At 73.9% G+C, this 57,274-nt stretch carries 49 protein-coding genes (1 of these 49 cut by a window edge); 21 read left to right on the plus strand and 28 right to left on the minus strand.

The window, feature by feature from the left end:
* The coding region (locus LG634_RS26510; protein ID WP_226737064.1) for a DUF11 domain-containing protein at positions 1 to 1,399 on the minus strand (1,399 nt) is incomplete at its 3' end.
* 402 nt (positions 1,400 to 1,801) lie between these two features.
* Here LG634_RS26510 and LG634_RS26515 point away from each other — a divergent pair.
* Positions 1,802 to 3,130 carry a flavin-containing monooxygenase gene (locus tag LG634_RS26515; protein WP_226737066.1) on the plus strand — a complete coding sequence of 443 codons (1,329 nt, stop codon included), beginning with the start codon at positions 1,802 to 1,804 and terminating at the stop codon, positions 3,128 to 3,130.
* Here LG634_RS26515 and LG634_RS26520 read toward each other — a convergent pair.
* The 6 genes from LG634_RS26520 to LG634_RS26545 form a co-directional block, all read right to left on the minus strand.
* Positions 3,103 to 4,332 (minus strand): tryptophan dimethylallyltransferase family protein, encoded by a 1,230-nt coding sequence (locus tag LG634_RS26520; RefSeq protein ID WP_226737068.1) that lies wholly within the window; start codon positions 4,330 to 4,332, stop codon positions 3,103 to 3,105. The two genes, LG634_RS26515 and LG634_RS26520, sit on opposite strands and share 28 nt — an antisense overlap.
* 133 nt (positions 4,333 to 4,465) lie before the next feature.
* Positions 4,466 to 5,815, minus strand: coding sequence for a cytochrome P450 (locus tag LG634_RS26525; protein WP_226737070.1), 1,350 nt, complete (start codon positions 5,813 to 5,815; stop codon positions 4,466 to 4,468).
* 8 nt (positions 5,816 to 5,823) lie between these two features.
* Positions 5,824 to 6,417, minus strand: a complete 594-nt coding sequence (locus tag LG634_RS26530; RefSeq protein ID WP_226737072.1) for a GTP-binding protein — start codon at positions 6,415 to 6,417, stop codon at positions 5,824 to 5,826.
* A complete protein-coding gene (locus LG634_RS26535) occupies positions 6,392 to 6,769 on the minus strand; it encodes a DUF742 domain-containing protein (protein ID WP_226737073.1) in 378 nt (125 codons plus the stop codon). Before LG634_RS26535 ends, LG634_RS26530 begins: the two co-directional genes overlap by 26 nt.
* A complete protein-coding gene (locus LG634_RS26540; RefSeq protein ID WP_226737075.1) occupies positions 6,766 to 7,167 on the minus strand; it encodes a roadblock/LC7 domain-containing protein in 402 nt (133 codons plus the stop codon). Before LG634_RS26540 ends, LG634_RS26535 begins: the two co-directional genes overlap by 4 nt.
* Positions 7,164 to 8,342 (minus strand): ATP-binding protein, encoded by a 1,179-nt coding sequence (locus LG634_RS26545; protein ID WP_226737078.1) that lies wholly within the window; start codon positions 8,340 to 8,342, stop codon positions 7,164 to 7,166. Before LG634_RS26545 ends, LG634_RS26540 begins: the two co-directional genes overlap by 4 nt.
* Positions 8,343 to 8,924: 582 nt before the next feature.
* Here LG634_RS26545 and LG634_RS26550 point away from each other — a divergent pair.
* The 3 genes from LG634_RS26550 (at position 8,925) to LG634_RS26560 (ending at position 11,102) form a co-directional block, all read left to right on the plus strand.
* The gene (locus LG634_RS26550) at positions 8,925 to 9,539 is read left to right on the plus strand and encodes a dihydrofolate reductase family protein (protein ID WP_226737080.1); all 615 of its coding nucleotides are present in this window, start codon (positions 8,925 to 8,927) and stop codon (positions 9,537 to 9,539) included.
* Between the two features lie 116 nt (positions 9,540 to 9,655).
* Positions 9,656 to 10,069: a VOC family protein gene (locus LG634_RS26555; RefSeq protein WP_226737082.1), complete on the plus strand. Its 414-nt coding sequence runs from the start codon at positions 9,656 to 9,658 to the stop codon at positions 10,067 to 10,069.
* 196 nt (positions 10,070 to 10,265) lie between these two features.
* A complete protein-coding gene (locus tag LG634_RS26560; RefSeq protein ID WP_226737084.1) occupies positions 10,266 to 11,102 on the plus strand; it encodes an SDR family oxidoreductase in 837 nt (278 codons plus the stop codon).
* Positions 11,103 to 11,127: 25 nt separating this feature from the next.
* Here the strand turns inward: LG634_RS26560 and LG634_RS26565 are convergent, their stop codons facing one another.
* From LG634_RS26565 to LG634_RS26590, 6 genes are all read right to left on the minus strand, one after another.
* Entirely contained in the window at positions 11,128 to 11,508 is a 381-nt protein-coding gene (locus tag LG634_RS26565) for a UBP-type zinc finger domain-containing protein (RefSeq protein ID WP_226737086.1), read from the minus strand.
* On the minus strand, positions 11,505 to 12,956 hold the full coding sequence (locus tag LG634_RS26570) for an ATP-binding protein (protein ID WP_226737154.1): 1,452 nt from the start codon (positions 12,954 to 12,956) through the stop codon (positions 11,505 to 11,507). Before LG634_RS26570 ends, LG634_RS26565 begins: the two co-directional genes overlap by 4 nt.
* Before the next feature lie 11 nt (positions 12,957 to 12,967).
* Positions 12,968 to 14,644, minus strand: a complete 1,677-nt coding sequence (locus tag LG634_RS26575; RefSeq protein WP_226737088.1) for an NAD(P)/FAD-dependent oxidoreductase — start codon at positions 14,642 to 14,644, stop codon at positions 12,968 to 12,970.
* Positions 14,645 to 14,802: 158 nt separating this feature from the next.
* Positions 14,803 to 17,100 carry a LamG domain-containing protein gene (locus LG634_RS26580; protein WP_226737090.1) on the minus strand — a complete coding sequence of 766 codons (2,298 nt, stop codon included), beginning with the start codon at positions 17,098 to 17,100 and terminating at the stop codon, positions 14,803 to 14,805.
* A gap of 340 nt (positions 17,101 to 17,440) precedes the next feature.
* The gene (locus tag LG634_RS26585; RefSeq protein WP_226737092.1) at positions 17,441 to 20,764 is read right to left on the minus strand and encodes a S8 family peptidase; all 3,324 of its coding nucleotides are present in this window, start codon (positions 20,762 to 20,764) and stop codon (positions 17,441 to 17,443) included.
* A gap of 429 nt (positions 20,765 to 21,193) precedes the next feature.
* Positions 21,194 to 21,424, minus strand: coding sequence for a hypothetical protein (locus tag LG634_RS26590; protein WP_226737093.1), 231 nt, complete (start codon positions 21,422 to 21,424; stop codon positions 21,194 to 21,196).
* A gap of 256 nt (positions 21,425 to 21,680) precedes the next feature.
* Between LG634_RS26590 and LG634_RS26595 the strand changes: the two genes are divergently transcribed.
* The 4 genes from LG634_RS26595 (at position 21,681) to LG634_RS26610 (ending at position 26,127) form a co-directional block, all read left to right on the plus strand.
* Positions 21,681 to 23,732, plus strand: a complete 2,052-nt coding sequence (locus LG634_RS26595; RefSeq protein ID WP_226737095.1) for an MMPL family transporter — start codon at positions 21,681 to 21,683, stop codon at positions 23,730 to 23,732.
* 76 nt (positions 23,733 to 23,808) lie between these two features.
* Positions 23,809 to 24,951, plus strand: a complete 1,143-nt coding sequence (locus LG634_RS26600) for a sensor histidine kinase (protein WP_226737097.1) — start codon at positions 23,809 to 23,811, stop codon at positions 24,949 to 24,951.
* On the plus strand, positions 24,948 to 25,604 hold the full coding sequence (locus tag LG634_RS26605; RefSeq protein WP_226737100.1) for a response regulator: 657 nt from the start codon (positions 24,948 to 24,950) through the stop codon (positions 25,602 to 25,604). Before LG634_RS26600 ends, LG634_RS26605 begins: the two co-directional genes overlap by 4 nt.
* 49 nt (positions 25,605 to 25,653) lie before the next feature.
* Positions 25,654 to 26,127, plus strand: a complete 474-nt coding sequence (locus LG634_RS26610; RefSeq protein WP_226737102.1) for a hypothetical protein — start codon at positions 25,654 to 25,656, stop codon at positions 26,125 to 26,127.
* 24 nt (positions 26,128 to 26,151) lie between these two features.
* On the opposite strand, the gene LG634_RS26615 is transcribed toward LG634_RS26610, so the two are convergent.
* The 3 genes from LG634_RS26615 to LG634_RS26625 all read right to left on the minus strand — a co-directional run bounded on the left by LG634_RS26615 (position 26,152) and on the right by LG634_RS26625 (position 29,292).
* Positions 26,152 to 26,961, minus strand: coding sequence for a TIGR02452 family protein (locus tag LG634_RS26615; RefSeq protein ID WP_226737103.1), 810 nt, complete (start codon positions 26,959 to 26,961; stop codon positions 26,152 to 26,154).
* Between the two features lie 194 nt (positions 26,962 to 27,155).
* Positions 27,156 to 28,274, minus strand: a complete 1,119-nt coding sequence (locus LG634_RS26620) for a fatty acid desaturase family protein (RefSeq protein ID WP_226737105.1) — start codon at positions 28,272 to 28,274, stop codon at positions 27,156 to 27,158.
* A gap of 7 nt (positions 28,275 to 28,281) precedes the next feature.
* Positions 28,282 to 29,292 carry a ferredoxin reductase gene (locus LG634_RS26625; RefSeq protein WP_226737155.1) on the minus strand — a complete coding sequence of 337 codons (1,011 nt, stop codon included), beginning with the start codon at positions 29,290 to 29,292 and terminating at the stop codon, positions 28,282 to 28,284.
* 131 nt (positions 29,293 to 29,423) lie between these two features.
* Here LG634_RS26625 and LG634_RS26630 point away from each other — a divergent pair, with 131 nt between their 5' ends.
* Positions 29,424 to 30,563, plus strand: coding sequence for a PucR-like N-terminal domain-containing protein (locus LG634_RS26630; protein ID WP_226737107.1), 1,140 nt, complete (start codon positions 29,424 to 29,426; stop codon positions 30,561 to 30,563).
* An 86-nt stretch (positions 30,564 to 30,649) separates the two neighbouring features.
* Here the strand turns inward: LG634_RS26630 and exaC are convergent, their stop codons facing one another.
* The 4 genes from exaC to LG634_RS26650 form a co-directional block, all read right to left on the minus strand.
* A complete protein-coding gene (gene exaC, locus LG634_RS26635) occupies positions 30,650 to 32,173 on the minus strand; it encodes an acetaldehyde dehydrogenase ExaC (protein WP_226737109.1) in 1,524 nt (507 codons plus the stop codon).
* A 136-nt stretch (positions 32,174 to 32,309) separates the two neighbouring features.
* Complete coding sequence (locus LG634_RS26640; RefSeq protein ID WP_226737111.1) at positions 32,310 to 33,593, minus strand: GAF domain-containing protein; 1,284 nt, start codon at positions 33,591 to 33,593, stop codon at positions 32,310 to 32,312.
* 121 nt (positions 33,594 to 33,714) lie between these two features.
* Positions 33,715 to 34,998 (minus strand): SWIM zinc finger family protein, encoded by a 1,284-nt coding sequence (locus LG634_RS26645; protein WP_226737113.1) that lies wholly within the window; start codon positions 34,996 to 34,998, stop codon positions 33,715 to 33,717.
* Complete coding sequence (locus LG634_RS26650; protein ID WP_226737115.1) at positions 34,995 to 37,868, minus strand: SCO1167/SCO6262 family helicase; 2,874 nt, start codon at positions 37,866 to 37,868, stop codon at positions 34,995 to 34,997. Before LG634_RS26650 ends, LG634_RS26645 begins: the two co-directional genes overlap by 4 nt.
* A 162-nt stretch (positions 37,869 to 38,030) precedes the next feature.
* Between LG634_RS26650 and LG634_RS26655 the strand changes: the two genes are divergently transcribed.
* Positions 38,031 to 38,213 (plus strand): tail-anchor membrane protein, encoded by a 183-nt coding sequence (locus LG634_RS26655; RefSeq protein ID WP_226737116.1) that lies wholly within the window; start codon positions 38,031 to 38,033, stop codon positions 38,211 to 38,213.
* A 53-nt stretch (positions 38,214 to 38,266) separates the two neighbouring features.
* Positions 38,267 to 38,809 (plus strand): MOSC domain-containing protein, encoded by a 543-nt coding sequence (locus LG634_RS26660; RefSeq protein WP_226737117.1) that lies wholly within the window; start codon positions 38,267 to 38,269, stop codon positions 38,807 to 38,809.
* 66 nt (positions 38,810 to 38,875) lie between these two features.
* On the opposite strand, the gene LG634_RS26665 is transcribed toward LG634_RS26660, so the two are convergent.
* Complete coding sequence (locus LG634_RS26665) at positions 38,876 to 39,388, minus strand: SAM-dependent methyltransferase (protein ID WP_226737118.1); 513 nt, start codon at positions 39,386 to 39,388, stop codon at positions 38,876 to 38,878.
* Between the two features lie 49 nt (positions 39,389 to 39,437).
* Positions 39,438 to 40,232 (minus strand): hypothetical protein, encoded by a 795-nt coding sequence (locus tag LG634_RS26670; RefSeq protein WP_226737157.1) that lies wholly within the window; start codon positions 40,230 to 40,232, stop codon positions 39,438 to 39,440.
* Between the two features lie 250 nt (positions 40,233 to 40,482).
* On the opposite strand from LG634_RS26670, the gene LG634_RS26675 reads away from it, so the two are divergent.
* Positions 40,483 to 41,442, plus strand: coding sequence for an oxygenase MpaB family protein (locus LG634_RS26675; protein ID WP_226737119.1), 960 nt, complete (start codon positions 40,483 to 40,485; stop codon positions 41,440 to 41,442).
* Positions 41,443 to 41,490: 48 nt separating this feature from the next.
* Here LG634_RS26675 and LG634_RS26680 read toward each other — a convergent pair whose 3' ends face one another.
* Positions 41,491 to 42,090, minus strand: coding sequence for a class I SAM-dependent methyltransferase (locus tag LG634_RS26680; protein WP_226737120.1), 600 nt, complete (start codon positions 42,088 to 42,090; stop codon positions 41,491 to 41,493).
* A gap of 157 nt (positions 42,091 to 42,247) precedes the next feature.
* Here LG634_RS26680 and LG634_RS26685 point away from each other — a divergent pair, with 157 nt between their 5' ends.
* The 7 genes from LG634_RS26685 (at position 42,248) to LG634_RS26715 (ending at position 49,195) form a co-directional block, all read left to right on the plus strand.
* Positions 42,248 to 43,027 carry an MHYT domain-containing protein gene (locus LG634_RS26685; protein WP_226737121.1) on the plus strand — a complete coding sequence of 260 codons (780 nt, stop codon included), beginning with the start codon at positions 42,248 to 42,250 and terminating at the stop codon, positions 43,025 to 43,027.
* Between the two features lie 48 nt (positions 43,028 to 43,075).
* A complete protein-coding gene (locus tag LG634_RS26690) occupies positions 43,076 to 45,943 on the plus strand; it encodes a sensor histidine kinase (protein WP_226737122.1) in 2,868 nt (955 codons plus the stop codon).
* Between the two features lie 20 nt (positions 45,944 to 45,963).
* Positions 45,964 to 46,383, plus strand: a complete 420-nt coding sequence (locus LG634_RS26695; protein ID WP_226737159.1) for a roadblock/LC7 domain-containing protein — start codon at positions 45,964 to 45,966, stop codon at positions 46,381 to 46,383.
* 14 nt (positions 46,384 to 46,397) lie between these two features.
* Entirely contained in the window at positions 46,398 to 46,826 is a 429-nt protein-coding gene (locus LG634_RS26700; protein WP_226737124.1) for a DUF742 domain-containing protein, read from the plus strand.
* Positions 46,823 to 47,449, plus strand: coding sequence for a GTP-binding protein (locus LG634_RS26705; RefSeq protein ID WP_226737126.1), 627 nt, complete (start codon positions 46,823 to 46,825; stop codon positions 47,447 to 47,449). Before LG634_RS26700 ends, LG634_RS26705 begins: the two co-directional genes overlap by 4 nt.
* A gap of 318 nt (positions 47,450 to 47,767) precedes the next feature.
* Positions 47,768 to 48,166: a roadblock/LC7 domain-containing protein gene (locus tag LG634_RS26710; RefSeq protein WP_226737128.1), complete on the plus strand. Its 399-nt coding sequence runs from the start codon at positions 47,768 to 47,770 to the stop codon at positions 48,164 to 48,166.
* Between the two features lie 123 nt (positions 48,167 to 48,289).
* A complete protein-coding gene (locus LG634_RS26715; protein WP_226737130.1) occupies positions 48,290 to 49,195 on the plus strand; it encodes a DUF6397 family protein in 906 nt (301 codons plus the stop codon).
* On the opposite strand, the gene LG634_RS26720 is transcribed toward LG634_RS26715, so the two are convergent.
* Genes LG634_RS26720 through LG634_RS26730 form a run of 3 tightly spaced genes read right to left on the minus strand, consistent with a single transcriptional unit; the run spans position 49,112 to position 53,004 of the window.
* On the minus strand, positions 49,112 to 49,552 hold the full coding sequence (locus tag LG634_RS26720; protein WP_372482495.1) for a YchJ family protein: 441 nt from the start codon (positions 49,550 to 49,552) through the stop codon (positions 49,112 to 49,114). The two genes, LG634_RS26715 and LG634_RS26720, sit on opposite strands and share 84 nt — an antisense overlap.
* Complete coding sequence (locus LG634_RS26725) at positions 49,524 to 50,414, minus strand: acyl-CoA thioesterase (RefSeq protein ID WP_226737134.1); 891 nt, start codon at positions 50,412 to 50,414, stop codon at positions 49,524 to 49,526. The genes LG634_RS26720 and LG634_RS26725 overlap by 29 nt, the downstream gene beginning before the upstream one ends.
* A gap of 16 nt (positions 50,415 to 50,430) precedes the next feature.
* Entirely contained in the window at positions 50,431 to 53,004 is a 2,574-nt protein-coding gene (locus LG634_RS26730; protein WP_226737136.1) for a DEAD/DEAH box helicase, read from the minus strand.
* Between the two features lie 83 nt (positions 53,005 to 53,087).
* Here LG634_RS26730 and LG634_RS26735 point away from each other — a divergent pair, with 83 nt between their 5' ends.
* Together LG634_RS26735 and LG634_RS26740 are read left to right on the plus strand one after the other, a co-directional pair.
* On the plus strand, positions 53,088 to 53,882 hold the full coding sequence (locus LG634_RS26735; RefSeq protein ID WP_226737138.1) for a metal-dependent hydrolase: 795 nt from the start codon (positions 53,088 to 53,090) through the stop codon (positions 53,880 to 53,882).
* Between the two features lie 209 nt (positions 53,883 to 54,091).
* Positions 54,092 to 55,336, plus strand: coding sequence for a hypothetical protein (locus tag LG634_RS26740; protein WP_226737140.1), 1,245 nt, complete (start codon positions 54,092 to 54,094; stop codon positions 55,334 to 55,336).
* Between the two features lie 83 nt (positions 55,337 to 55,419).
* On the opposite strand, the gene LG634_RS26745 is transcribed toward LG634_RS26740, so the two are convergent.
* Together LG634_RS26745 and LG634_RS26750 are read right to left on the minus strand one after the other, a co-directional pair.
* Positions 55,420 to 57,201, minus strand: a complete 1,782-nt coding sequence (locus tag LG634_RS26745; RefSeq protein ID WP_226737142.1) for an ABC transporter ATP-binding protein — start codon at positions 57,199 to 57,201, stop codon at positions 55,420 to 55,422.
* On the minus strand, positions 57,198 to 57,274 hold the 3' end of the coding sequence (locus tag LG634_RS26750) for an ABC transporter transmembrane domain-containing protein (protein WP_226737144.1). It continues 1,789 nt past the right edge of the window; the window shows 77 of its 1,866 coding nt (coding positions 1,790–1,866); its start codon lies off the right edge, out of view; its stop codon occupies positions 57,198 to 57,200. Before LG634_RS26750 ends, LG634_RS26745 begins: the two co-directional genes overlap by 4 nt.

Here is a 57,274-nt window from a genome sequence, read left to right on the forward strand (position 1 = left end):
GCAGCCAGCCGGGCAGGCCGGCGCCGGAGTCGGCCAGGTCGCCGCGCCCGTGGTGGCCGTCCCCGCTGCCGTCCTGGTGGCCGCCGTCGCCGGAGCCGTCGTGGCCGCCGCCGTGCTCCCCCTCGTGGCCGCCCTCGCGGCCCAGGCAGAGCGGCTTCCCGCCGGGGCCGGTCGTACCGGGCCGGTTGGCGTTGTCGGACGGGTCGGGGTCGAAGCTCGCCGACGTGACGCGGGCGATGTTGTCGACGGGCGTGCACGGTTCCTTGGGCGTACCGGTCCGCTCGCGGGACGCCACCCGCACGGTGATCCGGAACTCGGCGCTCTCCCCGGCGGCCAGCCGGTCGCGCTCGGGACAGACGACCAGGCGCTCCTGGGCCGCGGCCTCCGGCCGGCCCTCCCCTTCCGGCTGCCGGGTAGGCGGCGCCAGGACGCAGTCGTCGGGGGAGGAGAGGAGGACGAGCGGTTCGGGGAGCAGGTCGGTGACCCGCACCCCGCGGGCCGTCGCGGGGCCCTGGTTGTGGACCGTGATGCGGTACGTGAACTTGTCGCCCGGGCGGAGCACCGTACGTCCGCGTCCGAGCAGCGCGGTCTTCGCCAGCGAGAGGTCGGCGATGCGCGAGTTCGGGGGGATCGTGAGCCCTGTGAGCGAGGTCTGGTTGTTGGAAGGGTCCGGGTCCGCGGTCTCCGCGCCCACCACCGCCTCGTTGACGACGTCCGACCCGTCGCCGTCGTACCCGGCGGCGAGCCGCACCGTGACGACCCAGGTGTGCACGCCGCCCACGGGCAGCGCGGCCAGCGGCCCGCACCGCACGGTCCGCCCGTCGGCGGTGCACCCGTCGCGGGACGAGACGAACTCCAGCGAGGCCGGCAGCCGGTCGGTGACGACCACCTTCCGGGCGGCGGACGGGCCGCGGTTGGTCACCGTCACGGCGTAGTCGAAGGTCTCGCGGACGGCGGCCATGACGGCCGGGTCGCCGGGGGGTGCAGAGGGGCTGCCGGCACCGGCGTGGGTGCCGGCTCCGTCTCCGGCCGGGCCGGTGCCGGCGGCCGGCCGGACCGAGGCGGAGACCGCGAGGTCCGCGCCGGGCCCGGCTGCGACGGGGCCGCCGGATGCGGCGGGGGACTCGGGGTGGGCTCCGCTGCGCTGCGGGACCGCCGGGGCGGGTGCCTCGGCCGGGTCCGCGGTGCCCTCCGGTGCGACGGTGAGCGGTGCGGAGGGCGCGACGGGGTCCGTCGCTCCGGGTACCGGGCCGGCGGACGGCGCGGCGGCCGGGTCGCTCGGGGTTCCGGGACCGGCCGCGGCCGTCGGGGCCAGGCACAGCACCAGGCCGGCTGCGGCCCCCGCCCCTGCTGCCAGGACGTCCCGCAGCCGGCCGCGGAGCGCAGGACCCTCGGACATGCTTCGCATCGGCCACCCTTCACACGTCGGCGCACGGCCGCGATCAGTGCGGTCATCTCTTCACACTTTTCTGGCGATGGCGCGGCGCCTGGTGATCGTTTGCCGCCCGCGGGTGATCACATTCAGCCCGACGGCCCAGCCTCCGGCGCGCCGGACCCCGGCCGCCGGGGTGTCGGGCCGCCGGGGGCCGGCCGGGGCGCCTCGCTCCGGCGCCGCACGGATGCCGCACCGGCGGTCGCCGCGTCCGGCACCGCCCGTTGTCCGCCACCTCGTCCGAAATCGCTTGCTCCGTCTACCGGTTGGAGTTCCGGATCCGGCCCCGGGCGATTGCCGCAGGCCGCCGGGGGTGCCCTAGGGTATGCCTGCTCGAAAACAGGAACGGATGCTTCAGTGGAGGATTCCTTGGGCGGGTCAGCTGACGGCGGCTTCGTGACCGACGCGGCCGTGTGCATCATCGGAGCCGGCCTGTCGGGGCTGGCCACGGCGCATGCGCTCGCGGCCCGCGGCATCGGGTTCACCTGCCTTGAGCAGGCGAAGGGCGTCGGGGGGATCTGGCGCCGGCCCGGCGCCGGCGAGCGCGGTCCGGCCTATGCTGCCCTGCACCTGAACAGCGCCCGCCAGCTGACCGGTTACGCCGCCCGGCCGATGCCCGAGACGTATCCGCTGTACCCGCGGCACGACCATGTCGCGGCCTATCTGCGCGAGTTCGCCGAGTCCACCGGTCTGCTGTCCCGCATCGAGCTGGAGACCGAAGTGCTGGCCGTCCGGCAGGACCCTTCGGGCACCTGGCGGGTCACCAGTCGCGACGCCCGAGGCGCGGTCACGGAAAGGGAGTTCGGTGCGGTGGTCGTCGCCTCCGGCCACAACACCGAGGCGGCCATGCCGGACCGGCTGCCACCGGGCGCCGACACCTTCACCGGAACGGTCCTGCACTCGATGGACTATCGCGACGGCAGCGACTTCGCCGGGCAGCGCACGGTGGTCGTCGGCATGGGCGCTTCCGGCGTGGACATCGCTGCGGACCTCTCCCGGTACGCCGCGAGCACCCTGCTGTCCGTACGCCGGGGCCTGCACGTCGTCCCCAAGCAGCTCTACGGCATGTCGGTGGACCTGATCGCGGAGGCGCCGTGGTTCACCGCCATGTCCTTCCCCGAACAGCGCAGTTGGGTCGAACAGGCCCTGCTGGTGGCCCGCGGACGGCTGGGCGACTACGGTCTGCCGGAGCCCGACCACGCCCTCTTCTCGGCGGCGGTGACCATCTCGGACGAGATCCTCAGCCGGATCCGGCACGGCGCCGTGCTCCCGAAGCCCGCGATCGGCTCCCTCGACGGCGACCGGGTCCGCTTCACCGACGGCACCGAGGCGGAGGCGGACGCGATCGTCTACTGCACCGGCTTCCGGATGGCCTTCCCCTTCCTGCCCGCCGGCTGCCCGACGGACGGCCGGCGCCGCCCGGTGGAGCTGTACCGCCGGGTCGTGGACCCCGCCCGTCCCGGCCTGTACTTCATCGGCCTGATCCGCCCGGTGGGCTCGATCACCCGGCTGGTGGAGGCCCAGGCCGACTGGGTGGCACGGCTCGTCGGCGGCGATGCGGACCTGCCGGCCCCAGACGTGATGCACAAGGAGATCCGCGGCCATCTGGACGGCATCCGGGCCCGCTACGGCCTGGCCGCCGGCACCTCCATCCAGGTGGACGTCGGCTCCTACCTGCGGGAGCTCCGGGAGGTCTGAGGCGAGCGGACCGGCGGCCGGACCGCGTACGCCTCCGAGGAGAGGTACGCGGTCACCCGCGGCGACCGCCCCTCCTGGTGCGCCAGTCCCAGGTACGCGATGAGGCCCACCCCGTCCTGCAGGCGCCGGGAGGTGACGGCCGCCAGCGACCGCAGCAGCGGGCCGGGGTCGATGCCCTGGCGCTCCAGGACGGCCAGCGCCCGGTCCAGGGCCTCGCCGTCGTGCCGGGCGTAGTCGCGGACCGGGACGTACAGGGTGAAGCCGCTGGGGCGGCCGGCGGCCGTCTCGGTGAAGGCGTGGCACGACTGGACCGGCCGGCGCCGCAGCCGCGGCCCGCCGCCGGGCCCGCCGTCCGCGCCGGACCCGGCGGCCGCGGCGAAGAAGCCCTCGACCTCCGCCCGCGCGGGACCGCCGGGCACCCGGGACAGGCCGGCCGCCTCCGCTCCGGTCAGTTCGTGGTGCGCGAGGTAGACCTTCACCCGGGGTTCGTCCCAGTCGCCGAGGTCCAAGGCGAAGAAGAGGGGGCGGTCGCCCCGGGGCAGCGAGGCGTACGCCCGGTCGTGGCCCAGCCGCCGCAGCGCCTCGCGCACGGTCGTGGTGGAACGTTCCCGCCCGGAGGCCGCGGGGTTGAGGTAGACCTTGACCTTGGGTATCCCGCCGGGCACCAGCTCCAGCGCGCACCACAGGGCGAGCGGCCCCTGCGGGGACGGCGGGAAGAACAGGTCCTCCAGTTCGTCCAGCCGCGCGGTGTCGAACCCCCAGCGCCGCGCCATCCCCCGGACCGCGGCCAGCCCGGCCCGGCCGTTCGCCGCCGTCCCGCCGGCGCCGTACCCGGGCTCCAGCAGCACCCGCAGCGTCGGGTCGGCGTCCGGGGTGCACGACAGGGAGAACTCGACCGGCGTGTGGTCGTCGGAGAGGAGCGACGGGTACGCGGGGGGCAGGGCGAGGGACCTCTCCGCGGCGGGCCCCAGGGCGGTCAGCAGGGTCTGCGCGTACGCCACCGAGTCCGGCGCGCCGAGTCCGGTCGTCTCGCACAGCCGCAGCAGCTGTCTCGCCGCGTGCCCTCCGAGGGTTTCCGGGGGTTGTCGCGCGTCCGGCGTGCCCCCGGTCTCCGGCCGCAGCGCGGCGGGCCGGGCCGCCCGGGCGGAGACCTGCCGGGGGAGGCGGGTGCCGGAGACGGCCCAGCCGATGGAAGCGGGCATGACAACGGAATCGACGGACTGGGGGCGCACGGTACTTCCTTCACCTGGGGGAGGACGCGGGCAACGCGGTGCTCCCTACCCCCAGGTGCGGATCTTCATGCGGTGGCAGGTGTTCCGATCGGAGTTGCGTTCCTCACTTCGTCAGCCAGTTGAGGAACTGGCTCCACATGCCGCCCCGTTCGCGCCGCTGGCCCGCACCGGAAGGAGCGGAGCCCGCCGCGGCGGAGGCCTGCTCCGGCTCGGCCGGGCGGTGCGCCGTGCGGACCGGCGTGAACCGGGCGGGCAGCGTGGCCAGGCCCCGGTTGAACGGTCCCGGCCGCCAGACCAGGCTGTTCTCCGGAACCGCCAGTTCGACGTCCGGCAGCTCGTTGAGGAGGTTCTCGAGCGCCGTCGACGTGATCTGCCGGGCCGGGTCCTTGGACGGGCAGGCGTGCGGCCCGGCGCTCCACGCCAGGTGGGCCCGGTTGCTGCCGGCCTGCCGGGCGGCCGCGAGTGCGGGACCGGTGTTGGCGGCCGCGAAACTCACCAGCACCAGATCGCCCGCGCTCAGCTTCTGCCCGGCGAACTCCATGTCGGCCACCGGGTAGTGGGCCGCCAGGTTCTGCATCGGCGGGTTCTCCCACAGCGTGTCGTCGATCGCCTCGTCGAGCAGCCCGCCCTGGTCGGCGTACGCGTCGTTGGTGAGCAGCCGGTGCAGGGTGTTGCCGATCAGGTTGCGCAGCGGCTCGTTGCCCGCCACCAGCAGCAGGGCGAGCTGGTGGACCATCTCCTCGTCGGTGAGGGCCGCTTCGTGCTGCATCAGCCACGACGTGACGTCGTCCCCGGGCCGGGACCGCTTCAGCGCCACGAGCTCGCCGACGGCCCCGTACAGCACCTCGACCGCCCGCTCCGCATTGACCCCGTCGAACATGCCCGTGATGCCGAACAGCACCCGGTCGCCGATGTCGGCAGGGCAGCCGAAGAGCTCGTTGAACACGAACAGCGGCAGCTGCTTGGCGTAGTCGCCCAGCAGATCGGCCGAACCCCGCGACCCGAACTGGGAGATGAGGTACGAGGACACCTGGCGGGTGCTGCGGTTCAGCCTCCGCTGGTCGACCCGGGCCATGCTGTCCGTGACGGCCTGCCGCAGCCGCAGGTGCTCCGCACCGTCGGCGAACATGCAGTTGGGCCGGTACGACAGCACCGGCACCACCGGGTTGTCCGGTCCGAACCGGCCCTCGTTCAGGTCCCGCCAGCGGCGCGCGTCCTTGCGGAAGAAGCTGGAGTCCTGCAGCAGCTGGAGGGCCGCCGAATAGTCGGTGACGAGGGTGGCCTCCACACCGGGGGCGAGCTCCACCGGTGCGGTGGGCCCGTAGTGCCGCAGGTACGCGTAGTAGGCCTGCGGATCGGCCGCGAACCCCGGCCCGTACAGCGGGACCCGGCCACCGGATTCGTGGGCGGGGCACCCGGGTGGGGGCACGGGCGGAGTGGGTCGAGTGTCCATGTCTGTTCCTAGTGAGCTCGGTCCAGCAGATACCGGACGAGTGTGATCAGCGCATCGGCGGATGAGCGCTGGTCGCGGGCGTCGACGGGCACGACCGGGGTGTCGTCGAGCAGGTCGAGCGCCTCGCGCAGCGCCCGCTCCTCGCGGTCCCGGGTGCCGTCGAAGCGGTTGACCGCGATGGCGTAGTCGAGGCCGTACTGCTCGATCAGGTCGATCACGCCGAAGGAGTCCGCCAGCCGCTCGGGGTCGACCAGCACCAGCGCGCCGAGCGCGCCGCGCGCCATGTCCTCCCACATCTGCACGAAGCGCTGCTGTCCGGGCGTGCCGAACAGGTACAGCACCACGCGCTCGCTGATGGTCAGGCGGCCGAAGTCCATGGCCACCGTGGTGGTGGTCTTCCCCCGGACGCCCTTGAGGTCGTCGAACAGCTCGCCGGCCCGGGTCATCGTCTCTTCCGTGGACAGCGGAGGGATCTCCGAGATCGCACGGATGAACGTGGTCTTCCCGACGGCGAAGTGCCCGACGACCAGGATCTTGACGGCGGTCTGGGTCGCCCCGGCCCGGACGTACGCCTGCTCATCCAAACTTGGCGCGGAGCCCATCCAGTACCTCCTCCAGGATGTGCCGGTCCGTGAGCGGTGCGCGCTGCACGGGAGGGCGGGTGATCAGGTAGCCGCGCTCGGTGAGTGCGGACAGCAGGATCTTCACCACGCCCATGGGCAGCCGGGTGTGCCCCGCGATCTCGGCCACCGACAGGTAGCCCGCGGTGCACAGCTCCAGCAGGTTCTGTTCCTCGGGGGACAGCGACGTCGGGCGCTGCTGCTCGTCGCCCGCCGCCGTGACCAGGGTGATCAGGGACAGCTGCTTCTCGTCGGGCAGCCCGCGTCCCTTGGTGATGACATACGGACGAACTAAATCCGCTGCCCCGGGCCCCAGTTCGTCGTAGTCGGTCATGAGCGAATGCCGAGGTTCTCGCGCGGCGGGGTCGTCAGCGCCTTGCCGAGCTGGCCGACGAGCTGCTGCATCCGGAAGGTGATGTCCTGCATGTCCACGTCGGGGGAGGCGGAGACGCCCAGGTAGGCGCCCTCGCCGGCGGATATCAGGAAGACCCAGCCGCCGTCGAACTCGACCAGCGTCTGCCGCCACTGCATCCGGCCCTCGTCGATGAAGAACCCGAGCGAGCGGCTGAGCGACTGCACGCCGCTCATGGCGGCGGCCACGGTGTCGGCGTTGTCCTTGCCGATGTCCTTCGTCCGGGCCATCAGCAGCCCGTCGGCGGATACCAGGACGGCGTGCAGGGCCCCGGGAATCTCCAGAGCGCTGTCAAGCATCCATGACAGATCGTTGTTCACGAGACCTCATGCCCTTCACTGCTTGCATCACGTGTGCTGCTCGTCTGCTGCGTCCGCTCCGGGCGGCCGGACCGGCCGGAGAGCGTCCCGCGCTGGAACGCGCCCATGATCGCGGCCGTCTCCGAGCCGGACCGGGACCCCGCGGGGGCACCGCCCGTACCGTCGGGGACGATGGCGATCGGCCGCTTGCGGACCCGCTTGGGCAGGCCGTCGGCGGTCGAGGCCACGGCCACCGCGCGCTCGGGACCGCCCGCGCCCGCCGGAGCGGCGGGGGCCGGGACCGCGACGGGCGCAGCCGGCGCCTGCCGCTCCGGCATGGCGGTGAGCAGGTCGTGCGGCAGCAGGACGACCGCGCGGACGCCGCCGTACGGGGAACTGGAGTCCACGGACACCTCGAAGCCGAACCGCTCGCAGAGCACACCGATCACGGCGAAGCCGAACTGGGGCGGGCTGCCGAGGCCGGAGACCCCGGAGACCCGCTCGGTGGACAGGAGCCGCTCGGCCCGTGCCCGCTCCTCGTCGTTCATGCCGACGCCGGCGTCGTCGACCACGATGCAGATGCCCTTGGGCACCGTGCGGATGTTGATCTCGACGACGGTGTTCGGGTTGGAGTAGCTCGTCGCGTTGTCGAGCAGCTCCGCCAGCGCCAGCGCCAGCGGCTCCACGGCCCGGCTGGTGATGCCGAAGTCGACCTGCGAAAGGATTTCCACCCGGCGGAAGTGGCGGATGCGCCCCTGGGCGCTGCGCACCACGTCGTAAACCGACGCGACGTCGCGGTGCCGGCCCAGCCAGCCGTCGCACAGCACGGCGATCGACTGAGCGCGGCGGCCGAACTGGGAGTTGGTGTGGTCGATCTCCAGCAGGTCCTGGAGAATTACCGACTCCCCGTACTTGCTCTGCAGCCCCGAGATGACCGACTGCTGCTCGGCGGCAAGACCCTGGAGCGTCCGCATCGCGGACTTCAGGACCGACTTGGTCGCGTCCTGGGCCTGCTCCTTCTCGGATTCCACGGATCTGGAGAAAGAGTTCTCCAGATCGGCATAATGGGCTTTGATCTCCTCGATCTCGGCCCGCAGAGCCCGGGCCGATTTCCGCTGGCGAACGATGACAGCGACTGCACCACAAGTGGCGGCCAGGAGGGCCCAGAGCACTGGGTTCTGTATGTACTGCGTCATAAGACTCTCTTCAGGCGACTGATGGCCAGTTGCTGAATTCCGTCAATGCGGATGGACCGGCGGACCGTCCGTACCGTAGTCCCGCCGGATGGTTCGCCGTGGCCGGCGATGTCGTTTTGCGTCCACCCGCAGCCCCGTAAGCGCGATGATCGTATCACCGGGCGTGAGCAGGTGACCGACCGTCAACGAGTCGTTGCCCAGTGGTCATTGGCGCGATTCGAGTGGTTCTGCCGGAAGTCATTGAAGTCCGGAGAACTTCACACATCCGAAACGCGCGCCGGGCGTGGCGAGGTGTCCGATAGGGGCAATCTACGGCTTTCGGGGCTTAGTTGCGGCAAACAGGGAATTGCCGAGCGTCCGCAGGGGGGCGGATCCGCGCCAAAACGCCCGTTTCCGCCGGGCGGTGACGGCTCGCAAGCGGAGCCGAAGCGGACGGCCAAGCGGAGGCGGTGCACCGGCTTCCGGGTGACCCTCCGCCGGCGGCGCGCGTGGCGGCCGGGGCCGCCCGGCCGGGTCGGGGAGGCTGGCCCGGCGGGCGGGGGACCGGCCCGGCCGCCCGACACGACCCGGGAGTGCAGCACCATGGGCAAGCTGACCCTGACCACCTTCGTGAGCCTCGACGGCGTGATGCAGGGCCCGGGCGGCCCCGAGGAGGACACCCGGGACGGCTTCACCTACGGGGGCTGGGCCGTGCCGCTGTGGGAGGAGGCGGTGGGGGAGTTCGTCACCCAGGTCTTCGGGCGCGCCGAAGCCTTCCTGCTCGGCCGCAGGACGTACGAGATCTTCGCCGGCTACTGGCCGCAGCACGACGACCCGGCCGACCCGGTCGCACACAAGCTCAACGCCCTGCCCAAGTACGTCGCCTCCCGGACGCTGGAGAGCCCCTCGTGGGGCCCCGCCACCGTCCTCGACGGCGAACTCCAGGCCGAGGTCACCCGGGTCAAGGACGGCCTCGACGGCGAACTCCAGGTCCACGGCAGCGGCCGGCTGGCCCAGTACCTCCTCGCCCGCGACCTCGTCGACGAGTTCCACCTGCTCGTCTTCCCCGTCTTCCTCGGCAAGGGTCACCGCCTCTTCCCGGCCGGCGGCCTCCCCACCGCCTGCTCGGTCCTGACCTCCCGCACCACCCCGAACGGCGTCTCCCTCCACACGTACCGCCCCACCGGACGGGCGGCCTTCGGGTCGTTCGGCGACTGACGCCGCCGCCTGCCGACCAGTCGGGCGACCGGGGCCCGCGATCGCCCGATATCAGGACAAAAGGGACGTAGGCTGCCCTGTGGTCCGTCCGCCCGTCCTCCCGAAGGGAACCCCTCGTGGCATCTCGGCTCAACCCGTACCTCAGCTTCGCCGGCGACGCGAGGCAGGCGCTGGAGTTCTACCAGTCGGTCCTGGGCGGTGAACTCAGCCTCAACGGCTACGGCGACTTCAGCTCCGAGCTGCCGCCGGGGTACGAGGACAAGATCATGCACGGCATGCTGGAGACCCCCGCCGGGTTCACCCTCATGGCCGCCGACACGCCGCCCGGGATGGACCACCGGCCCGGCAACAACATCTCGATCAGCCTCAGCGGCGAGGACGCCGATGCGCTCCGCGGCTACTGGGACAAGCTGTCCGCCGCCGGCACCGTCTCCGTGCCCCTGGAGAAGCAGATGTGGGGCGACGTCTTCGGCATGTGCACCGACGGCTTCGGCATCACCTGGATGGTCAACATCGTCCAGCAGGCCTGAGGCCTGAGGCCTGAGGCCTCAGGCCTGGGCTTGGGCCCGGGCCGACGCCTGAGCCCGCGCCCTGCCGTGCGCCGCCGCGTGCGTCCGCGCGCCCCCGCGCGGGGGATGGCCGTGGCCGGTTTCCGCTCCGACGATGGACCGCCGGTTGTCGGACATCGGGTACCGGCCACGGCACTCCGGTCGCACAGGGGGAACGATGGGCAGACGCTGGCTGGTCACGGGCTGCTCCTCCGGGCTCGGGCACGCCCTGGCCACCGCGGCCGCGCGGGCGGGGGACGAACTGGTGGTCACCGCCCGCAAGACCGCCGACCTCGCGGACCTGGCCGCCGCCTGGCCCGGCCGGATCAGCCCCGTCCCGCTGGAACTGCGGGACACCGCCTCGTGCGAGGACGCCGTACGGACGGCCGTCGACCGCCTCGGCGGCATCGACGTCCTCGTCAACAACGCCGGCGTCGGCCTGTTCGGCGCGGTCGAGGAGGTCTCCGACGCCGAACTCCGCGACCAGCTGGAGACCCTGCTCGTCGGCCCCTGGCGGCTCACCCGGCTGGTCCTGCCGCTGATGCGCGCCCAGGGCCACGGCCACGTCCTCAACGTGTCCTCCGTCGCCGGCCGGATCGCTTTCCCCGGGCTGGCCGCGTACATCGCCGGGAAGCACGCCCTGGAGGGCATGAGCCAGGCCCTGGCCGCCGAGGCCGCCCCCCACGGCATCCGCGTCACCGTGATCGAGCCGGGCATGTTCGCCACGCGCTACGGCACTGCCATGACCGAGGCCCGGCACCGCGTCCCCGCGTACGACGGCACCAACCGCGAGATGCTCGAAGGGGCGCGCGGCATCGCCGAGAACCCGGAGACCGGCCGCCCGGAGGACTTCGCCGCGCGGGTCCTCGACATCGTCGCCGCCGAAGGCCCCACACCGCTGCGGATCCCGGTCGGCGACGACGCCTACGGGTTCCTCGACCTGGCCGAGCAGGCCGCCCGGGAGGAACTCGCCGCGGCCCGGAGCCTCGTCAAGGGCCCGCCGCCCGCCGTCTGACGGACCGGCCGGGGACCGCGGTCCGTCAGCGGTGGATCCGGTCGCGCCAGTCCGCGGGCAGCCGGTCGGCCGGCCCCGGTGACGGCTGGCCGACCGGGCGGGAGCCGGGCGGGGCGAGCTCCGGCCCCGTCTTGTGGAGGGCGCCGGTGGCGTAGTTCCAGTACCACCGCTCGCCCGGCTCGAAGCTCTGCACCACCGGATGACCGGTGGTCCTCCAGTGGGCGGTCGCGTGCTGCCCGGGGGAGTTGTCGCAGCAGCCGATGTGCCCGCACCGGGCACAGCGCCGCAGGTGCACCCACCAGCCGCCCAGCTCGTCGCACTCCACGCAGCCGGTGCCGGTGGGCACCGCGCCCGGGTCGACGCCGTCGATACCGCCGGTGCCTTCGGTGCCGCCGGTCCCGTTCATACGGACTCCTCGGTCGGTTCGTCGCTCTCGGCCCGCTCGGTGGTCAGGGGCAGCAGCACCTGGAAGCGGGTGTCGCCCGGCACGGACTCGACGTGCAGGCTGCCGTGGTGCTTGTTCACGACGATCCGCCAGGAGATGTCGAGGCCGAGCCCGGTGCCCTCGCCGACCGGCTTCGTCGTGAAGAAGGGGTCGAAGATCCGGTCGCGGATGTCCGCGGGGATGCCCGGCCCGGTGTCGCGGAACTCGACGAGCAGCCGGTCGCCGTCCCGGGCCGTGCGCACTGTCAGGGTGCCGTCCCCGCCGCCGTCCGCGATCGCGGCCACCGCGTTGTCGATCAGATTGGTCCACACCTGGTTGAGCTCCGCCGGGTACGCGGGCACCTCCGGCAGCGAGCGGTCGTACTCCTTGACCACCCGCACCCGGGGACCGATCTTGCCGGACAGCATCAGGAGCGTGCTGTCGAGCAGGTCGTGGACGTCGACGTCGCGGTGCGGGGCCCGGTCCAGCTGCGCGTACTGCCGGGCTGCGTCCACCAGGTGGGAGATCCGGTTTGTGGAGTCCTCGATCTCGTCCATCAGCAGCTCGGTCTCGACCGTGTAGTTGAGCCAGCCGACCGCCCCCGGCAGGATGTCCGCCGGCACGGCCGCCGCGACCTGGTCCAGCCAGCCGGTGTCCAGACCGGCCTGCACGAAGGTGGGCGCGATCCGCCACCCCTCGGGGAAGCCGTGGACGTCGAGCCAGTCCGTGACCTCGTCCTCCCGGTCGGACGCCTCCAGCGGGGTCAGCGCCGGCGCCTTCGCGACGCGCTCGGCGGTGCGCTCCTGGATCTCGATCAGCCCGGCCAGGTCCTCGCGGGAGTACGGGCCCTGCGCGATGTGCGCCAGCTTGTGCCGCATCTTGCCGACCCGCTCGCGGAGCGCTGCGGTGGCCCGTACGGCGGCCGCGGCCGGGTTGTTCAGCTCGTGGGTGAGCCCGGCGGACAACGAGCCCAGCGCCAGCAGGCGTTCCCGCTGCCCGATCGCCCGCTGGGTGTTCTTCGACCCGAAGAACAGCCCCTCCAGCAGGTGCGCCGCCATCGGGAACCACTCCCGCATGACGTCCGCGAACGACTGCGCGGGCAGCACGAAGAACCGCGTGGGCTCGGTCACCCGCATCGAGTTCACGTACGTCTGCGGCACCCGGTCGCCCAGGTACGCCTGCATGGCACCCGCGTACACACCGCGCTGCGAGGTCCGGCTGACCTCCACGTCGTCGCCGCCGACCCGGCGGTACAGCACGACCGTGCCCTCGATCATCACGTAGAAGCAGGTGGCCGGCTCGCCCTCGGTGTACACCGGACCGGGCTCGAACCGCTCGACCCGCCCCTCCGAGCAGAGCCGGCCCAGCTGCTCCGGTGCCAGCTCCTCGAACAGGAACAGGGAGGCGATCTCCTGCGGATCGCAGGCCATGACCTCGGCGCTCACGACTGCTCCAGGTACCGGTGGACCAGCATCACGGCCATCGCCCCCTCGCCGACCGCGGACGCGACCCGCTTCGCTGACCGGGCGCGCGCGTCTCCCGCGACGAACACCCCGGGAATGCTGGTCTCCAGGTGGTACGGCGGCCGGTCGAGCTCCCACCCGGCCGGCGGCCGGCCGTCCGCCGTGAGGTCCGGCCCGGCCAGGATGAAGCCGTGCTCGTCCCGCAGCACCGCCCCTTCGAGCCAGTCGGTCAGCGGGGCCGCCCCGATGAACACGAACATCCAGTGCGCGTCGACGGCCTCGGCGGCACCGGTCACCGCGTCCCGCAGGGTCAGCTGCTCCAGGTGGTCGCCGCCGTGCGCCTCCTCCACCACCGTCCGCGGCCGCACGGTGATGTTGGGGGACTCCTCGATCTGCTGGATCAGGTAGTACGACATGGAGGCGGTCAGGGACTCCCCGCGGATCAGCAGCGTCACCGACTTGGCGCCCCGCGCCAGGAACACCGCCGCCTGCCCGGCCGAGTTCGCGCCCCCGACGATGTACACGTCCTCGCCCTCGCAGGACGCCGCCTCCGTGAGGGAGGACCCGTAGAACACCCCGCGCCCGGTCAGGTCCGCGCAGCCCGGCGCCGCCAGCTGCCGGTACGAGACGCCGGTCGCCAGGATCACGCTGTGCGCGGCGACCGCCGACCCGTCGGAGAACCGCACCACCCGGGCCGGCCCGCTCACCTCCAGCCCGGTGACCTCGCGGGCGGTGAGGATCTCGGCGCCGAACCGGGCCGCCTGCCGGCGGGCCCGCTCGGTGAGCTGCGCCCCCGACACGCCGTCCGGGAAGCCGAGGTAGTTCTCGATGCGGGAGCTCTGCCCGGCCTGCCCGCCGGTCGCCGACCGCTCGACGAGCACCGTGCGCAGCCCCTCGGAGGCCCCGTACACCGCCGCGCCCAGCCCGGCCGGGCCGCCGCCGATCACCACGAGATCGTAGAACTCGGCCGCCGGGGTCGTCGCGAGCCCCACCCGGGCGGCCAGCTCGGGGGCCTCCGGCGCGGACAGCGCGGAGCCGTCCGGGGTGATCACCAGGGGCAGCCGGTGGCCGTCGGCCCCGGCCGCCGCCAGCAGCCGCTGCCCCTCCGGCTCGTCGGACGAGTACCAGCGGTACGGGACCTGGTTGCGGGCGAGGAACTCGCGGACCCGGGACGAGGGGGCCGACCAGCGGTGCCCGACGACCTTGGTGGCCGGCACCGGCCGGTGGTCGCTGGTGCGCCACACCGAGAGGAGGTCGTCCAGCACCGGGTACAGCTTCTCCTCCGGCGGGTCCCACGGCTTGAGGAGGTAGTGGTCGAGGTCGACGACGTTGATCGCGTCGATGGCCGCGTTGGTGTCGGCGTACGCCGTCAGCAGCACCCGCCGCGCCCCCGGGTACACGCCGAGGGCCTGCTCCAGGAACTCGATGCCGTTCATCTGCGGCATCCGGTAGTCGGCGAGGATCACGGCCACCAGGTCGCCCCGCAGCTTCAGCTCGCGCAGCGCCTCCAGCGCGGACTGCCCGGACTCGGCGCGCACGATCCGGTACCCGCCGCCGTAGTGCCGCCGCAGGTCGCGGGCGATGGCGCGGGAGACCCCCGGGTCGTCGTCCACGGTCAGGATGACGGTCCGCACTGCGTCGCCGGCCTCGGCCATGCTCCTCCGCCCTGCACGTTCCGGGCAGCCGGCCCGGCGGACCCGGCACCGGCTCCCGCCCATCGTATGCGCGATCCCGCAGCCCCGCCCGGTGCCGGGACGCCGTACGGCAGCGGGGGCCGGCGCACGGTGCGCCGGCCCCCGCAGTGCGGCCGTGATCAGTTCGTCGGGGCGGTCGCCAGACCGTAGTGGTTCTTGACCTGGGCGGCGGTGAGCGCCGTCGGGTAGACGGCCGTCTCGTCGATCTGGCCGGCGAACCAGTCGCTGGTCGGGCGGGACGGCCAGCCGTTCAGGTTGTCGCCGCCGACGTGCCAGTAGCCGGTGTGGCTCGAATGGGCCGTCACGTTCGCCGTGCCCTTGAGCTGCCCGTCGACGTACAGCGCCATGCCGGACGGGCCCTGGGTCGCGACGACGTGGTGCCACCGGTTGTCGTTGTACGACTCGAACCAGGGGGTGGCCAGCGTGTAGACCGTGCCCGGGTACACCCCGAAGGCCAGCCGGCCGCTGTCGGTCAGGTACAGGTGCTTGTCGTACTGGCCGCTGTTCCACGTGGTCGCGCTGCCGAAGCCGATCAGCTTGCCGCCGCGGGTGGTGCCGGTCTTGAACCAGGTCTCCAGGGTGTACGCGCTGCCCACCGTCTGCCGGTGGTCGCTGTAGACCTGCTGGCCGGTGCCGTTGAAGCCCATGGCGGTGCTGCCGCCGGTCAGCGCGGCGGGCGTCTGCCGCAGGGCGGGGGCGCCGACCTGGATGCCGCTGGTGTTCCCGCCGTCCGAGGAGTCGGCGACGTACGGGCTGACCGGGTCGTCGTAGCGCCAGTACAGCCGGGCGCCGTCGGCGCGGACCTGGTTCGGGTAGGCATGCGCGGCGGCCGGGACGGTCACCGAGGAGGCGGCCGACTTGGCACTGGTGTTGCCCGCCCCGTCGGTGGCCGTGACCCGGTAGGTGTACGTTTGGCCGGCCGTGACCGCGGTGTCGGTCCAGGAGGCCTGCCGGCGCTCGAACTCCAGCGAGTCGGCCGCGACGGTGGCCACCGGGGTGGCGCCGCCGTTCCGGTAGACCTTGTAGGTCAGCCGGCTGTCGTCGGTGTCGAAGCTGGTCCGCCAGCGGACCTGCACCTCGCCGGGCCGGATGCTGCCGGCACTGGCCACCGGGGTGGTGGGCGCGCCGGTGTCGCCGCCGGAGGCGTAGCGGGTCAGGCCCTGCTGGGGCTTGGTGGCGACGGTGGTGAACTCGCCGCCGACCCACAGGTAGGAGGTGTCGCCCTTCGCCGCGACGGTCATGACGCGCGGGCCGACGCCCTCGCCGATGCCGCCGTTGACGGCAGGGAACCAGCCGAGCTTGCGCGGGCCGGGCACGAACCCGTCCACCGGCGCCGGCGCGGTGCCCTGGTGCCGGGTGGGCTGGGCCAGCAGGTAGCGGCGCTTGCCGTCGTCGGGGAACTCGCCCTCGGTGGCGCAGTTGTGCGCGTGCGAGGAGCTGTACAGCGTGCCGCCGTACGGCAGGACGTTCTGCGTCGCGCCCAGGCACCGGTCGCGCCACAGCTCGGTGAAGTCGGGACCGAAGGCCGTGCGGCCGTCGAACACGCCGCCGCCGTTGCCCTGGTTGCCGGTGTAGAAGCCGTTCGCGTCGGTGGCGATGTCCATGACCACCGAGAGCCGCGGGAAGGTGTTGTACGTCTTCTTCACCGCGCCGGAGGACGCGTCCGCGACGGCCAGGGCGTGGCTGCTCGCCCCGTTGACCGTGAAGAAGTCGCCGCCGAGCAGCACGCTCTTGCCGTCGGGCGTCAGCTCGACGGCCCGGCCGGCCTCGTCGGCGTCGGCGGTGAACGCCCGCAGCGTTCCGGTGGCCGCGTCGACCGCGGCGAACTTCCCGCGGGTCTTGCCCTGCACGGTGCCGAAGTCGCCGGCCGCGTACAGCGTGGTGTCGGAGACCGCGAGGCCGCGGACGGTGGCGGAGAAGCCGGGGCGGAAGGCGGCCTTCGGCGTGCAGCTCGCGATGTCGATCGCGGCGACGTTGGACACCGTCGCCCCGTTGACGGCGCCGAACCGGCCGCCCGCGTACAGGGTCTTCTTGTCCTTCGAGACGACGAGGGCGCGCACGGTCGCGGTGCCGCTGGACGTCGTGAACGAGAGCCGGCACGCGGTGGGGCTGCCGGTGGCCGCGTCCAGCGCGGCGAAGTTGACGGCGCTCTGCGGGCCGCCGGCGGCGCCGGCCGGCGGACGCAGTTCGGAGAAGGTGCCGCCGGCGAACACGGTCCCGTTCACCTGGGCCAGCGCCCAGACGATCCCGTTGGTCTGCCAGGTGGGCAGGTGGTCGGCGGTGAACGACACCGGCGGGGTGATGGCCGAGGCCTCCGGCATCAGGGCCAGGCCGGCCCCGGCGCCGGCTCCTGCCAGCGACAGCACGAGGGCGGCGGTGAGCCCTCTGGTTCTGCGCCTGTGACGTCTTTCGCTCATGGGTGCCTCGTGGATCCTGAATGGAGAGCGGGTCGGGCGAAAGAGTGCCAGAGGGGGAGGGCGGAGAATTCGGACAAACGGGGATCCGGGGAGAGGTGCCTGACCGTCACCTTTCGATTACACCTGATGGACCGTCAAGATGGCTGTTCTGTAAGCGAGTTGGAGTCGACCGCAGGGGTGTGGCGTCCTTCCGCTTCGGGGGCCTGTTACGGAATCGGAACAACTGTTTCCCGCCACCGGAACCACCCGCCCGCCCCCGTCACGCACCGTGACCGAACGGCCCCGCCACCCGGGGGTGGCGGGGCCGCGCGGCCGGGTGCGTCCGGTCACCTGCCCGGCGTCACTTGCCGTACCAGGCGTTGCGGATCGTCAGCGTCGACGTGTTGCCCTGCTTGTCCTTGACCTTGGCGGCCAGCGAGATGCCGGCGCCCTTCGCGGGGCTCTTCACGGAGATCCGGCCGGCCTCGACCGGCACCTGCTGCCAGGTCCGGCCCCCGTCGTAACTCACCGACACCACCAGCGACTTGAGGTTCCTCCCGGCCGCCGCACCCTGCACGGTCACCGGCACCACGGCCACCGCACCCGCGGGAGCCCGCGAGGCGAGGTCCACCGGCGCCGCGAAGCGGACCGTGGACACCGGCAGCGCCGTGGTGGCCGCCACCTGCTGCGAGCGGAACGTGAAGCTCGTGTCCACCCGGGTGGTGGCCGTCGCGTGCGCCGCCGCCCGCGTCGCGGTCGTCGTCAGCCGGTACTCGGCGTCCGCACCGCTCACCGTGAACGGCTCCGAGCCCGTCAGCGCATCGCCGTTCTGCGCGACCTTCACGCCGTTGCGGTACAGCGTCGACTTCGCCGAGGCCGTCCGGGCGAACCCCGAGTGGCCCTTGCCGTCGGCGAACAGCGGCACTGCACCGATCAGCTGCTGCTCACCCGTGTCCGGGTCCGGCGCGGTACGGAACACCCCCGAGCCGTTGCCGAGCAGCGGCCCGAACACGCCCGTGTTGAAGGTCTCCCGGTACGTCCGCCCCGCCTCGTACCGCTTCGGCCGGATCATTTCCCAGCCGCCCTCGAACGACGGCCGGCCCTGCTCGTCCGGCTTGCCCAGCTGGTCGAACCGGGTGACCCACCGGACGCCGTCACCGGTGGACAGCCGGAGGGTACGGGTGCCGGGCGCCGCCTGCAGCGCGGCGAACCCGGTGCCCTCGGGCGCGCCCGGCACCTGCGGGAACGGGTAGGCCAGGGCCGTCTTCCCGGGGGCCGAAGCCCCCAGGCCCACCTTGACGGTGGCCAGCTCGGCCGCCTTCACCTGCCGGTCGTAGCCGGTCGCGACCTTGCGCACCGGCCCGCCGAAGGCCACCGCGTACTGCTCGGCCGCACCCTTCAGGAAATGCGCGTCCCAGGTCTGCAGCAGCGAGCCGTCGGTGACCGCGGGCCCGCGGTGCACGGTGCGGAAACCGGTGAAGCCGCGCAGCACCCAGCCGTTGCCGACACGGCCGATCCCGGTGTTCTGCTCGTAGTACGTACCGCCGAAGTCCGGACGGTCGTTGCCCGGCACGCCGAGGGTGACCGGCCTGGTGGTGCGCGCGTCCGCGGTGACGGTGGTCGCGCCCGAGACCTCCAGCTTCGGCTGGGCGATCCAGTCGGTGCCCTTCGTGCCGTCCGAAGGGTCCACGTAGACGGCCGTGCTGAACGTGTACGAGCCGCGCGGCACGCGGACCGTGCGGCGGCCCGGCTCGTCGGCGATCCGCAGCTGGAAACCCGCGGCGGGACCGGCCACGCCGATCAGGGTGTTGGTGAAGTTCCGGGCGTCGGCCCCGTCCCGGCCCAGGGTCCGCAGCGTGAGGTCGTACGCCTCCGCCTCGCGCACCGCCACCGCGGCCGTACGGACGGACTGCCCCGCCCCGGCGGCGGTGACGTAGGCCGAGTAGGTGCCGTCGGCACTGCCGGCCCGGGTGTCCGCGACCAGGTCCACCGACGCCGTGCCGCCGGCGGGCACGGTCACCTTCGGGGCGCCCAGCGTGAAGAACCCGGCCGGCGCCGGCCGGCCCGCCGGATCCTTCGCGGACACCGACAGGTCGAGGGTGACGGCGGTGGTGCCCAGGTTGCGGTACACCACCTTCTTCGTCACGGGCTTGTCGTCGGAGTGCGGCCACAGTGCCGTGCCGAAGTTCAGCGAACCCGGCTCGGCCACCACGCTCTGCGCGAGTGCCTTGTCGACGCGGATCCGGCCCGCGCCCTGCTGGAAGGCGGTGTGGCCGCCGTCCTCGGCGGACCCGGTCAGCGCGCCCTTCAGCTCGGCGTACTTCCACGCCGGATGCCGCTGCTTGAGGATCGCGGCCGCGCCCGCCACGTGCGGGGTCGCCATGGACGTGCCGTCGATCGACAGGTAGCCGGGCGCCGGGTGCGGGACGCCGGGCTGCTTGTCGATGGCGCTGCCCGGGGCGGCGGCCGCCGTGATCGCGACGCCGGGGGCGGTCACGTCCGGCTTGACCGCGCCGTCGCCGACCCGCGGGCCCGTGCTGGAGAACGGCGCCAGCCGGTCCTGGTGGTCGACGGCGCCCACGGTCAGCGCGGCGTCCGCGCTGCCCGGCGAGCCGACCGTCGAGGGGCCGCCCTCGCCGTTGTTGCCCGCCGCGACGGCGAACAGCACGCCCCGGGCGGCCGACAGCCGGTCGACCGTCGCCTCCAGCGGGTCGGTGCCGGGGGAGTCCATGCCGCCGAGGCTGAGGTTGACCACGTCCGCGCCCTCGGCGACGGCCCACTCCATGCCCGCGATGATCGCGGAGTCGTCCCCGACGCCGTCGTCGCCGAGCACCTTCCCGCTGATCACCTCGGCGCCCGGCGCGACACCCTTGTACCGGCCGCCGGACTTGGCCCCGGTGCCCGCCGCGATCGACGCGACGTGCGTCCCGTGCCCGACCCGGTCGAGGGCGTCGGGGGAGGAGGAGAAGTTCTTCTCGCCGACGACGCGGGTCTTCAGGTCGTCATGGGTCCGGTCGACACCGGTGTCCAGCACGGCGATCTTCACGCCCGTGCCGTCGTACCCGGACGCCCACGCCCTGTCGGCGCCGATCTGCCGGACGCTGCGGTCCAGGCTGGCCCCGCGCACCCCGTCCAGCCACACCTTCGCGATGCCGGCGGCGGACGTCCGGGCCCCGGTGGGCCGGCGGTCGGTCAGCGCGTCCCAGAGAGCGGCCAGATCGTCCCCGGAGGCACGGACGGCATCGGCGCCCAGTGTCGGGAACGTACGCGGCTGCCCGTGGCCCGCGGCGCTGCGGACCGCCGACCGGGCCGCGCCCGCGCCCTGCTCGTACTGCACGATCAGCTTGAGGCCGGTGCCGTGGCTCCTGCGCAGCCGCGGGTCGGTGAGCACGCCGAGGTCGAACAGCCGCCGGTCCAGGCGGCCGGCGGCGATCAGGCCCTCGGCGTCGGCGGGCACCACCAGGGTGCGGCCCGCGATGCGCTGCACCTGTACGGGTATCCGCTCGCGGCCCGCGGCGGCCTCGAAGGCCCGCATGCGGCCCTTCGCGTCCACCACCACGCGGTCGCCGGTGACGAGCGGGATCCGCCGGTCGCCGCCGACGGACGCACTGTCCGGTGCGGGTGCGGGTGCGGGTGCGGGTGCGGGTGCTGGGCGGGTGGCGACCGCCGTCGCGGGGCCGGTCATGCCTGCTGCCAGGGCCACCGATGTGGCCGCGGCTACGGTGAAGGCGCGAGCTCTCTTCACATGTGCGCGCAAGTCTCCCCCAGGAGCTTGGGATGAGGTCGAGTGGTCGTCCCGGGCGGGGCACAGCGGGGCGCCCGCGGCCGGTCAGCGCAGTATGTGAAGCCGGCATGGGCGTGATCAACAACGATGCGGAGGTTTCAAGTCACCCGGAGGTGCCGGAGTTTGATGGTGCCTCTACGGGCGTGTGACGAAGCCGTGACGGCGGTGCGATCCCTCTGCGACACCGGCGTCCGCCCGGCCCGACCGACCGGGCTCCGGGGCAGGCGCCACGGGCGTCCGGCCCACCGTCACCCCCGTAACCGGAGCCCCGGCCCCACATTGGCCGTAACCGGACGCCCGGACCGGCGCGGCCCCGTCGCGAGGCCCCCGCTACACGGCCCCGGTCCGGCCCTCGTCCCGGCGCCGGGCCGCGAGCAGGGCGTTGCCCCACCAGACCAGGTCGTCGAGCATGGCCGTCGCCGCCTTCTCGGCGCCGCCCGCGTCGAGCGCGACGTCGCCCCGGCCGTCGGCGAAGTCCTTGAACCAGTCGGCGATCCTCGGGCCGAACCGGCCTTCGCGGGTGCTGCCGACGACGAGCGCGATGCGCAGTGCGGAAGTCATGCGCCCGGCTTCGAACATCAAGTGGGCGTGAGATCAAAGGGATGTGGCGGAGCCCACAACGCATGCCGCGACTCGGCCACACCGACCCCGGTGCCACCCGCAGGCCTCCGCCCCCGTACTCCCCGGGGAGTACTCCCCGCCGCCCGCCGCCCCCGGCAGTACGCCACGGCTCGGTCCCGGGCCCGATGAACCGGCGGCCCGGCCCGGGGAGTCTGGGACCGACCGAACCGATGAGGACGTATGGAGGGGAGCCCCCATGGACGGGCGCAAGAGGATCCTCGGCTGGGGGGTGCTGGCCCTGTGGGTGATCGTGATCGCCCTCGCCGCACCGCTCGCCGGCAAGCTCGGCGACGTACAGCGCGACCGCGCGGTCGACTACCTGCCCGCGAGCGCCGACTCGACCCAGGTCGCGAAGATCACCGAACTGATGCCGGGCGGCGAATCCACCGACCTCGTGCTGGTCTACCACCGCGACGGCGGCCTGACCGCGCAGGACAAGGCGACAGCGGCCCGCGAAGTGCGGCAGGTCGCCGCCGAACACCCGCTCACCGACCCGCCCCGGGCCGTGCCCTCCGAAGACGGCAGCACGCTCCTGTACGCCGTGTCCAGCACCGCGCCCGGCACCGACGAAGACTCCCGGGACGCCTTCGTCCGCGACATCCGCCGGACCGTCAGCGGCGAGGTCGGCGGCCCCGCGGCACTCGCCACGGACGCCGGCGAGGTCTACGACTCCCTCGACGGACCGCTGCTCTACACCACCGTCGCCGTGGTCGCCCTCCTGCTGATCGTCATCTACCGCAGCCCGTTCCTCTGGCTCGTCCCCCTGGCCGTCGCAGGCGTCGCCGACTACCTCTCCATGGCCGTCACGTACGCACTCCACCAGGGCTTCGACATCAGCGTCTCCGGCCAGAGCACCGGCGTCATGACCATCCTCGTCTTCGGCGCGGGCACCGACTACGCGCTCCTGCTGGTCTCCCGCTACCGCGAGGAACTGCGCCGCACCCCGCGCCCGCACGACGCGATGGCGGCCGCCCTGCGCGGCTGCGGCCCCGCCGTCCTCGCCTCCTCCGGAACCGTCGCCCTCGGCATGCTCTGCCTGCTGGCCGCCGACATGAACAGCAGCCGGGGGATGGGCCCGACGGCCGCCGTCGGCGTGCTGTGCGCCTTCGTCGCCATGACGACGCTGCTCCCCGCCCTGCTCGTGGTCCTCGGCCGGCGCGTGTTCTGGCCGCTGATCCCGGCGTACGGAAGCGAGCCGAAGGCCGCGCGCCGCTCCCTCTTCGCCGCCATGGGAACCTCGGCCGGCCGGCGTCCGCTCGCCGTCCTCGTCGCCGGCGCCGCCGCCCTGGCCGCCCTCGCGCTCGGCGCCCTGAACCTGCCCGGCGCCCTCAAGCAGGAGGACTCGTTCAGCACCACCCCGGAAGCGGTCGCCGCGATGAAGACGCTGGCCGCCGCCTACCCGGAGCGGGGGACCCAGCCCCTCACCGTCGTCGCCCCGACCGGCGCCGCCACCGCGGCACTGGAGACCGCCCGCGCCACCGAAGGCGTCGTCCAGGCCGAGCAGGTCCGCAGCGGGGCGGGCTGGACGGAGATCGCCGTCACCGCCGGCGACCCGGCGCAGTCACCCGCCGAGACCCGGACCATCCGGGCACTGCGCACCGCGCTCGGCGACGGCGCGCACGTCGGCGGGCCCAGCGCCGAACAGCTCGACCTCACCGACGCCAACGCCCGCGACCGGAACATCGTCGTCCCGCTCGTCATCGCCGTCGTCCTGCTCGTCCTCGTCGTGCTGCTGCGCAGCCTCGTCGCCCCGCTGATCCTGGTCGCGGCCGTCGTCGCGGTCTGGGGCGCGGCCGTCGGCATCGGCGGCCTCCTCTTCGGCCCCCTCTTCGGTTTCGGGGGCACCGACCCGGGCCTGGCGCTGCTCTCCTTCGTCTTCCTCGTCGCGCTCGGCGTCGACTACGGCATCTTCCTCATGCACCGGATGCGCGAGGAATGCCTGGCCGGCGCCGAACCGGGAGCCGCGGCCCTGACCGCCCTGCGCACGACCGGCGGCGTCATCGCCTCGGCGGGACTCGTCCTCGCCGCCACCTTCGCGGTCCTCGTCAACATGCCCATGGTGCAACTGGCCGAACTCGGCTTCGTGATCGCAGTCGGCGTCCTCCTCGACACCTTCCTGGTCCGCACCTACCTCGTCACCAGCGCGAGCGTGCTGCTCGGCCGGAAGGTGTGGTGGCCGGGCCCGCTGGCCCGGACACCCGCACCGGCGGCCGGCCCGGGAACCGAGCGGACGCCCGCACGAGTCTGACCGGGGCGGGGGCACCCGGACCACCGGGTGCCCCCGCCCTGTTCTGCCCCGCCCCGCCCGGAGACAGGATGGACACATGGACTTCGCAGTGGCCTTCACCCGCGACCCGCAGGCCGCGCCGTACCCGGTGCGCTGCGACGGCACGGCCGCGGCCCTCTTCGCGGTCGTCGCGGCCGTACTCGCGCTGACCGTCGACGACGGCCGCCGCCCGGACGCCCTCGGCTGGGTCCTCCTGATGGCCGCGCACGTCCCGCTGGCGTGGCGGCGCAAGGCGCCGGTGCCGGTGCTGCTCGCGGTCGTGGCCTTCGTCGCCCCGTACCACGCGCTCGACTACATGCACCTGGCGCCGATTCCGGCCTCGATGACCGCCCTCTACACCGTCGCCTCCACCGGCCGCCCGCGGCGGACCCTGATCACGGGGCTCGCCGTCACCTCCGTCACGCTCGGCACGCAGCTCTTCGCCAACCCGCACGAGATCGTGGAACTGCTGCGGGTCTCCGGCTGGGTGATCGCCATGCTGGTCTTCGGCGCCAGCATCCGGCTCTACCGGCAGCTGGTCGCCGGACTGGTCGAGCAGGCCGAGCGCGAAGCCGAGCGCAAGGTCGCCGAGGAGCGGCTGCGGATCGCCAGGGACCTGCACGACCTCCTCGCCCACTCGATCACCCTGATCGGCGTGCAGACCTCGGTCGCGGCGCACCTCCTGGTCGCCGACCCCGACCGGCTGGACCGGGAGGCTCTGGTGCGGGCACTCGACGGCATCGCCGCGACCTGCCGCGAAGCCCGCTCCGAGGTGCGCACCACCCTGGACGTGCTGCGGGCCACCCCGGAGGGCCCGCTGCCCGACCTGGCCTCGCTGCCCGACCTGGTGCGCGCGTCGGGCGCGGCGCTGACGGTGCGGACGGGCGCGGCGAAGGTGCCGGCGGCGGTCGGCGCGGCGGCCTACCGGATCGTCCAGGAGTCCCTGACCAACGCGGTCCGGCACGGCGCACCGGGCGCGGACGTACGCGTCGACGTCGGGACGGCGGAGGAGGTGCTGACGGTACGGGTCGTCAACGGCGGGACCACACCCGGCGGAACCGGTGGCTCCGGGTACGGGATCCTCGGGATGCGCGAGCGGGCGAGGAGCGTGGGCGGCACACTGAGCGCGGGCCCGCGCGACGGCGGGGGCTTCGAAGTCACGGCGGCGCTGCCGCTCGTGGGGATGGGAGGGGCGGCGTGATCCGGGTGCTGCTCGCGGACGACCAGACGCTCGTCCGGGCGTCGTTCGCGATGCTCGTCGAATCGGCGCCGGACATGGAGGTCGTCGGCCAGGCCGCCAACGGCCGGGAAGCCGTCGAACTGGCCCGCTCGGCGCGGGCCGACCTGGTGGTCATGGACGTACGGATGCCCGAACTCGACGGCATCGGCGCCACCCGCCTGATCGTCGCCGACGAGGACCTCGCCGGCGTGAAGGTGCTGGTCCTCACCACATACGACACCGACGAGCACATCATGCAGGCGCTCCGGGCCGGCGCCTCCGGCTTCGTCGTCAAGGACATCCACCCGGCGGAACTCCTCGCCGCGATCCGCACGGTCGCCGCCGGCGAGGCGCTGCTGTCGCCCGGCCCGAACTCCCGCCTCATCGCCCGCGCCCTGTCCGTCCCGGAGGTGCCGGCGGCCGCCGGCCCGGACGGGCTCTCGGACCGGGAACGCGAGGTCCTCGCCCTGGTGGCCCGCGGGCTGAACAACACCGAGATCGCGGAGGCCCTGGGTCTCTCACCGCTCACGGCGAAGACCCACGTCAGCCGCATCATGGGCAAACTCGCCGCCCGTGACCGCGCCCAACTGGTCATCATCGCGTACGAGTCGGGCCTGATCCGCCCGGGCGCCTGACGGGGCTGCCCTCGGCGGATGACCGGCCCCGTGACGGCGACCGCCCGCCGTGAGCCGCGCCGTGCCTGACGGCGGGCCCGGCGCCCCGCTCTGCTCCGAGGCGTGCCTGCACCGTGCCCAGACCGCCGTCGCCGCAGCCCTCCGCCCCTGCACGGACGTCCCCATCGCCCGGCCGTACCACGTCCGCGGCTGCATCCCCGGACCGGACGCGGCGGTGACGGTCGCCCTGTGGACTGGCCCCCGGGCCCGGGAGAAAAGGAACCTCTACCTCCTGATCCCGCTCGTGTCCGACGGACGTCCCGTACCGCCCCTGCGCGTGGTGACGGAACTCCTGCGCCTGGGCCGCGGCACCCACATCTTCGGCTCCACCGGCCGCCGCTGCGACGGCAGACCCGTCCTCGACGGCAGCGCCCTGGTGGAAGGCGCGGACCAGCCCTGCCTGTGCGGCGGCGGCACAGAAGCCCGCGGCCCGCGGGGCTTCTGCTTCAGGCGCCCGGCCGAGCCGGCGTCCTTCGACGGCTGACCGTCGTGGTGGCGCGGAACAGCGTCAGCCGGCGAACCTGGCGCGGAAGGCGGCGCGGTTGGGGGAGTCGGCCGAGCGGTCCCAGACGGCGAAGGTGATGCGGACGAACGGGGCGCCGTGGGTGTCGAGGGCTTCGGCGAACGCGTCCGCCACCTCGACGGGGTCGTTGCCGAACACGCCGCAGCCCCAGGCGCCGAGGACCAGTTCGCGCACCCCGTGGTGGGCGGCCACGCCGAGGACCCGGCGGGCGCGTTCGGCGAGGGTACCCCTGACGTCGGCCTTCGCGCCCGGCGAGCGCCGCGCCAGCTGGCCGGCGTTGGGGGCGGGGGAGGTCAGGAAGGAGACCCGGTACGGCTGGTCGAGCAGGGCGCGGGAACCGTCGCGGATCACCGGCACGTGCGGGGAGAAGATCACCCGGTGGCTGTAGCCGAGGTCGGTGGACGCCCGGTGGGCTGTGTAGTAGTCGGGGGCTTCGAGCAGGCAGGGGTAGAGGAGGGCGGTGCGGCAGAGGTCCTCCTCCTGGGCCTTGGCCCCGCGCAGGTAGCCGCCACCGGGGTTCCGGGCCGAGGCGAAGTTGAGGACGGCGAGGTGCTCGACGCCTTCGCCGGTGAGGCGGCGGGCGGCGCGCATGCTGTCCTCGTCGGTCACCTCGGTCCCGCCGGCGAAGGGGCCGGTGGGTGCAGGAGCGAAGGCGGGGGAGTGGGAGACGGTCGCGGTGCGGGCGGCGGCCAGGGCGGAGGCTATGGAGACCCGGGCACCGGAGGCGGTGGTGTAGGCGCCGGCGGCCGCGATGCGCTCGTTCTCGGTGGCGAGGTTGCTCAGACGGTTGCTCATGAGGGGCGATGGTAGCGAGGAATTATTGTCAGAGTGACTATTTTTACGAGCGTGCAAAGCGGCCCCGGCCCTGCCCGACCGGCCCTGCCCGACCGGCCCTGCCCGACCGGCCCTGCCCGACCGGCCCTGCCCGACCGGCCCTGCCCGACCGGCCCTGCCCGACCGGTCCGGGCGGACCGGACCGGTACCGGGGATCAGGCGGCGACGAGCTCCTTCTCGTGGTTCGGCGCACCAGCCTTGGGCTTCTTGTTCGGCAGCGAGAGCCGGAAGACCTTGCGCCATGCGGAGAACACCTGCTTGGGCAGCGGTCCGGTGACGTACTCCAGCTCGTACTTCTCGAACAGCGCGCGCACCCTCGGGGCGACTTCGGCGTACCGGTTGCTCGGCAGGTCGGGGAACAGGTGGTGCTCGATCTGGTGCGACAGGTTGCCGGTCATCAGGTGCATGGCCCTGCTGCCGCTGATGTTCGCCGAGCCCATCATCTGGCGCAGGTACCACTGGCCGCGCGTCTCGCCCTCGATCGACCGGCGCTCGAAGACCTGCACGCCCTCGGGGAAGTGCCCGCACATGATCACCGAGTGGGACCAGATGTTGCGGACCAGGTTCGCGGTGAACGTGGCGGCGAGCGTGTGGAGGAAGGACGGGCCCGACAGCAGCGGGTGGATCACGTAGTCCTTGAGCACCTGCTTGCGGATCTTGCGGCCGACGGCCCTGGCCCGCGCGCGGAACTCCGGGTCCTTGCGGCGGCTCTTGTGCAGGTTCCTGCCGAGCTCCAGGTCGTACGCTGCGATGCCGTACTCGAAGAAGCAGGCGTTGACGAAGTTCCACAGGGGCTGGCCGAGGTGGATCGGGTGCCACCGCTGGTCCTCGTCGACGCGCATGATGCCGTAGCCGAGGTCGTTGTCCTTGCCGATCACGTTGGTGTACGTGTGGTGCAGCTCGTTGTGCGAGTGCTTCCACTGCTCGGACGGCGAGACGTGGTCCCACTCCCAGGTGGTGGAGTGGATCTTCGGGTCCCGCATCCAGTCCCACTGGCCGTGCAGGACGTTGTGGCCGATCTCCATGTTCTCCAGGATCTTCGCCACGGACAGCCCCGCGGTGCCGATGAGCCAGGCGGGCGGGAAGATCGAGAACAGCAGCACGCCCCTGCTGGCCAGCTCGAGCTTGCGCTGCACCGAGATGACCTTGCGGATGTAGGCGGCGTCCTTCTCGCCGCGGCCGGCGATCACCTGGTCGCGGATCGCGTCCAGCTCGCGGCCGAGCTCCTCGATCTGCTCCGCGGACAGGTGGGCGGTGGGGTCGATGGCGGTCAAGGTGCTCCTACCGTTCGATGTCGCAGGGGCCCGCCGCGGCGGACACGCAGGTCTGGATGAGGACGCCCGGCTCGGCCTCGGTGATCTCGCCGGTGCGCAGGTCGCGGACGGCGCCCGCCTTGAGCGGCGTGACGCAGCCGAAGCAGATGCCCATCCGGCACCCGGAAGGCATGAGCACGCCGGCCTCCTCGCCGACGTCCAGCAGCGGCATGGCACCGTCCGCGCCGACAGTCTTGCCGGTGGCGCTGAACGTGACGACGCCGCCGTCGCCGGCGACGACGACGGAGGGGCGGAAGCGCTCGGTGTGCAGGCGCTCCCGGACGCCGTGTCCGCTCCAGAACTCCTCGGCCGCGTCCAGCAGGCCCGCGGGCCCGCACGCCCAGGTCTCGCGCTCGGCCCAGTCGGGCACCAGTTCGTCGAGACGGCTGACGTCGAGCATGCCGTCGGTGTCGGTGTGCACCTCGGTGAGCCGCAGCTTCCCGTCCGCGACCAGGCCGTGCAGTTCGCTGCGGAAGATCACGTCCTGCGGCTGCGGAGCGCAGTGGACCATGACGACGTCGTCGAACCCGCCGTCGCGCAGCATGCCCATCGCGGGGGTGATGCCGCTGCCGGCCGTCAGGTAGAGCACCTTGGGGGGCCTGGCCTTCGGCAGTACGAAGTCACCGGCCGGCTGGTCGAGCCGGACCAGCGTGCCCGGCTTCGCCCTGCGTACCAGGTGGTTGCTGACCTTGCCGTCCGGAATCGCCTTCACGGTGATCGTGACGCGGCCGTCCTGGCGGTGTGTCGGCGAGGTGATGGAGTAGGCACGCCACAGGCGCCTCCCGTCGACGTCGACCCCGATCCGCACGTACTGACCGGCCGTGTGACCGCGCCAGCCCCTTCCGGGCCTGATCACGATGGTCGCGGCGTCACCGGTCTCGGGGTGTACGGCCTCGATGCGTCCACGCAGGTCGGCGCCCGCACGCAGCGGGCTGACCAGGTCGAGGTAGTCCGACGGCAGCAGCGGCGTCGTGATCATCTCCAGCAGTTTCCACGCCCTACTGCGGAGGGCTGCACTCGTCATGACACCAGCTTGATGTGCTGCAAGGCGTAAAGTCCTGACCGCAGGACGTAAATCTGGTCGGCTGAATTGTTCGCAGGGAATAAACCATGAGCTACCCCATCCGGAGGGTCACCGACCTGGCCCTGGATCAGGCAACGGCCACCGCACTCCGGGCTGTGCTGAGGACCACCGCCGACGAGGTCGTCCAAGCGATCATCGACGAGGTCCCTCCCTACGCCAACGCCCTTTCGGGCCGCATGGGCGTCACCATCCGCCGGGCCGTCCGCACCGCCCTGGGGCACTATCTGGACCTCGCGAGCGGGAACGCCACGGGCGGCGACGCCGGTGACGCCGCCTACGAGCTGGGCCGCGGCGAAGTGCGCGACGGGCGTTCGATGGACGCCCTGCTCAGCGCCTACCGCGTGGGCGCCCGCGTGGCCTGGCGATGCCTGGCAGCGGGTGCCGTACCCGCAGGTCTGCCCGCCGCCGAGGTCGCCAAGTTCGCCGAGCTGACCTTCGCCTACATCGACGAGCTCTCCGCTGCGAGCGCCGCGGGCCACGCCGACGAACTGGCCGCCCGGGGCCGGGACCACGAGCGCCACCTGGAACACCTGGCCCGCGACCTCCTCGCCGGCGCGAGCCCGGACGTGCTGCTGGCCTCTGTCCAACGGGCCGGGTGGCAGCCTCCGGTTACGCTGACCGCGGTCCTGCTGCCCGCCGCCCAGGCCCGGCCTGCCTACCGCGCGCTCGACCCGGGCACCCTCGTCCTCGACGATCTGCCGGACGCCTTCGGTGTCCTGCTCGTCCCCGATGCCGACCGGTCGCATCTCCTGCGGCAGCTGGCCGACCGCAGCGCCGTGGTCGGCCCGGCCCGGCCATGGACCCGTGCATCCGCCTCGTACGCACGAGCCGCACGTGCGCGCTCTCTCTCCTCCGACATCCGCGACACCGAGGACCACCTGCCCGAGCTGGTGCTGAGCGCCGACGTGGACGCGTTCGCAGACCTGCGGGCCCGGGCCCTCGCGCCGCTGCGGACCTTGCCCGTCGCGACCGGGCTGCGGCTGGAGGAGACGTTGCGGGCGTGGCTGCTTCACCAAGGCCGGCGGGACGAGGTGGCGTCGGCGTTGTTCGTCCACCCCCAGACCGTCCGGTACCGGATGTCGCAGCTGCGGGAGCTGTTTCCGGACCTCGCATCGCCACACCGGGTCCTCGAGCTGACGCTGGCGGTCGGTCTTCGGGCCCGCTGACGCGCACGTCGAGCGTCCGCGACCGCAGGCCGCGCCGACGGCGCCTGACAGGCGAAAGCCCGGGTCAGGCGCCGCCTTCCGGGGTCCTAGAAGAAGCCGAGCTTCTTCGGGGAGTAGCTGACCAGGACGTTCTTCGTCTGCTGGTAGTGGTCCAGCATCATCTTGTGCGTCTCGCGGCCGATGCCCGACTGCTTGTAGCCGCCGAAGGCTGCGTGTGCGGGGTAGGCGTGGTAGCAGTTCGTCCAGACGCGGCCGGCCTGGATGGCGCGGCCGGCACGGTAGGCCGTGTTGATGTCGCGGGTCCACACGCCCGCGCCGAGGCCGTACGCCGTGTCGTTGGCGATGCCGATGGCGTCCTCGAAGTCCCGGAAGGAGGTCACCGACACCACGGGGCCGAAGATCTCCTCCTGGAAGATCCGCATGCGGTTGTCGCCCTCGAAGATGGTCGGCTGGACGTAGTACCCGCCCGCGAGTTCACCGTCGTACCGCACCTGCTGACCACCCGTCAGGATCTTCGCGCCCTCCTTCTGGCCGATCTCCAGGTACGACAGGATCTTCGTGAGCTGCTCGGCGGACGCCTGCGCGCCGATCATCGTCTCCGTGTCCAGCGGGTGGCCCGGCACGATCAGCTCGGTGCGGGCGACGGCCGCGTCGAGGAAGTCGCCGTAGCGGCCGCGCTCGATGAGGGCGCGCGACGGGCAGGTGCACACCTCGCCCTGGTTGAGGGCGAACATCGTGAACCCTTCGAGGGCCTTGTCGCGCAGGTCGTCGTCGACGGCCCAGACGTCGTCGAAGAAGATGTTCGGGCTCTTGCCGCCGAGTTCGAGGGTGACCGGCTTCAGGTGCTCGGCCGCGTACTGCATGATCAGCCGGCCGGTGGCGGTCTCCCCGGTGAACGCGATCTTCGCCACGCGGGGGCTGGAGGCGAGCGGCTTGCCGGCCTCCTCGCCGAAGCCGTTGACGATGTTCAGCACGCCCGGCGGCAGCAGGTCCGCCACCAGGCTCAGCCAGAAGTGCACCGACGCCGGGGTCTGCTCGGCCGGCTTGAGCACCACCGCGTTGCCCGCGGCCAGGGCCGGCGCCAGCTTCCACACGGCCATCAGGATCGGGAAGTTCCACGGGATGATCTGGGCGACCACGCCCAGCGGCTCGTGGAAGTGGTAGGCGACCGTGTCGTCGTCGACCTCGCTCAGCGCCCCCTCCTGCGCGCGCAGCGCCCCCGCGAAGTAGCGGAAGTGGTCGATGGCGAGCGGGATGTCGGCGGCGAGCGTCTCCCGGACCGGCTTGCCGTTCTCCCAGCTCTCCGCGACCGCGAGGCGTTCGAGGTTCTGCTCCATCCGGTCGGCGATCCGCAGCAGCACCGCCGACCGCTCGGCCGCCGGCACCCGGCCCCAGCCGGGGGCCGCCGCGTGCGCCGCGTCGAGGGCCCGCTCGACGTCCTCGGCCGTACCGCGGGCGATCTCGGTGAACGGCTGTCCGTTGACGGGCGACGGGTTCTCGAAGTAGCCGCCGCGCGCCGGAGGCACGTACTCCCCGCCGATCCAGTGGTCGTAGCGCGGCGCGTACGACATGATCGCGCCCTCGGTGCCGGGTGCTGCGTAACGGGTCATGCCGGACTCCTCCCACGGGGTGGCGCCGCCCGTCCCTGGCGGGCGCTCGCGGCGAGGCTAGGGAGCGGGACGTTGCACCCACGTTGCGCCGCCGCCCGCCGGGGTCTGCGCCGACGGCGGGAGCTGCCGGGCCCCGTCACCCGCGGAGCTCGGCGTCGAGGCGCCGGGCGCGGGCCAGCGCCGCGGCACCGCGGTCGCCGGGCAGGGCGGCCGCGAGGGCCTGCCACACCGCCAGGTCGTCCTCACCCCACGGCGCGTACGCCCAGTCGGCGAGCAGTCCCGGATCGCCGCGGGCGATCAGCGCCGCCCGCAGCTGGTCGGCGAGCCGCTCGCGCAGCCGTACGATCTCCGGCGCGGCCGACGACGGCAGCAGCGGGCCCGGATAGCCGGCGAGGGCTGCCGAGACCGCACCCACGGCCACCTGCCGGGCGGCCGCCCCGAAGTCGGTCTCGACGGGCGCGGCCAGCCGGTACGGGCGCGAGCGCAGCACATCGGGGCCGAGCAGGGCCCGCAGCCGCGACAGTTCGGCCCGCAGGGTCACCGGCGACACCGATTCGTCCTCGTACAGCCCGATCAGCAGCTCCTCGCCGGACAGGCCGCCCGGATGACGGGAGAGCAGGACCAGGATCTCGCTGTGCCGGCGGCCCAGCCGGATCCGGCGGCCGCCCGCCGCGAACACGGCCTCGTCCCGGCCGAGTGCGAACAGGCCGTCCCGGGCGGCGGGTGGTGCGGGCTCCCGCAGGGCCAGCTGGGACTCCGCGGCCCGGGCCACCGCCCGCACGAAGGCCAGCGAGTGCGGATGGGCCAGGCCCGGACCGCCGGTGACGTCGACGGCGCCGAGCAGCCGGCCGGTCCGCGGGTCGTGCACCGGGGCCGCCGCGCACGTCCACGGATGCACACCCCGGCTGAAGTGTTCGGCCCCGAAGACCTGCACGGGCCGGTCCTCGGCCACCGCGGTGCCCGGTGCGTTGGTGCCCATCACGGACTCGGCCCACCGGGCACCGGGCACGAACCCCAGCCCGTCGGCACGCCGCCGGGTCTGTGCGTGCCCCTCCACCCACAGCAGCCGGCCCCGCGCGTCGCACACCGCCAGCAGGTGCTCGCCACCGGCGGCGAACGCACCGACCAGCTCCCGGAACAGCGGCATCACCGCGGCCAGCGGATGCTTCTCCCGGTAGCTCCGCAGGTCCCCGTCCGAGACGTCGACCCGCGCACTGCACTCGGGACTGACCAGCGCCCGCGCGCACCGCCGCCACGATGCGGCCACCACCTCCCGCACCGCGCCCTCGACCCGCCCCTCGTCGGCGAACGTCCGATGCGCCCGCCGCAACTGCACCTCCCGCTCCGCGGCATCCGCGCCCGCCGGCAGCGCCACCCAGGGATCACCCCCGACGGCCTGCGCACCACCCTCCGCAGTCAACCGACCCTCCCCGCACCCGCCTCGGCGAGCCCTCATCGTCGTGCGGGGCACCGGGACCGGCAAGGGTGCGACCGGCCGGACCGGAGGCGGAACCGGCCAGGTGCCGCAGCCCGCCCGTGCCTCAGGCGTCGCCGAGCACCGCCCAGGCCGACGCCGGATCGGTCTCCGCCGCCCCCGCCGGCTCCCAGTGGCCGCCCTCCTGCCGGTACGGCCACCAGTGCCCGGCCCGGTCCAGGCGCAGCTGCGCCGAACCGTCCGGCGCCGTCCACCGGTTGCCCGCGCACTCCAGCGCCGGCGGGCCGCCGGGCTCGTCCGCCCAGGCGGCCGCGAGGGCCGCCCGCGCGCGGGCGGCCGGTTCCCCGTCCGGCTGCCACGCCTCCTCCAGTACGGACACCGCCGCGGGGCCGCCGTACCGCCAGGCACGGACCGCGCGGGCCAGCCCGGGCCGGTCGCGTCCGCCCGCCGCCGCCAGCCGGGCCAGCACCCGCACGTCCTCCGCCGCGGCCGCCAGCCGTACCAGGTCGTCCGCGAAGGAACGCTCCGGCCGCAGCTCCTGCGCCTCGTGGCCCGGCGCGACGGCGGCCGCCAGCAGCCGGCGGGCCTCCCCGGCCGCCGCCTCCGCGAGGAACTCCACCGCCCCCGGGTCCAGCCCCTCGCCCGGCTCCGCCTCCACGTCCAGCAGCGCCGGCTGCACCGGCCCCGCCGGCACCCGCGGGGGCTCCGGCAGCGGCGGCAGGATCTGCCAGGCCGCGAACGCCTCCGCCGCATCCACCCCCGGCGCCCGCCGCGCCGCACCGTGCGCCCCCGCCACCACCGATGCGCTGCGCTCCCGCAGCGCATCCAGGACCTCGTGCTCACCCAGCCCGCGGAGCAGGAGCAGCAGGAACGGATCCCGGTCCAGCAGCCGCGCCAGCTGGTAGCACAGCGCCGCCGTGTGCGCGCAGTGGTCCCACTCCCCGCAGGCGCACCGCGGATCCAGGTCGCCCGTGCCGGGCAGCAGTTCCACCCCGGCCGCCGCCGCGTCCTGCGCCAGCTCCGGCGGCATCTCGCGGTCGAGCAGCGCCGCGATGTGCCCCGACTCGGCCGCGGCCAGCCCGAGGAAGCGGTCCCACTCGGCCGGACCGAACCGCTGCAGCAGCACGTCCGTCCGGTGCCGGGTGCCGTCCGGATCGGCCACCACCGCGGTCAGCCGGCCCGGCCGCACCGACACCGCACCGACCGCACCGCCGCGCGCGCAACGGCGGCCCCTCTTCAGCTGTTCACCGTCGAGCGCACTGCCCTCCAGCGCCCGCAGCCACGCCTGGCCCCACCAGGTGACCGCGAACCCCCGGCCACGGGCCGGCGGCAGCGCCTCGAAGGTGCGCTCCGGCCCGTCCCCCGCAGCCCCGTCCCCGTACCCGCTCACCGCGGTCCTCCTCCCAGTGCCACCAGCTCCGCCAGCTCCTCGTCGGTCAGTTCCGTCAGCGCGCTCTCGCCGCCCCTGAGCACCGCGTCGGCCAGCGCCCGCTTCCGCTCCAGCAGCCGGGCGATCCGGTCCTCGACCGTGCCCTCGGCGATCAGCCGGTGCACCTGCACCGGCTGCGTCTGCCCGATCCGGTACGCGCGGTCCGTCGCCTGGTCCTCCACCGCCGGGTTCCACCACCGGTCGAAGTGCACGACGTGACCGGCCCGGGTCAGGTTCAGACCGGTGCCCGCCGCACGCAGCGACAGCAGGAACACCGGCGCCGCCCCGGCCTGGAAGGCGTCCACCAGCTCCTGCCGCCGGGCCAGGGGCGTCGCCCCGTGGAGCAGCAGACTGCCGATGCCGCGCTCCGCGAGGTGCCGCTCCACGAGCCGGGCCAGCGCCACGTACTGCGTGAACACCAGCACCGCACCGTCCTCGGCGAGGATTGTGTCCAGCAGCTCGTCGAACAGCTCCAGCTTCCCCGATCGGCCCGCCAGCCGGGGCTGCCGCTCCTTCAGGTACTGCGCCGGGTGGTTGCAGATCTGCTTGAGCGAGGTCAGCAGCTTCACCACCAGCCCGCGCCGCTCGAACCCGTCCGCCGCCGCGATCTCCGCCAGCGTCTCGCGCACCACCGCCTCGTACAGCACGGTCTGCTCCGCCGTCAGCGCCACCGGACGGTCGGTCTCCGTCTTCGCCGGCAGCTCCGGCGCAATGCCCGGATCGGACTTGCGCCGCCGCAGCAGGAACGGGCGCACCAGCGCCGCCAGCCGGGCCGCCGCCTGCGGATCCGTACCGCTCTCCACGCCCGCGTACCGGTTCCGGAAGGCGGACTGACGGCCGAGCAGACCGGGCGTCGTCCAGTCGAGGACGGCCCACAGCTCGGACAGGCTGTTCTCCACCGGCGTGCCGGTCAGCGCCACCCGGGCCCGCGCCCCGATGGTCCGCAGCGCCCGCGCGGTCCCCGACCGCGGATTCTTCACGTGCTGGGCCTCGTCGGCCACGACCAGGCCCCACCGCACGCCGGCGAGGTCCGCCGCGTCGAGGCGCATGGTGCCGTACGTGGTGAGGACGAACCCGTCCCCCGGCCCGTCCGGCAGCCGGCGCCCCGACCCGTGGAAGCGGTGCACCGCGGTGCCGGGCGCGAACCGCTCGATCTCGCGCTGCCAGTTGCCCATCAGGGAGGCCGGGCACACCACCAGAGTGGGCCCGGCGGTCGCCGGGTCCTGCTGCCGGTGCAGGTGCAGGGCGATCAGGGTGACCGTCTTGCCGAGGCCCATGTCGTCGGCGAGGCAGCAGCCCAGCCCCAGCGCGGTGGTCCGGGCCAGCCAGTCCAGGCCGCGCAGCTGGTAGTCCCGCAGGGTGGCGGCGAGCGCCGCGGGGGCCTCCGGCGGGCGGGCACCGGCAGCCTCCGGATCGGCCAGCTGTGCCCGCAGCAGCTCCAGGTCACCGCGCGCGGCCACCGGTACGGGCACGCCGTCCACTTCGGCGGATCCGGTCAGTACGGCGGCCAGCGCATCGACCGGAGCCAGCTTGCCGTCCTGCCGGGTCAGCGCGCGCCGGGCGGCCCGCGGGTCGATCAGCACCCACTGGTCGCGCAGCCGTACGAGCGGACGCTTCGCCTCGGCCAGGCGGTCGAGGTCGGCCCGGCCGATCTCTTCGCCGCCGATCGCGAAGCGCCAGTCGAAGGCGAGCACCGAGCCGGGGGAGAAGAGGGCGGGCGCGGCGCTTCCGCCGCGGACGTCGCGCGGGCCGTCGTCGTCCGGCAGCCCGATCACCGCCCGGGCGGTCAGCTCGCGGGCGAACTGCCGGGGCCAGTGGACCTGGAACCCCTCGGCGGCGAGGGCCTGCCCGGCCCGGCCCAGGAGTTCGGCGACGTCCTCGTCGTCGAGGACCACGGCGTCCGGCACCGCTGCGCCGAGCAGCGGCGCGAGCGGCGGCCACACCCGGACGGCCCGGCGCAGGGCGAGCAGGGCGTCGGGCCGGGGGCCGCCGGCCGCGGCCGTCCCGGGGAGGCCGGCGCGTCCCGTCCACACGTCGGCCGCATCGGCGACCAGAGACGGGTCGGCCAGGCTGTGCAGCTGGAGCACGCCACGGAAGACGGGCCGGGACGGGTCCGCGCCCGGGCCGTCCGCATCCAGGCCGGACACCTCGATCCGCAGGGAGAGCCGGATGCCCGCGTCGTGCGCGGCGGCCACCTCGTCGGCCCAGGCCCGGTGCTCGGGACGGCGGTGCGGGGCCGGCGCCGCGAAGGCGGGGCCGCCCGCGGCCGCCGCTGCGGCGGGCGAGCGCGGCAGGGTGTCGGCGACGGCGTCCAGGAAGGGCCGCAGCAACTCCTCGGGGGCGGGCAGCCGGGCCGGCCCGGCACCCGGCAGCGGCACGCAGTGCGCATCGGGCGGCATGGCCGCGGCCAGGTTCCGCAGCTGCTGGAGGTCGTCGGCGTCGAGCGGGCCGACGCGCCAGGAGTCGTGGCCGCCGGGGGTCAGCCCCGGCAGCAGCAGCCCGCGGGCCGCGAACTCCAGTGCCAGCAGTGCGGCCGCACCCCAGAAGGCCGGCGCGCTGCGGGCCAGGCCGGCGTCGCCGCGCGCGGCTGCCCGGATCCGGGTCAGGAGCGGGAGCGCGGCGCCGACCGGCAGCGTCACCGCCGGAACTGCGGCGGTTTCCAGGGCGGGGGTGAGGACGGTGAGTTCCTCGGCCACGGCCGGACCGGCCGGCACCACGTCCACGAGGCCGCCGTCGGAATCCCAGAAGGCGATCCGGCCGGACCGGGCCGGATCGCCGGGAAGGAAGGCCGCGGAGCAGTGGATCAGGCCGGAGATCTCGTCGTGGAGCACGCGTTCCTCGGATTCGGCTCGGGCCCCGGGGCGCCGGGGCCGCCGAGGGTACCCGAAGCCCTGGGCCCGGCGGGAACGGCACGACGGCCCCGCGCGTTGAAGGTGTCAGGAGGCGGGTCGCCGTGGAGCGCCCGCCGGCTTTGCGGGAAGGGAGGCGCCGCGATGTCGACCCGCGCGAAGGTGGCCGCCGCCGGTGTGGTGGCGGCGGTCGTCCTGTTCTGGACCATCGGATTCTGGCCCGGCCTGCTGGTGCTCATCGGGGTGCCGACGGCCGCCTACTTCATGCTCGACCCCTCGCAGCGGCGCCGGATGAAGGGGCTCTCACGCAAGCAGATAGGCAGGTGACGGCGGCCGGCCGCCAGGACGGGCCGGCTCGAGACGGGGGAGGGCCCGACACCATGAGCGGTTCCGTCACGGCGGTCAGCAGCAACGGCACGTACGGCTTCGGCAAGCCCAACCGCGCGCGCATCACACTCCTCGCCGGCCTCGGCGTCGAGGGCGACGTCCATGCCGGGGTCACCGTCAAGCACCGCTCCCGGGTGGCGCAGGACCCGACCCGGCCGAACCTGCGCCAGGTCCACCTCATCCACCGGGAACTGTTTGACGAGGTCGCGGCCGCGGGCTTCGACGTCACGCCCGGCGCACTCGGCGAGAACGTGACGACCGCCGGCATCGACCTGCTCGGCCTGTCCACCGGCACGCTGCTGCGGATCGGCCCCGAAGCCGTCATCGAGGTCACCGGCCTGCGCAACCCCTGCCGCCAGATCGACGCCTTCCAGGAGGGCCTGCTCAAGCAGGTGGTCGGCCGCACCGACACCGGTGACATCATCCGCCGCTGCGGCATCATGGCCGTCGTCCGCACCACCGGCACCATCCACCCCGGCGACCTCGTCACCGCCGAGCCCCCGTCCGGCCCGCACGTCCCGCTGCAGCCGGTCTGACACGGGCCGTACCCGGCCGGGCGGACGGCGCGCGGTCCCCGGCCGGGCGGACCGTGCACGGCTCCGTCAGTAGTAGTCCCGCATCAGTTCCACGGACCACTGCGCCTGCCGGACCTCGCCGCGCGGGCCGAATTCCGTCAGGTACGGCTTGATGTCGAGCACCGGGGTGCCGTCGACCGCGTCCAGGCCCTCGACGTACACGTCCAGGCCGTCGACCTCGATCAGCCGGCAGCGGGAGACGCCGAGCCGGTTCGGACGGTTCTTGCCGCGCTGGGCGAAGATGCCCACCAGCGGCCAGTCCGCGTTCCCGCGGGGGTGCCGGGCGCCCGTCTCGATCTTCGACTCGGGCACCCGGTCGAAGTGGTAGACGACCTCCAGGTGTGAGAAGTCCGCCAGACCGAACAGGGCCTCGGGCGTGAACTGCTCGGAGTCCAGCCGGATCACGGCGCTCTCCCGGCCCCAGTCGTCGTCGAAGGCCTCGGCGCGGCCGCCCAGCACCCGGCCCACCGGCACACACGTCACCGGCCCGGTGCCCGCCCCGCCGTCGCCCCGCTCCGGCCCGTCCGTCGTCCCCGTCATCCGCACCCCTCCCACGACCTCGAACGTTCACCGTCCATGATCGCAGCGATCAGGCCGGGCGAACAGCGATCTTGTCCAGGGAGTCGAGGAGACCGGGGAGTTCGGGCCCGCGGCCGACCGGGCGCACCTGGCCGGGCTCGTCGTCCAGCAGCACGAAGGCCATGTCGTCGGTCCGGGCGACCATCGACCAGCCCGGCCCGTCCACCCGCAGCGTCCGGGCCTCGCCGGAGGCGAACGCCGACCGGATCCGGCCCACCGGGGGCGGGTTCTGCACGTACGCGTGCGCCTCGTCCAGGACGCGCCGGACCCCGGGATGCCCCGGCCCGCCCGAAGCCCCCTCCGCCGCGGGAGCCACGTACTGCTCCCGCCAGGCCGTCCACTGCTCGGCGATCTCGTCCGCTCCCATGCGCCGCTGGGCGGCCCCCCAGACGTCCGCGCGCGGCGGCGCGAGCGGCACCCGGCCGGTCCCGTCCGCCCCCTGCTCGGGGTCGTGCGGCTCGGGCACTCCCGGCGCGGCCACCGCCAGGTCCAGCGGCCAGCCCGCCAGGGAGGCCACGATGGTGCGGTCGTCGGGCGAGAGGTCGTACTCCATCCCGCAGTCCCAGGAGGCGATGGCCACCGCGACCAGCGAGACGTCGTCGATCACCACGGTCCAGCGCGCACCCGTCTCGTCCTGCCCGAGGACCAGTCCGTACCCCTCGGGGTGGGGATCCAGCCCCAGCGCCCGGCAGGCCTCCGGATAGTCGTCGCCGAACACGCCCGGGAACCGGGCCGGCGTCAGCAGCTGGGCCGAGAGCACGTACAGCGCCCCCTCCTCGCCGCCGTCCGCGTCCGCGCCGTCCACCTGCGCACCGCCCGCGGAGCCGGTGTCCGCCACCGCGCCGCCCGCGTCGACGTCCTCGTCCGTCCCGCTCACGTGCCCTCCCGTTGCCTGTTCGTCGGCGCACCCTAACCAGTGAGTAACCCGGCCGTCGAGAGGCGGCCGGCGGCCATTTCGCCGGCGCCCGCCGCCGGCGCCCCGCGGCACCCCCGCCCGCGCCCCAAGCCCCGGACGTGCACATAGAGTTGGACCTCCGCCACAGAAGGGAACCGCGGTGACGCGCTACGACCGGCTCAAGGAGATCCTCCGGCTCGACCCCGAGCGGGACTTCCTCACGATCCACCGCCTCACCACGACGTACGAATTCCCCTGGGACTACACCCGCGCCCTGGAGCTCGCCCTCTACCGGACGTACGCCGTCCCGAGCATCGGCCGGCTGCTGGCCGAGACCGCCGAGTTCACCTCCCGCCCGCAGCGGCGCTACGACGACACGGCGCTGCTCCTCGACGCGGTGATCGAGCACGGATTCGACAGCGACCAGGGCCGCACCGCGATCCGCCGCGTCAACCAGATGCACCGCAGCTACGACATCACCAACGACGACATGCGGTACGTCTTGTGCACGTTCGTGGTCATCCCGAAGCGCTGGATCGACGCCTACGGCTGGCGCCGGCTGTCCCGCCACGAGCGGACGGCGGCCGCCCGCTATTACGCGACCCTCGGCCGGCACCTGGGCATCAAGGACGTCCCGGGCTCCTTCGAGGAGTTCGAGACCTGCCTCGACGCCTACGAGGCCGAGCACTTCGGCTGGGACGAGGGCGGCCGTAAGGTCTCCGACGCCACCCTCGGCCTGATGGCCTCCTGGTACCCGGCCCCGCTCGCCCCCGCCCTTCGCACCGCGAGCCTGGCCCTCCTCGACGCCCCGCTGCTGCACGCCTTCCGGTACGAGCCGCCGCACCCGGCGGTGCGCACCCTGGTCCGCGGCACCCTGCGGCTGCGCGGCCGGGCGGTGCGCCTGCTGCCGCCGCGCCGGACCCCGCATTACGCCCGCCAGAACCCGGAGATCAAGAGCTACCCGGGCGGGTACGCCCTGTCCGACCTCGGCACGTTCCCGGTCCCGGGGCGCGGGGGCTGCCCGGTCGTCCACGCTCCGGCCGGCGCCGCCGGGGCGCCTGCCACCGCTGCCGCCACCGCCGCCGGGACCGACGCCGGGGCCGACGCCGCGCCGGCCTGACCGGGCTCGGGCGGCACCCCCGGCCGCCGCCCGTGACCGGGGTCCGCGTCAGCCCGCCCGGACCGCCAGCGCGAGGAACCGCGCGTCCTCGTCCGCGTACGACACCAGCTGCCAGCCCGCGGCGGCCAGCACCGGACCGAGGTTCTCCTCGGCCCGCAGGTCGTCCGGCGTGATCTGGCGGCCGTGCCGGGCGGCCAGCGCCCGGCGCCCGATGGCGTGGAACAGCGCCAGCCGCCCGCCCGGCCGCACCACGCGCGCCAGCTCGGCCAGGTCCCGCTCCGGATCGGCCAGGTGCGAGACGAGCCCGGCACCGAACACGGCGTCGAGCGAGGCGTCGGCCAGAGGCAGCCGGGACACGTCGCCGAGCACCAGCAGACCGTCCCGGTCGCGGCCCGCCAGCACCGCCTGCTCCAGCATGGCCGCGGTCAGGTCGAGACCGATCACGGTGCCCTCCGGCCCGACCGCGCCGCGCAGGTACGGCAGGGCCCGCCCGGTGCCGCACCCCGCGTCGAGCACCCGGTCACCGGGCCGCAGGCCCATCTCGGCCACGCCGACCGCGAACCTGGGCCCGTCGTCCGGGAACCTGCCGTCCCAGCCGGCGGCGCGCACACCGAAGAACTCCTGGACTCGTGTGGGGTCATCGCTCATGCGTCCATGATCCCCCACCGGAATCCGCCCCCACCGTGCGCAGCCCGCCACCGGAAGTGACCGACCGATCGGGCCCGAACGTATCTCTGTCATATTCCATCGGTTTTCGAAATGCGCCCCTTGTTCGTGCCCTCACCCGGACTAGCGTCCCGGGGCCATGGGACACCTGGACCACGCAGCCTTCGGCTGGCTCACTCCCGTGCTGTCATACGTGATGGCCTCCATCGGCGCGGCCCTCGGGCTGCGCTGCACCGTCCGCGCGCTCGCCGCCACCGGACGCTCCCGGCGCAACTGGCTGCTCACCGCCGCCTCCGCCATCGGCACCGGCATCTGGACCATGCACTTCGTGGCCATGCTCGGCTTCAGCGTCACCGGCACCGAGATCCACTACAACGTGCCGCTGACCGTCCTCAGCCTGCTCGTCGCCGTGGCCGTCGTCGGCGCCGGCGTCTTCGCCGTCGGCTACGGCAAGGACCGGGGCCGCGCCCTCGTCCTCGGCGGCCTCACCACCGGACTCGGCGTCGCCAGCATGCACTACCTCGGCATGGCGGCCCTCCGGCTGCACGGCAAGGTCACCTACGACCCGCTCGTCGTCGGACTCTCCGTCGCCATCGCGGTCGTCGCCGCCACCGCGGCCCTCTGGGCCGCCCTGAACATCAGGTCGCCGGTCGCCGTGGCCGTCGCCTCCCTGGTCATGGGCGCCGCCGTCAGCAGCATGCACTACACCGGCATGACGGCCGTCGGCGTCGAGGTCACCCCCTCGGACGCCGCCCTCCCCGGCGCCACGGCGATGCAGTTCATCTTCCCCCTCGCGGTCGGTCTCGGCTCCTACCTCTTCCTCACCTCCGCCTTCGTCGCCCTCTCCCCGACCGCCGACGAACGTGCCGCCTCCGCCACCGCGCAGCGCCTCGGGGAGGAAGCCGCGAGCGCGCACTGAGGCCCGCACCGCCGCACCACCCGCACCGCCACCCGGAACGAGGAGCCCATGCGCACACCCCGCAGCACCCCGGACGCCGACGCGTCCCGGCTGCCCGCAGCACCGGCGCGCGGCCGCCGGGCCCACGCCGGGCCGCCGGCCGAAGAGGACCCGGCCGAGGCCGCAGCCCCGCCGCCCCGCGCCTTCCCGGCCGGCGCCCCCGCTGCGGCCGGGCCGGTGCGGCGCCAGAGACTGCGGCCCGGCACCGTCCGCGCGAAGATCGTCTCGCTGCTCATGGTCCCCGTGGTGTCCCTCCTCGCCCTCTGGGCCTTCGCCACCGTCAGCACCGCCCAGGACATCGCCCGCCTCGGCCGCATCCAGCGCGTCGACCGGGAACTGCGCCTCCCCCTCGGCGCAGCGGTCACCGCCCTCCAGGCCGAACGCCGGGCGGCCGTGCGCCGGCTGGCCGAGCCCGGCCCCGACCGCGCCGCCGCCCTGGCCGAACAGGGCCGCCGTACCGACGCCGCCGTCGCCCGGCTCCGCCTCGGCGACCGGCACACCGTCGCCGACTCCGGTGACCACCCGGCCGCCGTCGCCGTCCGGCTCCGCGAGTTCGTCGCCGCTGCAGAAACGCTTTCTCGCGTACGCGCCGGCATCGAGGCCCGCACGACCGGCCGCGACACCGCCTTCGAGCAGTACACCGAGGTCGTCGCCGCCGCCTTCGCCACCCTCGGCAGCCTCACCGGCGGCGCGGCTGCCGAGGGCGCGGCGCACGCCTCCGAGGCCCGCGTCCTCCTGGAACTCGCCCGCGCCCGCGAGCACCTGGCCCGTGAGGACGCCGTCCTGGCCGGCCGCTCCGGCCGCACCCCACTGGCCGCCGCGGACCTGCGGCGTTTCACCGCGGCCGCCGAAAGCCGCCGCACCCTGACCGCGTCCGCCGCCGCGGACCTCCCCGGCGCCCCGCGCACCCGGTGGCAGGCAGCCGCCAAGAGCGCCGCGTACGCCGCCCTCACCGCCGCCGAGGACCGGCTGCTGACCGCGGCAGTCGACCCGCGGCAGGATGCCGACCGGGCCGTGCCGGCCGGCTGGGACGGGGCGGCCGCCGAGGTCGCGACGGCCATGCGCGCCGTCGAGGACGAGGCCCGGGCCGCCGCCGCCGACCGCTCCGACCCGTTCGCCGAGGGAGTGCTCGGCGTGGCCGGCGCCGCCGTGCTGTTCGGACTCGCGGCCGTGGCCGCCTCGCTGGTCATCTCCGTGCGCATCGGCCGCGCCCTCGTCGTCGAGCTGGTCGCGCTCCGCAACGGAGCCCTGGAGATCGCCCACCGCAAGCTCCCCGGCGCCATGGAGCGGCTGCGCGCCGGACAGGAGGTCGACGTCACCGCCGAAGCCCCCGTCGGTGCCCCGGCCGACGACGAGATCGCCCAGGTCGGGGCGGCCCTGGCCACCGTCCACCGGGCCGCCCTGAGCGCCGCCGTGGAACGTGCCGAGCTGGCCAGCGGCGTCTCCGGGGTCTTCGTCAACCTCGCCCGCCGCAGCCAGGTGCTCGTCCACCGCCAGCTCACCCTCCTGGACTCGATGGAGCGCCGGGCCGACGACCCGGGCGAACTCGGCGACCTCTTCCGCCTCGATCACCTCACCACCCGCATGCGCCGCCACGCGGAGAGCCTGATCATCCTCTCCGGTGCCGCCCCGGGCCGGGCCTGGCGGATGCCGGTCCCCCTCACCAACGTCGTCCGGGCGGCCGTGTCCGAGATCGAGGACTACCCGCGGGTCGAGGTGCGGCAGCTCGCCGAGGCCGCCGTGGCCGGCGCCGCCGTCGCCGACCTCACCCACCTGCTCGCCGAACTCATCGAGAACGCCACCCAGTTCTCGCCCCCGCACACCAAGGTCCGGGTCAGCGGCGAACCGGTCGGCAACGGCTACGTGCTCGAAGTGGAGGACCGCGGCCTGGGCATGGGGCGCGGCACCCTCGCCGAGGCCAACCGGCGCATCGAGCAGTCCGAGGCCCTCGACCTGTTCGACAGCGACCGCCTCGGGCTCTTCGTGGTCAGCCGGCTCTCCGCCCGGCACGGGGTCAAGGTGCACCTGCGGACCTCCCCGTACGGCGGCACCACCGCCGTGGTCCTGCTGCCGACCGCCCTGCTCCAGGGCGCCCTCCCGCCGGGCAGCAGGCAGGGCGCCGGGGCGGCCCCCGAGCAACCGGAACCCGGCGGTACGGCGGCGGAAGCGGAAGCGTTCGGCCGGCCCGCCACAGCCGCCAGCCGGGCACGGGAGGCCGCAGGCGGCGGCCTTGCCCCGGGGGGCGCCGAGGCCGGGGGCTTCGCCGCGGTCCGCTCCGGCGCAGAACCGGAACCGGAACTGCGGCCGGGGCCGGCCTTCCGGCCCGGACCCGTTCCTGCCGCCGGCCCCGGCCCCGGCAGCGCTCCGTCCCTCCGCCCCGGTTCCGCTCCGGCCGCCCTTCCCGGGGACCGGACGGCCGCCGGGCCCGGCGCGCGCCCCGAGCCGCCGGGCCCGGCCGGGGCGGACCGGCCCGCCCCGGAGCAGGCCCCGGCTCCTGTGGCCACGCTGCGACCCCGCGGACCGGGAGGTTCCGGGCCCCGTACCGTCCTGCGGGCCACCGGACCCGTACCCCTGCCGGCCGGCATCGGAGGGGTCGCACCGGGCGGTGCGAACGGCCGCCCCGAGCCCGCGGCCGGCGTCACGGACCTGCCCCGCCGGGTCCGCCAGGCCAGCCTGGTGCCGCAGCTGCGCGAAGCCCCCGCCCCGGCCGCCCCCGCATCCTCGGGGACCGGCGAGGCCGGGGACCCGTACGGGCGCAGCCCCGAAGAGGCCCGCAGCCGGATGGCGGCCTACCGCGCCGGCTGGGCCCGCGGCGCGGCCGAGGTGCGCGGCACCGGACCCCGCGGCGCCGCGGGCAGCGAAGGAGAACACTCGTGATCGAACATCAGGGGACCGACATGGACACTGCACGGCGTTCCGGCGAGCTGGACTGGCTGCTGGACGACATGGTGGGCCGGGTGCGCGAGGTACGGCACGCGGTGGTGCTCTCCAACGACGGCCTGGCGGTGGGTGCTTCGAGCGCGCTCAGCCGCGAGGACGCCGAGCACCTGGCCGCCGTGGCCTCCGGCTTCCACAGCCTGGCCAAGGGCGCGGGCCGGCACTTCCGCACCGGGGGCGTGCGCCAGACGATGGTGGAGATGGACGACGGCTTCCTGTTCGTCGCCGCTGCCGGAGACGGGTCCTGCCTCGCCGTGCTCAGCGCGGCCACCGCCGACATCGGCCTGATCGCCTACGAGATGGCCCGGCTCGTCAAGCGGGTCGGCGAACACCTCTACCAGCCGCCGCGCTTCGCCGCCCGGCCGCCGGCCGCGGGCTGAGGGCGGCCGGGTCCATGACCGGGTTCAGCAGCGAAACGGCCAGGGGAGCGGGCGCCGGGCCCGTGGACGGCCGCTGGTTCGACGCCGAGGCGGGCCCCCTGGTCCGCCCGTACGCGATGACCGGCGGCCGTACCAAGCCGGGCCCGAGCGGGGTCCGCTTCGACCTCATCGCCCTGGTCGTCGTCGAACCGGACGGCCTCGACGCGGCCGCCGAGTCCCTGCTCGGGCCGGAGCACCGGGCGCTCCTGGCGCTGTGCCGGTCGGAGACCCAGTCGGTGGCGGAGCTGTCCGCGGACGCCGACCTCCCGGTGGGCGTGGTGCGGGTCCTGCTCGGGGACCTGCTGGAGGCGGGGCACGTGCGGGTGAGCCGGCCGGTGCCCCCGGCGCAGCTGCCGGACGAGCGGATCCTGCGGGAAGTCATCGAAGGGTTGAGAGCGCTGTGACGGGACAAGGCGTGGCCGCGGGCGAGGAGCCGGAGCAGACGGCCCTCGCGCTGAAGATTCTGGTGGCCGGTGGCTTCGGCGTCGGGAAGACCACCCTGGTCGGGGCGGTCAGCGAGATCCGGCCGCTGCGGACGGAGGAACTGCTCAGCGAGGCCGGTGAACTGGTCGACGACACGGGCGGGGTGGACCAGAAGACCACCACCACGGTGGCCATGGACTTCGGGCGCATCACCATCCGTTCCGGACTCTCCCTCTACCTGTTCGGGACGCCCGGGCAGGACCGCTTCTGGTTCCTGTGGGACGAGCTGTCCCAGGGGTCGCTGGGGGCTGTGGTGCTCGCGGACACCCGACGCCTGGAGGACTGCTTCCCGGCCGTCGACTACTTCGAGCACCGGCACATCCCGTTCGTCGTGGCCGTCAACTGCTTCGCCGGGGCCCGCACCTACGGCGCCCACGAGGTGTCGCAGGCGCTGGACCTGGAACGGGGTACTCCGGTGGTGCTGTGCGACGCCCGGGACAAGGACTCGGGCAAGGAGGTGCTGATCCGGCTGGTCGAATACGCCGGGCGCGTGCACACCGCCCGGCTGCTCGACGCCGTGGAGAGCCGCACCGGCACCGTGTGAACCGTCTTCCGCCGCGGCTCCGGAACGGCGGCAACGGCGGGCCGGATTGCGCCTCTTGACGGGACCGGCGGGCAGGGTGCAGGCGCCCGGGTCCAGGTCGCGCAGCCGGCGGACGGACCCGACCGGCCCCCGACGGGCCGTACGTACGCACGGAGTCTGCCGGTTCGGGCGGAATGCGCGGCGGGCTCCGGACACTCCTCTTGAGTCATTCTCCGCCCGGGCGACCATCCTCCTTGCCCGAAAGCCGCTGGTGGGGAAGGCTGGCTGGACAGGACCGCGGGAACGGGGGCGACCGCGCGAAGGGGGAGGGCTTTCGACATGGCGCTGGACAAGCAGCTCGACTGGCTGCTCGACGATCTGACCCGGCGGGTCCACCAGGTGCGGCACGCGGTGGTGCTGTCCAACGACGGACTGGTGACCGGGTCCAGCAGCAGCCTCGAACGCGCGGACGCGGAGCACCTCGCGGCCGTCTCGTCCGGCCTGCAGAGCCTGGCCAAGGGTTCCGGGCGGCACTTCGGTGCGGGCCGGGTGCGGCAGACGATGGTCGAGTACGACGAGGGCGTGCTCTTCGTCATGGCCGCCGGCGAGGGCAGTTCGCTGTGCGTGCTGAGCGCCGCGGAGGCGGACATCGGCCACGTGGCATACGAGATGACGCTGCTGGTCAACCGGGTCGGCGAACACCTCGGGGTGACCGAGCGGGACCGCGGCGGGGTGTAGCCCGAGCGGGCGCCGAGGGCCGCCCGCCCGGGTTTTCCACAGGCCGGGCGGGGTGTCGTCACGTTGGGTTACGGTCTTCACACAGAGTCAGGGATGGCTGCGGAGCGTGTGGAGGGGGCCGTGATGAAGCGTGCGATGACGTGCTACGGGACGGTGCGCAGGGGGCCGGGCGGGACGGACGGGGCGCCGCGCGGTACGGCGGACCGGGGGATGGTCAGCGGTGCCCGGGCGGCCGCCGAACTGGGGCTGCGGCGCGGGGAGTTCCAGACCGCCGTGCAGCTCGGCCTGGTCCGGGCTGCGGCCCGCGGACCGGACGGCGTGCCCCGCTGGCCGCGCACCGAACTGGCACGGGTCGGCGCCCTCGACGGCTTCCCGGACGCACTGCGGGAACAGGTGCGGACCATCGGCACGATGCCGGCGGCCGCCCTCCTCGGCACCAGCCCCGGCCGCTTCACCCGGCTCGCCCGCTGCGGCCACCTCACCCCGGCCGCCTACCGGATCAACCGGTACCGGGTCGTCGTCTGGTCCTATCTGGCCGCGGAGGTCGGGGAGTTCGCGCGGCGCAGGCCCGAGCTGCTGCGCGGCCCGGCACCCGCCCGGGACCGCGAAGGGCTCGCCGCCGGGACGGACCTGCGGGCCCGCGGCTGGCGGCTGCGGCGCACCGGACAACTCCTGCGCGCCTGCACCGACCCGTGGGAGCGGGCGGCGGTCCTGGCCGCTCCGCTGCCCCCGCACACCGTGGCCGAGGACGTGCCGGACGGGCGCGAACGCATCCTCCTGGCAGCCCTCGCGCCCGCCCGCCCCTACGGCCACCCGGTCCGGCCCGCCGCCGCGGAGGTCGCCGGCCGGCTGCTGCGGGTGCAGCAGCCCGACGAGGCGCAGTGGTACCGCCGCGGTCTGCTGCTCGCCCTGGAACGGGCCAGATCGGCTGCGCCGGGGACCGCGTCAGTCGAAGACGACGGGCTCCAGGGGGCCGACATAGACCCACGCGCCGTCCACCCGGGAGAACTCGCTGTGCTCGTGCAGTGAGCCGCGGTGCCCGCCCTCGCGGTAGTGCGCCCGGAACTCCACGGCCCCCTCCGTCTCGAACATGCCGCCACGCTCGGTGCCGAGGACCTCCAGCCGCTCCCAGACCTGTCCCGGGTCGAGGTCCAGCCGGCCGGGCCGGGTGTCCGGATGCCAGGAGCGCATCAGGTAGGCAGTGTCGCCGACCGCGAACGCGCTGAACCGCGAACGCATCAGCAGCTCGGCGGTGGGCGCCTGCCGGGCCCCGGAGTGGAAACGCCCGCAGCAGTCCGCGTAGGCGGCGGGCAGCCCGCAGGGGCAGGGGGAGGGGGCGGAGCTCATGGGGGCAGGGTCATCCCTTCTTCGATGACGTGGCGGCATACGGGCGGAAGAGACCTTCCTGGACCACCGAGACCAGCAGCCGGCCCTCGATGTCGTAGATCCGGCCGCGGGCCAGCCCCCGGCCGCCGTGCGCGATGGGGGACTCCTGGTCGTACAGGAACCACTCGTCGGCGCGGAACGGGCGGTGGAACCACATGGCGTGGTCCAGGGACGCCATGTCGAAACCGCGCACCCCCCACAGGGGCTCCACGGGGATGCGCACGGCATCGAGGAGGGTCATGTCACTGGCGTAGGTCAGCGCGCAGGTGTGCACCAGCGGGTCGTCGCCCAGCGGGCCCACCGCGCGCATCCACACCGCGCTGCGCGGATCGGCGTCCTTCAGCTCCTCGGGCGTCCAGCGCAGCCGGTCCACGTAACGGATGTCGAAGGGCTGCCGGCGGGCCATCCGCTCCAGCGCCTCGGGCAGCGCCCCGAGGTGCTCGCGGATCTCGTCGGCCACCTTCGGCAGTTCATCAGGGTGCGGGAAGTCGAGGCGGGGCGGCAGCTGGTGCTCGATGCTGCCCTCCTCCGGTTGGTGGAAGGAGGCGGTGAGGTTGAAGATCGTGCGGCCCTGCTGGACCGCGGTGACCCGGCGGGTGGTGAAGGAACGTCCGTCGCGGACCCGCTCCACCTGGTACACGATCGGCACCCCGGGAATGCCGGGGCGCAGGAAGTACGCGTGCAGCGAGTGGACCGGCCGGTCCCCCTCGGTGGTCCGGCCGGCGGCCACCAGGGCCTGGCCGGCCACCTGCCCGCCGAAGACCCGCTGGAGGGACTCCTGGGGGCTGCGGCCACGGAAGATGTTCACCTCGATCTGTTCGAGGTCGAGCAGGTCGACGAGTCTCTCCGCCGGGTTGGTCATGGCGCCTCCTGTGTCCTCAGAGCTGTCCGACCGAGGTGACGCGGACCACGGCGCGGCCCTCGTCGTCCGAGGCGGCGAGGTCGACCTCGGCGCTGATGCCCCAGTCATGGTCGCCGTTCGGGTCGGCGAAGGTCTGCCGGACGCGCCACAGCCCGTGGGCCGGGTCCTCCTCGATCGCGAGCAGCTTCGGCCCGCGGGCGTCCGGCCCGGTGCCGAGGTCCTCGTACTCGTCCCAGTAGGCGTCCATGGCGTCGCCCCACCGGTCGGCGTCCCAGCCGGCCTCGCCGTCGAGGGCGCCGAGTTCCTCGACGTTGTCGAGGGCCGCCAGCTCCACCCGCCGGAACATCGCGTTGCGCACCAGCACCCGGAAGGCCCGCGCGTTGGTGGTGACCGGCTTGACCTCCTCGGCCTTCTCCTGGGCCTGCTCGGCGGTCTCCACCTCGGGGTTGGCGAGCTGCTCCCACTCGTCGAGGAGGCTGGAGTCGACCTGCCGGACCATCTCGCCGAGCCAGGCGATGAGGTCCTCCAGGTCCTCCGACTTCAGGTCGTCGGGGATGGTGTGGTCCAGGGCCTTGTATGCGCTCGCCAGGTAGCGGAGCACGATGCCCTCGGTGCGGGCCAGCTCGTAGAAGGAGGTGAACTCGGTGAAGGTCAGCGCCCGCTCGTACATGTCGCGGATGATCGACTTGGGGGAGACCGGGTGGTCGCCCACCCACGGGTGGCTCTTGCGGTACACGTCGTAGGCGTGCAGCAGCAGTTCTTCGAGCGGCTTCGGATAGGTGACGTCCTGCAGACGCTCCATCCGCTCCTCGTACTCGACGCCGTCGGCCTTCATGGCGTTGACGGCCTCGCCGCGGGCCTTGTTCTGCTGGGCGGCCAGGATCTGGCGCGGGTCGTCCAGAGTGGACTCGACCACCGACACCATGTCGAGGGCGTACGAGGGCGATTCCGGGTCGAGCAGGTCGAAGGAGGCCAGCGCGAACGTGGACAGCGGCTGGTTCAGTGCGAAGTCCTGCTGGAGGTCCACCGTCAGCCGGATGGTGCGGCCCTCGGCGTCGGGGGTGTCGAGCTGCTCGACGACCCCGCCGTCCAGCAGCGACCGGTAGATGGCGATGGCCCGCCGGATGTGCCGCAGCTGGTTCTTGCGCGGCTCGTGGTTGTCCTCCAGGAGCCGCCGCATCGCCTCGAAGGCGTTGCCCGGCCGGGCGATCACCGACAGGAGCATGATGTTGGTGACCTTGAACCGGGAGGTCAGCGGCTCCGGTTCGGCGCCGATCAGCTTCTCGAAGGTGGTGTCGCTCCAGGCCACGAAGCCCTCGGGAGCCTTCTTGCGGACCACCTTGCGGCGCTTCTTCGGGTCGTCGCCGGCCTTCGCCAGCGCCTTCTCGTTCTCGATGACGTGCTCGGGCGCCTGGGCGACCACGAAGCCCGCGGTGTCGAAGCCGGCGCGGCCGGCCCGGCCCGCGATCTGGTGGAACTCGCGGGCCCGCAGCGTGCGGACCCGGGTGCCGTCGTACTTGGTGAGCGCCGTGAACAGCACCGTCCGGATGGGCACGTTGACGCCGACGCCGAGGGTGTCGGTGCCGCAGATGACCTTCAGCAGGCCGGCCTGGGCGAGCTTCTCCACCAGCCGCCGGTACTTGGGCAGCATGCCGGCGTGGTGGACGCCGATGCCGTGCCGGACGTAGCGCGAGAGGTTGCGGCCGAACTTGGTGGTGAAGCGGAAGTTGCCGATCAGCTCGGCGATCCTGTCCTTCTCCTCACGCGTGCACATGTTGATGCTCATCAGCGACTGGGCCCGCTCGACGGCCTGTGCCTGCGTGAAGTGCACGATGTACACGGGCGCCTGCCGGGTCTCCAGCAGCTCGGTGATGGTGTCCGTGATCGGCGTGGTCACGTACTCGTACGACAGCGGGACCGGCCGGGTGGCGGAGCGGACCACGGAGGTCGGCCGGCCGGTGCGGCGGGTCAGGTCCTCCTCGAAGCGGCTCACGTCGCCGAGGGTCGCCGACATCAGGACGAACTGCGCCTGCGGCAGTTCGAGCAGCGGGATCTGCCAGGCCCAGCCGCGGTCCGCCTCGGCATAGAAGTGGAACTCGTCCATGACGACCTGGCCGATGTCGGCGTCCTTGCCGTCGCGCAGCGCGATCGAGGCCAGCACCTCGGCGGTGCAGCAGATCACGGGGGCGTCGGCGTTGACGGAGGCGTCACCGGTGAGCATGCCGACGTTCTCGGTGCCGAACAGCTTGCACAGGTCGAAGAACTTCTCCGACACCAGCGCCTTGATCGGCGCCGTGTAGAAGGTGACCTTGTCCTGCGCCAGCGCCGTGAAGTGGGCACCGGCCGCGACCAGGCTCTTGCCGGAGCCGGTCGGCGTGGAAAGGATCACGTTCGCCCCGGAGACCACCTCGATCAGCGCCTCCTCCTGCGCCGGATACAGGGTGATGCCCTGCTCCTCCGCCCACGAGGAGAAGGCCTCGAAGAGGGCGTCGGGGTCGGCGTTCGGCGGCAGCTGATCAATGAGGGTCACGCCCCCATCTTGCCTGGCTTCACCCCGGAAGAGGGAACCGGAGGACGCAATGAAGATCACCAAAGGTAGGCTGACCCGGCTACCGGGCCCGGCCGACGCCGTCAACAGGGCCCGCACACCACAGACCTGGGGCGGGTACGAGCATGATGGGACCGGCGCACTCCCTGTCCGGCGCGGCGGCCTGGCTGGGGGTGGGGGCGGCGACCGCGGCCGCCGGGCACCCGATGCCCTGGCCGGTGCTCGTGATCGGTGCGCTGATCTGCGCGGGCGCCGCGCTCGCGCCGGACCTGGACCACAAGTCGGCGACCATCTCGCGCGCCTTCGGGCCGCTGTCCCGGGGCCTGTGCGAGATCGTCGACAAGCTCTCCTACGCCGTCTACAAGGCGACCCGCACCACCCGCGACCCGCGCCGCTCCGGCGGCCACCGGACCCTCACGCACACCTGGGTGTGGGCCGTGCTGATCGGCGCCGGTTCCTCGGCGCTCGCCGTCACCGTCGGCCGCTGGGGCGTGCTGGCCCTGCTCTTCGTCCACCTCGTGCTCGCCGTCGAGGGCCTCCTGTGGCGGGCCGCCCGGATGTCCAGCGACGTCCTGGTCTGGCTCCTCGGCGCGACCAGCGCCTGGATCCTGGCCGGGGTGCTCGACCAGCCGGGCAACGGCGCCGACTGGCTGTTCACCGGGCCGGGGCAGGAGTACCTGTGGCTCGGGCTGCCGGTCGTACTGGGCGCCCTCGTGCACGACATCGGGGACGCGCTGACGGTCTCAGGCTGCCCGATCCTGTGGCCCGTGCCGATCGCGGGCAAGCGCTGGTACCCGATCGGCCCGCCCAAGGGGATGCGGTTCCGGGCCGGCAGCTGGGTGGAGCTGAAGGTGCTGATGCCGGCGTTCATGCTCCTCGGCGGCGTGGGCGGCGCCTCCGCCCTCGGCTTCCTGTCCTAGAGGTGCCCGTCCCTCCGGCCTGCCCGTCCCCCCGGCCCGTTCCCGTCGGCGCCGGGCGCCCGGCGCGCCTGTCAGCCCCGCGCCGGGGGCGGGCGTAACAGCCTCGCACCACCGGGCGTGGCGGACTGGCCACGCTCGGTTTGAAGCGGACATGATGAGTGTCGACGAGCCGTCAGGTCGTCGGCTCGCACATGACTGGGGGGTACGGCATGGGCAGGAGCAAGCGGAGACTGGGTACGGCGGCAGCGGGCACGGTGCTCGCCTCGCTGGCCCTCGCACTTCCCGCACAGGCGGCATCGGGGAACGCCGAGACCGCGCGGGCCACCACGTGCAAGCCGGCCATCCGGGTCCTGAACGCCCTGCCCGGAGCCGAGCCCGCCGAGCCGAGCCCCTGGATCGAGGACACCCAGGTCAACGGCATCGGCCGGCTGGGCCTGTCGGTCGGCGTCTCGCACGGCAAGCCCGCCTGGTGGCGCGGCGTCACGGTGCACGCCGTCCCGCTGCCCGCCGGGTACACCAGCGGCCGGGTCGAGGCGGTCAACCGGTTCGGGCTGATGGTCGGCACGGTCTTCGGCCCCACCGGGCCCCGCGCCTTCCGCTTCTACCCGTGGCAGGCCGCGGTGACCCTGCTGCCGGGCGGCCAGTACGCCACCGCCGTCAACGACCACGGCCGCATCGTCGGCCACCGCTACGAGGGCAGCGACACCGTCGGCATCGAATGGCAGGGGGCCGCGGTCCGCCGCATCCTCGCCGAGCCCGCCGGCTTCGACCTGCGGGAGGTCACCGGCATCAACAACGCAGGCCGGATCGTCGGCTACGGCTGGGGCACCACCGGCGACCCCGACGACTCCTGGGGCACCGCCCCCGGCATCGTCTGGAGCGGCAACGTCGCCGCCCCGCCCGTCTTCACCCAGCCCCTCGGCAACGCCTACGAGATATCCAAGCCGGCGGCCATCGACGAGTCCGGCCGCCTCGTCGGCATCATCACCGGCAGCCGGGACATGACCAACAGCCTGGCCACCTGGGCGCCGCCGTACACCGAAGTGACCGGCCCCGGCACCCTCGCCGGCCGGACCAGCGGCAGCTTCGAGGACATCAGCCCCACCACCAACGTCACCGTCGGCACCGCCTACGACTCGCCCTACGACTTCCCGCCCGACCCCATGCCGCCGGTCCAGGCCCAGTACTGGCCCGGCTCCGGCCCGGTGCTCGCCCTGCCCCGGCTCGCGCCCGGCCGCTTCTCGGCCGCCTTCGCCGTGACCGACCGGGACCAGGTGGGCGGCGTCGCCGTGGACGCCTCCGGCATCGAACGCCCCGTCATCTGGACCTGCGCCGGCAAGCAGGCGTACAAGCCGGCCGTCCCGCTGCGCACCGTGAACCGGCGGCCGGGCGCCGGCATCAACCCGCACTCGCCCTCCGCCGGAGCCCCCGAGGCCGTCCGCCGGCACCGCTGACCGCCCGCACGCGCACCGGGGCCCGGCCTCCCGAGAGGGAAGCCGGGCCCCGGTCCGGCGCGCGGCGTCCGCGCCGCCTCCGGTCAGCCGTGCCAGGACCGCCACAGCGCCGCGTACGCACCGTCGGCTGCCACCAGCTCGTCGTGGCTGCCCAGTTCGCTGACCCGGCCGTCCTCGACCACCGCGATCACGTCCGCATCGTGCGCCGTGTGCAGCCGGTGCGCGATCGCGATGACCGTACGGCCGTCCAGCACGCGGGCCAGCGAACGCTCCAGGTGCCGGGCCGCCCGCGGATCCAGCAGCGACGTCGCCTCGTCCAGCACCAGCGTGTGCGGATCGGCGAGCACCAGCCGGGCCAGCGCGATCTGCTGCGCCTGCGCCGGGGTCAGGGCGGTACCGCCCGAACCCACCTCGGTGTCCAGCCCGTCGTCGAGCCCCCGGGCCCAGCCGTCCGCGTCGACCGCGCCCAGCGCCGCCCACAGCTCGGCGTCCCCGGCGCCCTCCCGGGCCAGCCGCAGGTTGTCGCGCAGCGAGCCCGTGAACACGTGGTGCTCCTGGTTGACCAGCGCCACGTGCGACCGGACCCGTTCCGCCGGCATCCGGGCCAGCTCCGCACCGCCCAGGGTGACCTCCCCGGACCGCGGCGCGTAGATGCCCGCGAGGAGCCGGCCCAGTGTGGACTTGCCCGCACCCGAAGGCCCGACCAGCGCCATCCGGGTCCCCGGCGGCACGTCGAGCGACACCCCGTGCAGCACGTCCGCACCCTCCCGGTACCCGAACCGCACCGCGTCCGCGCGCACGTCCCGGCCGTCCGGCACCACCGCGGCGTCCCCGGAATCCGGCTCGATGTCCCGCACCCCGACCAGCCGGGCGATCGACACCTGGGCCACCTGCAGCTCGTCGTACCAGCGCAGGATCAGCCCGATCGGGTCGACCATCATCTGCGCGAGCAGCGCCCCCGTCGTCAGCTGGCCCACCGTCATCCAGCCCTGCAGCACGCAGTACCCGCCGATCATCAGCACCGCGCCGAGGATCGTCACGAACGTGACGTTGATGACCGGGAACAGCACCGACCGGAGGAACAGCGTGTACCGCTCCCACCGGGTCCACTCCACGATCCGCTGCTCCGACAGCGCGATCCGCCGCCCGCCCAGCCGGTGCGCCTCGACCGTGCGGCCCGCGTCCACCGTCTCGGTGAGCGCCGCCGCCACCGCCGCGTACCCCGCCGCCTCCGACCGGTACGCCGACGGCGCCCGCCGGAAGTACCAGCGGCAGCCGGCCACCAGCACCGGCAGCGCCAGCAGCGCGGCCAGCGCCAGCGGCGGCGCGGTCACGACGAGCGCCCCGAACAGCAGCCCCACCCACACCACACCGATGGCCAGCTGCGGCACGGCCTCGCGCATCGCGTTCGCCAGCCGGTCGATGTCGGTGGTGATCCGCGACAGCAGATCGCCCGTCCCGGCCCGCTCCAGCACCCCCGGCGGCAGCCCCACCGACCGCACGAGGAAGTCCTCCCGCAGATCGGCCAGCATCTCCTCGCCGAGCATCGCGCCGCGCAGCCGCATCAGCCGCACGAACACCGCCTGCACCGCCAGGGCGACCGCGAACACCGCGGCCACCTGCCCCAGATGCAGCTCCCGGACACCGGCCGCGAGGTCGTCGACGACCCGGCCCAGCAGGTACGGGCCCGCCATCGAGGCCACCACCGCCACCGCGTTGGCCGCCACCAGCAGCAGGAAGGCCCGGCGGTGCCGCCGCAGCAGCCCGCGCACGTACGTCCGCACCGTCGCCGGTGTGCCCACCGGCAGCGTCGCCGCCGTCTCCGGGGCCGCCGGATCGTAATCCGGGGGCGCCACGCCGATCATGCCGACTCCTCGATCTCCGTCAACGCCTTCTCCGCGAACGTCTGCTCCGCCGGCGCCCGCACTCCGGCCGGCG

It is taken from the genome of Streptomyces bambusae, assembly GCF_020532645.1.
Lineage (GTDB): Bacteria > Actinomycetota > Actinomycetes > Streptomycetales > Streptomycetaceae > Streptomyces > Streptomyces bambusae.

Bases quoted from the DNA above. Each gene is read 5' to 3' on its own strand.
- LG634_RS26595 (WP_226737095.1), top strand. From the start codon at position 21,681: ATGGACGGGCGCAAGAGGATCCTCGGCTGGGGGGTGCTGGCCCTGTGG.
- LG634_RS26575 (WP_226737088.1), bottom strand. From the start codon at position 14,644: ATGGCCGAGGCCGGCGACGCAGTGCGGACCGTCATCCTGACCGTGGAC.
- LG634_RS26700 (WP_226737124.1), top strand. From the start codon at position 46,398: ATGACCGGGTTCAGCAGCGAAACGGCCAGGGGAGCGGGCGCCGGGCCC.
- LG634_RS26725 (WP_226737134.1), bottom strand. From the start codon at position 50,414: ATGACCAACCCGGCGGAGAGACTCGTCGACCTGCTCGACCTCGAACAG.
- LG634_RS26565 (WP_226737086.1), bottom strand. From the start codon at position 11,508: ATGAACGGGACCGGCGGCACCGAAGGCACCGGCGGTATCGACGGCGTC.
- LG634_RS26630 (WP_226737107.1), top strand. From the start codon at position 29,424: ATGAGCTACCCCATCCGGAGGGTCACCGACCTGGCCCTGGATCAGGCA.
- LG634_RS26625 (WP_226737155.1), bottom strand. From the start codon at position 29,292: ATGATCACGACGCCGCTGCTGCCGTCGGACTACCTCGACCTGGTCAGC.
- LG634_RS26570 (WP_226737154.1), bottom strand. From the start codon at position 12,956: ATGGCCTGCGATCCGCAGGAGATCGCCTCCCTGTTCCTGTTCGAGGAG.
- LG634_RS26680 (WP_226737120.1), bottom strand. From the start codon at position 42,090: ATGAGCGATGACCCCACACGAGTCCAGGAGTTCTTCGGTGTGCGCGCC.
- LG634_RS26685 (WP_226737121.1), top strand. From the start codon at position 42,248: ATGGGACACCTGGACCACGCAGCCTTCGGCTGGCTCACTCCCGTGCTG.
- LG634_RS26560 (WP_226737084.1), top strand. From the start codon at position 10,266: ATGGGCAGACGCTGGCTGGTCACGGGCTGCTCCTCCGGGCTCGGGCAC.
- LG634_RS26695 (WP_226737159.1), top strand. From the start codon at position 45,964: ATGGACACTGCACGGCGTTCCGGCGAGCTGGACTGGCTGCTGGACGAC.
- LG634_RS26600 (WP_226737097.1), top strand. From the start codon at position 23,809: ATGGACTTCGCAGTGGCCTTCACCCGCGACCCGCAGGCCGCGCCGTAC.
- LG634_RS26615 (WP_226737103.1), bottom strand. From the start codon at position 26,961: ATGAGCAACCGTCTGAGCAACCTCGCCACCGAGAACGAGCGCATCGCG.
- LG634_RS26715 (WP_226737130.1), top strand. From the start codon at position 48,290: ATGAAGCGTGCGATGACGTGCTACGGGACGGTGCGCAGGGGGCCGGGC.
- exaC (WP_226737109.1), bottom strand. From the start codon at position 32,173: ATGACCCGTTACGCAGCACCCGGCACCGAGGGCGCGATCATGTCGTAC.
- LG634_RS26580 (WP_226737090.1), bottom strand. From the start codon at position 17,100: ATGAGCGAAAGACGTCACAGGCGCAGAACCAGAGGGCTCACCGCCGCC.
- LG634_RS26660 (WP_226737117.1), top strand. From the start codon at position 38,267: ATGAGCGGTTCCGTCACGGCGGTCAGCAGCAACGGCACGTACGGCTTC.
- LG634_RS26590 (WP_226737093.1), bottom strand. From the start codon at position 21,424: ATGACTTCCGCACTGCGCATCGCGCTCGTCGTCGGCAGCACCCGCGAA.
- LG634_RS26735 (WP_226737138.1), top strand. From the start codon at position 53,088: ATGATGGGACCGGCGCACTCCCTGTCCGGCGCGGCGGCCTGGCTGGGG.
- LG634_RS26585 (WP_226737092.1), bottom strand. From the start codon at position 20,764: ATGACCGGCCCCGCGACGGCGGTCGCCACCCGCCCAGCACCCGCACCC.
- LG634_RS26545 (WP_226737078.1), bottom strand. From the start codon at position 8,342: ATGACGCAGTACATACAGAACCCAGTGCTCTGGGCCCTCCTGGCCGCC.
- LG634_RS26550 (WP_226737080.1), top strand. From the start codon at position 8,925: ATGGGCAAGCTGACCCTGACCACCTTCGTGAGCCTCGACGGCGTGATG.
- LG634_RS26745 (WP_226737142.1), bottom strand. From the start codon at position 57,201: ATGATCGGCGTGGCGCCCCCGGATTACGATCCGGCGGCCCCGGAGACG.
- LG634_RS26530 (WP_226737072.1), bottom strand. From the start codon at position 6,417: ATGGGCTCCGCGCCAAGTTTGGATGAGCAGGCGTACGTCCGGGCCGGG.
- LG634_RS26720 (WP_372482495.1), bottom strand. From the start codon at position 49,552: ATGCCGCCACGTCATCGAAGAAGGGATGACCCTGCCCCCATGAGCTCC.
- LG634_RS26655 (WP_226737116.1), top strand. From the start codon at position 38,031: ATGTCGACCCGCGCGAAGGTGGCCGCCGCCGGTGTGGTGGCGGCGGTC.
- LG634_RS26740 (WP_226737140.1), top strand. From the start codon at position 54,092: ATGGGCAGGAGCAAGCGGAGACTGGGTACGGCGGCAGCGGGCACGGTG.
- LG634_RS26535 (WP_226737073.1), bottom strand. From the start codon at position 6,769: ATGACCGACTACGACGAACTGGGGCCCGGGGCAGCGGATTTAGTTCGT.
- LG634_RS26690 (WP_226737122.1), top strand. From the start codon at position 43,076: ATGCGCACACCCCGCAGCACCCCGGACGCCGACGCGTCCCGGCTGCCC.
- LG634_RS26710 (WP_226737128.1), top strand. From the start codon at position 47,768: ATGGCGCTGGACAAGCAGCTCGACTGGCTGCTCGACGATCTGACCCGG.
- LG634_RS26520 (WP_226737068.1), bottom strand. From the start codon at position 4,332: ATGCCCGCTTCCATCGGCTGGGCCGTCTCCGGCACCCGCCTCCCCCGG.
- LG634_RS26665 (WP_226737118.1), bottom strand. From the start codon at position 39,388: ATGACGGGGACGACGGACGGGCCGGAGCGGGGCGACGGCGGGGCGGGC.
- LG634_RS26525 (WP_226737070.1), bottom strand. From the start codon at position 5,815: ATGGACACTCGACCCACTCCGCCCGTGCCCCCACCCGGGTGCCCCGCC.